This window comes from Halomonas sp. AOP13-D3-9 (assembly GCF_052379125.1).
In the GTDB taxonomy this organism is placed as follows: domain Bacteria; phylum Pseudomonadota; class Gammaproteobacteria; order Pseudomonadales; family Halomonadaceae; genus Vreelandella.
This window is the reverse complement of record NZ_JBQSYH010000001.1, coordinates 1-57,173: the sequence shown is the minus strand read 5'-3', so window position 1 is coordinate 57,173 and position 57,173 is coordinate 1. Positions and strand designations below refer to the sequence as shown.

The 57,173-nt window shown below is 55.9% G+C and carries 52 protein-coding genes (1 of these 52 running past the window's edge); 17 read left to right on the top strand and 35 right to left on the bottom strand.

Annotated features, from left to right (window positions below):
* The 3 genes in view from ACT3UM_RS00260 to ACT3UM_RS00250 are tightly spaced (at most 54 nt apart) and all read right to left on the bottom strand, a layout consistent with a single transcriptional unit that may run on beyond the window.
* A protein-coding gene (locus tag ACT3UM_RS00260; protein ID WP_498895017.1) for an ATP-binding cassette domain-containing protein crosses the window boundary here: on the bottom strand, positions 1-488 show its 5' portion. The gene continues 403 nt to the left of window position 1, outside the view; the window shows 488 of its 891 coding nt (coding positions 1-488); its start codon is at positions 486-488; its stop codon lies off the left edge, out of view.
* Position 489: 1 nt separating this feature from the next.
* Complete coding sequence (locus ACT3UM_RS00255; RefSeq protein WP_498895015.1) at positions 490-1,620, bottom strand: ABC transporter permease; 1,131 nt, start codon at positions 1,618-1,620, stop codon at positions 490-492.
* Between the two features lie 54 nt (positions 1,621-1,674).
* Positions 1,675-2,631, bottom strand: coding sequence for a sugar ABC transporter substrate-binding protein (locus ACT3UM_RS00250; protein ID WP_498895014.1), 957 nt, complete (start codon positions 2,629-2,631; stop codon positions 1,675-1,677).
* 238 nt (positions 2,632-2,869) lie between these two features.
* Here ACT3UM_RS00250 and ACT3UM_RS00245 point away from each other — a divergent pair, with 238 nt between their 5' ends.
* The 4 genes from ACT3UM_RS00245 to ACT3UM_RS00230 all read left to right on the top strand — a co-directional run bounded on the left by ACT3UM_RS00245 (position 2,870) and on the right by ACT3UM_RS00230 (position 6,480).
* Positions 2,870-3,703, top strand: coding sequence for a MurR/RpiR family transcriptional regulator (locus ACT3UM_RS00245; RefSeq protein WP_498895012.1), 834 nt, complete (start codon positions 2,870-2,872; stop codon positions 3,701-3,703).
* A gap of 43 nt (positions 3,704-3,746) precedes the next feature.
* The gene (iolG, locus tag ACT3UM_RS00240) at positions 3,747-4,736 is read left to right on the top strand and encodes an inositol 2-dehydrogenase (RefSeq protein ID WP_498895010.1); all 990 of its coding nucleotides are present in this window, start codon (positions 3,747-3,749) and stop codon (positions 4,734-4,736) included.
* A 92-nt stretch (positions 4,737-4,828) separates the two neighbouring features.
* The gene (iolB, locus tag ACT3UM_RS00235; protein ID WP_498895008.1) at positions 4,829-5,635 is read left to right on the top strand and encodes a 5-deoxy-glucuronate isomerase; all 807 of its coding nucleotides are present in this window, start codon (positions 4,829-4,831) and stop codon (positions 5,633-5,635) included.
* A 101-nt stretch (positions 5,636-5,736) separates the two neighbouring features.
* Positions 5,737-6,480 (top strand): sulfite exporter TauE/SafE family protein, encoded by a 744-nt coding sequence (locus ACT3UM_RS00230; RefSeq protein ID WP_498895006.1) that lies wholly within the window; start codon positions 5,737-5,739, stop codon positions 6,478-6,480.
* Between the two features lie 11 nt (positions 6,481-6,491).
* Here the strand turns inward: ACT3UM_RS00230 and ACT3UM_RS00225 are convergent, their stop codons facing one another.
* From ACT3UM_RS00225 to ACT3UM_RS00180, 10 genes are all read right to left on the bottom strand, one after another.
* Complete coding sequence (locus ACT3UM_RS00225) at positions 6,492-7,385, bottom strand: EamA family transporter (RefSeq protein ID WP_498895004.1); 894 nt, start codon at positions 7,383-7,385, stop codon at positions 6,492-6,494.
* Complete coding sequence (phnX, locus tag ACT3UM_RS00220; protein WP_498895002.1) at positions 7,382-8,200, bottom strand: phosphonoacetaldehyde hydrolase; 819 nt, start codon at positions 8,198-8,200, stop codon at positions 7,382-7,384. Before phnX ends, ACT3UM_RS00225 begins: the two co-directional genes overlap by 4 nt.
* Positions 8,200-9,348, bottom strand: coding sequence for a 2-aminoethylphosphonate--pyruvate transaminase (locus tag ACT3UM_RS00215; RefSeq protein ID WP_498895000.1), 1,149 nt, complete (start codon positions 9,346-9,348; stop codon positions 8,200-8,202). Before ACT3UM_RS00215 ends, phnX begins: the two co-directional genes overlap by 1 nt.
* A gap of 63 nt (positions 9,349-9,411) precedes the next feature.
* Positions 9,412-11,106 carry a putative 2-aminoethylphosphonate ABC transporter permease subunit gene (locus ACT3UM_RS00210; protein ID WP_498894998.1) on the bottom strand — a complete coding sequence of 565 codons (1,695 nt, stop codon included), beginning with the start codon at positions 11,104-11,106 and terminating at the stop codon, positions 9,412-9,414.
* Entirely contained in the window at positions 11,103-12,227 is a 1,125-nt protein-coding gene (locus ACT3UM_RS00205; protein WP_498894996.1) for a putative 2-aminoethylphosphonate ABC transporter ATP-binding protein, read from the bottom strand. Before ACT3UM_RS00205 ends, ACT3UM_RS00210 begins: the two co-directional genes overlap by 4 nt.
* Positions 12,228-12,280: 53 nt before the next feature.
* On the bottom strand, positions 12,281-13,315 hold the full coding sequence (locus ACT3UM_RS00200; RefSeq protein WP_498894994.1) for a putative 2-aminoethylphosphonate ABC transporter substrate-binding protein: 1,035 nt from the start codon (positions 13,313-13,315) through the stop codon (positions 12,281-12,283).
* A gap of 107 nt (positions 13,316-13,422) precedes the next feature.
* Entirely contained in the window at positions 13,423-14,133 is a 711-nt protein-coding gene (locus ACT3UM_RS00195; protein WP_498894992.1) for a UTRA domain-containing protein, read from the bottom strand.
* Positions 14,126-14,851 carry an HAD family hydrolase gene (locus ACT3UM_RS00190; RefSeq protein ID WP_498894990.1) on the bottom strand — a complete coding sequence of 242 codons (726 nt, stop codon included), beginning with the start codon at positions 14,849-14,851 and terminating at the stop codon, positions 14,126-14,128. Before ACT3UM_RS00190 ends, ACT3UM_RS00195 begins: the two co-directional genes overlap by 8 nt.
* 79 nt (positions 14,852-14,930) lie before the next feature.
* Positions 14,931-16,217, bottom strand: a complete 1,287-nt coding sequence (locus ACT3UM_RS00185) for a putative bifunctional diguanylate cyclase/phosphodiesterase (RefSeq protein ID WP_498894988.1) — start codon at positions 16,215-16,217, stop codon at positions 14,931-14,933.
* 22 nt (positions 16,218-16,239) lie between these two features.
* Positions 16,240-17,604 (bottom strand): PAS domain-containing protein, encoded by a 1,365-nt coding sequence (locus ACT3UM_RS00180; protein ID WP_498894983.1) that lies wholly within the window; start codon positions 17,602-17,604, stop codon positions 16,240-16,242.
* A 197-nt stretch (positions 17,605-17,801) separates the two neighbouring features.
* Between ACT3UM_RS00180 and ACT3UM_RS00175 the strand changes: the two genes are divergently transcribed.
* Positions 17,802-18,920 carry an HDOD domain-containing protein gene (locus ACT3UM_RS00175; protein WP_498894981.1) on the top strand — a complete coding sequence of 373 codons (1,119 nt, stop codon included), beginning with the start codon at positions 17,802-17,804 and terminating at the stop codon, positions 18,918-18,920.
* 89 nt (positions 18,921-19,009) lie between these two features.
* Here ACT3UM_RS00175 and ACT3UM_RS00170 read toward each other — a convergent pair whose 3' ends face one another.
* The 4 genes from ACT3UM_RS00170 to ACT3UM_RS00155 all read right to left on the bottom strand — a co-directional run bounded on the left by ACT3UM_RS00170 (position 19,010) and on the right by ACT3UM_RS00155 (position 23,084).
* On the bottom strand, positions 19,010-20,314 hold the full coding sequence (locus ACT3UM_RS00170; protein ID WP_498894979.1) for a TRAP transporter large permease: 1,305 nt from the start codon (positions 20,312-20,314) through the stop codon (positions 19,010-19,012).
* 110 nt (positions 20,315-20,424) lie between these two features.
* Positions 20,425-20,988 carry a TRAP transporter small permease gene (locus ACT3UM_RS00165; protein ID WP_498895656.1) on the bottom strand — a complete coding sequence of 188 codons (564 nt, stop codon included), beginning with the start codon at positions 20,986-20,988 and terminating at the stop codon, positions 20,425-20,427.
* 92 nt (positions 20,989-21,080) lie between these two features.
* Positions 21,081-22,064 carry a TRAP transporter substrate-binding protein gene (locus ACT3UM_RS00160; protein WP_498895654.1) on the bottom strand — a complete coding sequence of 328 codons (984 nt, stop codon included), beginning with the start codon at positions 22,062-22,064 and terminating at the stop codon, positions 21,081-21,083.
* Positions 22,065-22,100: 36 nt separating this feature from the next.
* A complete protein-coding gene (locus ACT3UM_RS00155) occupies positions 22,101-23,084 on the bottom strand; it encodes a LysR family transcriptional regulator (RefSeq protein WP_498894977.1) in 984 nt (327 codons plus the stop codon).
* A gap of 346 nt (positions 23,085-23,430) precedes the next feature.
* Between ACT3UM_RS00155 and ACT3UM_RS00150 the strand changes: the two genes are divergently transcribed.
* The 3 genes from ACT3UM_RS00150 to ACT3UM_RS00140 are packed head-to-tail and all read left to right on the top strand — an operon-like array spanning position 23,431 to position 25,858.
* Complete coding sequence (locus ACT3UM_RS00150; protein WP_035581307.1) at positions 23,431-24,183, top strand: 5-oxoprolinase subunit PxpA; 753 nt, start codon at positions 23,431-23,433, stop codon at positions 24,181-24,183.
* 8 nt (positions 24,184-24,191) lie between these two features.
* Positions 24,192-24,896 (top strand): 5-oxoprolinase subunit PxpB, encoded by a 705-nt coding sequence (gene pxpB / locus ACT3UM_RS00145; protein ID WP_498895652.1) that lies wholly within the window; start codon positions 24,192-24,194, stop codon positions 24,894-24,896.
* Entirely contained in the window at positions 24,893-25,858 is a 966-nt protein-coding gene (locus tag ACT3UM_RS00140) for a 5-oxoprolinase subunit C family protein (RefSeq protein ID WP_498894976.1), read from the top strand. Before pxpB ends, ACT3UM_RS00140 begins: the two co-directional genes overlap by 4 nt.
* 41 nt (positions 25,859-25,899) lie before the next feature.
* On the opposite strand, the gene ACT3UM_RS00135 is transcribed toward ACT3UM_RS00140, so the two are convergent.
* Genes ACT3UM_RS00135 through ACT3UM_RS00115 form a run of 5 tightly spaced genes read right to left on the bottom strand, consistent with a single transcriptional unit; the run spans position 25,900 to position 30,570 of the window.
* Positions 25,900-26,604 carry a sulfite exporter TauE/SafE family protein gene (locus tag ACT3UM_RS00135; protein WP_498894974.1) on the bottom strand — a complete coding sequence of 235 codons (705 nt, stop codon included), beginning with the start codon at positions 26,602-26,604 and terminating at the stop codon, positions 25,900-25,902.
* A complete protein-coding gene (locus tag ACT3UM_RS00130; protein WP_498894972.1) occupies positions 26,601-27,995 on the bottom strand; it encodes an amidohydrolase family protein in 1,395 nt (464 codons plus the stop codon). The genes ACT3UM_RS00135 and ACT3UM_RS00130 overlap by 4 nt, the downstream gene beginning before the upstream one ends.
* Positions 27,996-28,045: 50 nt before the next feature.
* On the bottom strand, positions 28,046-29,002 hold the full coding sequence (locus ACT3UM_RS00125) for an ABC transporter substrate-binding protein (RefSeq protein WP_498894970.1): 957 nt from the start codon (positions 29,000-29,002) through the stop codon (positions 28,046-28,048).
* Between the two features lie 12 nt (positions 29,003-29,014).
* Complete coding sequence (locus ACT3UM_RS00120) at positions 29,015-29,788, bottom strand: ABC transporter ATP-binding protein (protein WP_498894969.1); 774 nt, start codon at positions 29,786-29,788, stop codon at positions 29,015-29,017.
* A gap of 5 nt (positions 29,789-29,793) precedes the next feature.
* Positions 29,794-30,570: an ABC transporter permease gene (locus tag ACT3UM_RS00115; RefSeq protein WP_498894967.1), complete on the bottom strand. Its 777-nt coding sequence runs from the start codon at positions 30,568-30,570 to the stop codon at positions 29,794-29,796.
* A gap of 321 nt (positions 30,571-30,891) precedes the next feature.
* Here ACT3UM_RS00115 and ACT3UM_RS00110 point away from each other — a divergent pair, with 321 nt between their 5' ends.
* Positions 30,892-31,809, top strand: a complete 918-nt coding sequence (locus ACT3UM_RS00110; protein WP_498894965.1) for a LysR family transcriptional regulator — start codon at positions 30,892-30,894, stop codon at positions 31,807-31,809.
* Positions 31,810-32,079: 270 nt separating this feature from the next.
* Here ACT3UM_RS00110 and ACT3UM_RS00105 read toward each other — a convergent pair whose 3' ends face one another.
* The 5 genes from ACT3UM_RS00105 to ACT3UM_RS00085 all read right to left on the bottom strand — a co-directional run bounded on the left by ACT3UM_RS00105 (position 32,080) and on the right by ACT3UM_RS00085 (position 38,444).
* Positions 32,080-33,111, bottom strand: coding sequence for a 2,5-dihydroxypyridine 5,6-dioxygenase NicX family protein (locus tag ACT3UM_RS00105; protein WP_498894963.1), 1,032 nt, complete (start codon positions 33,109-33,111; stop codon positions 32,080-32,082).
* 129 nt (positions 33,112-33,240) lie between these two features.
* Complete coding sequence (locus ACT3UM_RS00100) at positions 33,241-34,749, bottom strand: sodium:solute symporter family protein (RefSeq protein ID WP_498894961.1); 1,509 nt, start codon at positions 34,747-34,749, stop codon at positions 33,241-33,243.
* Positions 34,742-34,930, bottom strand: coding sequence for a hypothetical protein (locus ACT3UM_RS00095; RefSeq protein ID WP_035581314.1), 189 nt, complete (start codon positions 34,928-34,930; stop codon positions 34,742-34,744). The genes ACT3UM_RS00100 and ACT3UM_RS00095 overlap by 8 nt, the downstream gene beginning before the upstream one ends.
* Before the next feature lie 21 nt (positions 34,931-34,951).
* Entirely contained in the window at positions 34,952-37,963 is a 3,012-nt protein-coding gene (locus ACT3UM_RS00090; protein WP_498894959.1) for a c-type cytochrome, read from the bottom strand.
* Positions 37,956-38,444 (bottom strand): (2Fe-2S)-binding protein, encoded by a 489-nt coding sequence (locus ACT3UM_RS00085; protein ID WP_035581321.1) that lies wholly within the window; start codon positions 38,442-38,444, stop codon positions 37,956-37,958. Before ACT3UM_RS00085 ends, ACT3UM_RS00090 begins: the two co-directional genes overlap by 8 nt.
* A gap of 476 nt (positions 38,445-38,920) precedes the next feature.
* Here ACT3UM_RS00085 and ACT3UM_RS00080 point away from each other — a divergent pair, with 476 nt between their 5' ends.
* Genes ACT3UM_RS00080 through ACT3UM_RS00065 form a run of 4 tightly spaced genes read left to right on the top strand, consistent with a single transcriptional unit; the run spans position 38,921 to position 42,372 of the window.
* Entirely contained in the window at positions 38,921-40,081 is a 1,161-nt protein-coding gene (locus ACT3UM_RS00080; protein ID WP_144809674.1) for an FAD-dependent monooxygenase, read from the top strand.
* Positions 40,078-40,896, top strand: a complete 819-nt coding sequence (locus ACT3UM_RS00075) for an alpha/beta fold hydrolase (protein ID WP_498894956.1) — start codon at positions 40,078-40,080, stop codon at positions 40,894-40,896. The genes ACT3UM_RS00080 and ACT3UM_RS00075 overlap by 4 nt, the downstream gene beginning before the upstream one ends.
* A 16-nt stretch (positions 40,897-40,912) precedes the next feature.
* A complete protein-coding gene (locus tag ACT3UM_RS00070) occupies positions 40,913-41,680 on the top strand; it encodes a maleate cis-trans isomerase family protein (protein ID WP_498894954.1) in 768 nt (255 codons plus the stop codon).
* An 11-nt stretch (positions 41,681-41,691) separates the two neighbouring features.
* Positions 41,692-42,372 (top strand): N-carbamoylsarcosine amidohydrolase, encoded by a 681-nt coding sequence (locus tag ACT3UM_RS00065; RefSeq protein ID WP_498894952.1) that lies wholly within the window; start codon positions 41,692-41,694, stop codon positions 42,370-42,372.
* A gap of 41 nt (positions 42,373-42,413) precedes the next feature.
* On the opposite strand, the gene ACT3UM_RS00060 is transcribed toward ACT3UM_RS00065, so the two are convergent.
* Positions 42,414-42,896, bottom strand: a complete 483-nt coding sequence (locus ACT3UM_RS00060) for a MarR family winged helix-turn-helix transcriptional regulator (RefSeq protein ID WP_498894950.1) — start codon at positions 42,894-42,896, stop codon at positions 42,414-42,416.
* Positions 42,897-43,105: 209 nt separating this feature from the next.
* On the opposite strand from ACT3UM_RS00060, the gene ACT3UM_RS00055 reads away from it, so the two are divergent.
* From ACT3UM_RS00055 to htc1, 4 genes are all read left to right on the top strand, one after another.
* The gene (locus tag ACT3UM_RS00055) at positions 43,106-45,376 is read left to right on the top strand and encodes a xanthine dehydrogenase family protein molybdopterin-binding subunit (RefSeq protein ID WP_498894948.1); all 2,271 of its coding nucleotides are present in this window, start codon (positions 43,106-43,108) and stop codon (positions 45,374-45,376) included.
* Entirely contained in the window at positions 45,376-46,344 is a 969-nt protein-coding gene (locus ACT3UM_RS00050; RefSeq protein ID WP_498894946.1) for an XdhC family protein, read from the top strand. The genes ACT3UM_RS00055 and ACT3UM_RS00050 overlap by 1 nt, the downstream gene beginning before the upstream one ends.
* Positions 46,334-46,945 (top strand): nucleotidyltransferase family protein, encoded by a 612-nt coding sequence (locus tag ACT3UM_RS00045; RefSeq protein WP_498894944.1) that lies wholly within the window; start codon positions 46,334-46,336, stop codon positions 46,943-46,945. Before ACT3UM_RS00050 ends, ACT3UM_RS00045 begins: the two co-directional genes overlap by 11 nt.
* Positions 46,946-47,179: 234 nt before the next feature.
* Entirely contained in the window at positions 47,180-49,165 is a 1,986-nt protein-coding gene (gene htc1 / locus ACT3UM_RS00040) for a methyl-accepting chemotaxis protein Htc1 (protein WP_498894942.1), read from the top strand.
* Positions 49,166-49,243: 78 nt separating this feature from the next.
* Here htc1 and ACT3UM_RS00035 read toward each other — a convergent pair whose 3' ends face one another.
* Genes ACT3UM_RS00035 through ACT3UM_RS00005 form a run of 7 tightly spaced genes read right to left on the bottom strand, consistent with a single transcriptional unit; the run spans position 49,244 to position 56,873 of the window.
* On the bottom strand, positions 49,244-49,507 hold the full coding sequence (locus ACT3UM_RS00035; protein ID WP_498894940.1) for a PAAR domain-containing protein: 264 nt from the start codon (positions 49,505-49,507) through the stop codon (positions 49,244-49,246).
* Positions 49,504-50,415, bottom strand: coding sequence for a hypothetical protein (locus ACT3UM_RS00030; protein ID WP_498894938.1), 912 nt, complete (start codon positions 50,413-50,415; stop codon positions 49,504-49,506). Before ACT3UM_RS00030 ends, ACT3UM_RS00035 begins: the two co-directional genes overlap by 4 nt.
* 43 nt (positions 50,416-50,458) lie before the next feature.
* Positions 50,459-50,722, bottom strand: coding sequence for a PAAR domain-containing protein (locus tag ACT3UM_RS00025; RefSeq protein WP_498894936.1), 264 nt, complete (start codon positions 50,720-50,722; stop codon positions 50,459-50,461).
* Positions 50,719-51,624, bottom strand: a complete 906-nt coding sequence (locus tag ACT3UM_RS00020) for a hypothetical protein (RefSeq protein WP_498894934.1) — start codon at positions 51,622-51,624, stop codon at positions 50,719-50,721. Before ACT3UM_RS00020 ends, ACT3UM_RS00025 begins: the two co-directional genes overlap by 4 nt.
* A gap of 15 nt (positions 51,625-51,639) precedes the next feature.
* A complete protein-coding gene (locus ACT3UM_RS00015; protein ID WP_498894932.1) occupies positions 51,640-53,538 on the bottom strand; it encodes a hypothetical protein in 1,899 nt (632 codons plus the stop codon).
* The gene (locus ACT3UM_RS00010) at positions 53,535-54,905 is read right to left on the bottom strand and encodes a DUF4123 domain-containing protein (RefSeq protein ID WP_498894930.1); all 1,371 of its coding nucleotides are present in this window, start codon (positions 54,903-54,905) and stop codon (positions 53,535-53,537) included. The genes ACT3UM_RS00015 and ACT3UM_RS00010 overlap by 4 nt, the downstream gene beginning before the upstream one ends.
* A 3-nt stretch (positions 54,906-54,908) precedes the next feature.
* Positions 54,909-56,873, bottom strand: coding sequence for a type VI secretion system Vgr family protein (locus ACT3UM_RS00005; protein WP_498894929.1), 1,965 nt, complete (start codon positions 56,871-56,873; stop codon positions 54,909-54,911).
* Positions 56,874-57,173: the final 300 nt, after the last annotated feature.

Below are 57,173 nucleotides of genomic sequence, written 5' to 3'. Positions count from 1 at the left end.
ACGGCACGGGCAATCGCCACACACTGGCGCTCCCCACCAGAAAGCGTGCCCACCGGCTGGCTTGGGTCGCGTACATCGATACCGATTTTAGCCATTTCCTCTTTGGCAACCCGGTCAGCATATTTCCAATCAATCCGCTTTAAAGGCCCCCACCCCACCGTTGGTTCGCGGCCCATAAAGAAGTTACGGGTAATCGACATCAACGGCACCATCGCCAGATCCTGAAAAACGGTCGCGATACCGGCGTCGAGCGCGTAAGCCGGGGACTTGAAACGAGCGGGTTTGCCATCCAGTAGCATCTCGCCATGGGTGGGCTGGTGAACACCGGAAAGGGTTTTAATCAACGTTGACTTGCCAGCACCGTTATCCCCCAGCAGGCACATAACCTCACCGGAATAGACCTGCATCGAGATATCACTAATGGCGATGACACTGCCGAAGTGTTTGCTGACACTGCGCATTTCAATCATTGGAGTGCGTGTAGTCATGTTATTTAGCCTCCATCGCCTTTTTGCGCATGTAATTGTTGAATAGCACCGCCACCAGCAACATCACGCCCAGGAAGACCTGGAACCAGTCCGTATTAACACCGGTGTAAAAAATGCCCATTTGCACCATGCCGAAGATCAGCGCACCGAGGGCCGCACCAATGGCAGATCCATAGCCGCCGGTCAGCAAAGCGCCGCCAATGACCACTGCGATAATGGCCTCCAGCTCTTTTAATAAACCTCGAATGGTGTCCGCCGAACCGGTATCCATGACCTGTATGCAGGCAAAGATGGTGGCGGAGAAAGCGGTGAACATGAACAGTGAAATCTTGACGCGGTGGACGGGGACGCCCGAATTGCGCGCCGCATTGGCATCACCACCGCTGGCGAAGATCCAGTTGCCGTAAGGCGTGCACAGCAGCACCCAAGTCGCTACAGCGGTTAAACCCAGCCACCAGACAATTGAGACGGGAATACCGGTGACCGTGGGGTTGCCCGCAAAGTTGGTCGCCATCCAGCCATTTTCCGCCATCCAGCTAAATAGTCCCGTAGCGACTTCTCCAGAGAAAAGCGCCGCGAACCAATCTCCAGGGATATGATCCTGCACTCCCCCCACCTGAGTACGTCCCGTCAACAACCGGCTAGTACCAATAGCCAGGCCACGCAGAATGAACAGGAAGCCTAGGGTAACGATAAATGACGGCAACCCCGTTTTATTGACTAGATTGCCGTTAATCCAGCCCACCAGGCCCGCACAGGCGAACGCCAATAAAATAGCGGCCCATAGCGGCCAGCCATACTCCACCGCAGGGATGGCAATCAGGATGCCTGCCAAGCCAATCATCGAACCAATCGAAAGATCAAACTCTCCGCCGATCATCAGCAACGCAGCCGCCGTGGCGATAATGCCGAGCTGAGCGGCGACTTCAAGGAAATTAATAATACCCGCTGGGGTAAACATCCCAGTGCCGCTGGAAGCAGCTATAAAAAAGGCAAGCACCAGCACGGCACCGGCCAGCGCCCCCAGCTCCGGGCGATTAAGCGCCTTCTTCCAGAAAGAGACTCTCTGGATACGCTCATCTTTAGGAGCGGTTGCTGGCGCAACCGACTGTTTCGTTTCAGTAGAATTCATGGCGATCGACCCCCAAGGCTCGACACCGTCGAGCCTTTTTCAATTAGGTAGTTATCAACGGATGCCCTGGCTACTCAGCTCAATGACCTGTGCAGCGTTTTCTTGAGTGACAAACCCTGGGCCGGTGGCAACATCCCCTGCGGGTAGCAGGCCGTTTTTGACGAACTGATCTAGGAACATGACAGGCAAATAACCCTGCATGTACTGCTGTTGGTCGATCGCGAAATCCAGCTCGCCAGCATCCAAGGCTTCCAAAATACCGGGTGAAAGGTCAAAGGTGCCGAGAGTGAACATATCGGTTGCCCCCTGCTCACGCATGGCCCGAATCATCGGATCAGCGGCCAGTGCACCCAAGGTCAGCACACCACGCACATCACTGTTCTCGTTGAGGTAAGCGACAATGGCATTGCGAATATTGGTGGGGTCGTAGGTGGTCGCTAGCTGCTCAGCATTGCCGTCAAAGCCCTCTACAAAGCCATCACAGCGCTGATCAAGCCCCTGGTTGCCTTGCTCATGGTTAACGCAGACGCCTTTCTCAACGCCCAGTTCCTGCATGCGCTCGGCGGCCTGTTTGCCCGCCTCGTATTCACTCTGCCCAATGTGCAGCCGGGCACCATAATCTCTCGCCACGTCGCCACCGGAGTTAATGGTGATCACTGGGATGCCGTTATCGACAGCATTTTGGACAGCGCCGCCCAGGGCATTTTCGTCAGTAAAAGAGAGGATCAAGCCATCCGGATCCGATGCCACCGCTGCCTGTACAAGTTGCTGCATCTTGGCCATATCAAAGGTCGATGGTGCACGGTACTCCAGCTCAGCGCCTACGAGATCAGCGGCTGCCTCTGCGCCGTTTTTCACCACTGACCAGAAAGGATCAGAGGGGACACCATGGGTCACCATGACGAAACGGCTCGCTTCTTGTTCTTGTTCCGGTTCCTGTGCTTGTGCGGCACCTGCCATTAATGCCGTGGTGGCGGCAGAGGCTAGAAGCCATTGAGATAGACGTGCCATAAAGAATTCCTCATAACGTTATCGTTGTTGGTAGGGAAGTGGCATTAAATGCCTTGGCGCTATGGAATATAGGTTCCAAATAGCAATTCTTGCAAATTATTTATTCTATACTTTGGTATAAATGGAATATTTATTCCAATCAACTAGACTGCATAACAACCAGCCACTTTGCTCAGCGCTACTACCCAGGCGTACATGAGTGAATGAGTGGTACATCAGTTAACGCGAAGGAATTTGTATGCCGCAGCCCCCACAAAGCTACCGTGAGCTGGAAACGCTGATCACCGCCGAGTACCCCACGCTAAGCAAACGTTTGCAGCAAACCGCGCGTTTTGTGCTTGATCACCCCCAGGAGGTTGCCCTGGCCACCGTGGCCAAAATTGCCGAGCAGGCAGATGTCACCCCATCCACCCTAATTCGCTTGGCTAACAGCTTGGGCTTTAAGGGGTTTTCCGAAATGCAGCAGCTGTTTCGCAGCCGCCTGGTCGATGAATTGCCTAACTACACCGAGCGGATTCGCGCGGTACGCAGCGCCACCGGGGAAACGCCGGATAGCACCCAGCTACTATGGGAGTTCGCCGATGCCAATCGCGCTGTTCTGGAGCAGCTTCCCAGCCGTATCGATCCAGAGAGCCTGGAGAAGGCGCTGGATATTTTTGAAAAGGCTCATGCGATTCATGTGATGGGCGCACGGCGAAGCTTTATGGTAGCGAGCTACATGACCTATGCCCTGGCCCATGTGGATAAACCTGCGCTGCTGGTCAATGGTTTGGGCGGGATGTACGGCGAGCAGCTGCGCGCCATGAGCCAACATGACGCTCTGCTAACGATTAGCTTTTCTCCCTATGCCGAAGAGAGCCAAAAAGCCTGCGAAGACGCCCACCAGCGCGGCCTACCTAGTGTAGTGATTACCGATTCGAACCTTAGCCCGCTGGCCCGTTTCGCGGATGTCGTCTTCGTGGTCAACGAAGCCGAAGTAAAAAGTTTCCGGAGTTTGACCGCGTCGCTCTGCTTGACCCAGACCTTGGCGATTGCCCTGGGCGTGCGGCAAGACAAAAAGCGTAAGGCCTAAACAACCAAAGCAAACCAACAGCAAAAACAAAACAGGAGAGCTTATGAAACTCGCACTCATCGGCGCAGGACGCATCGGCAAGGTGCATGCCCAGGCCATTTATTCACACCCGGACGTTACTCTTGCCGCCGTGGCCGATTTTCATCAGCCTGCCGCAGAGGCGCTCGCCAAGCAGTACGCCAGCCGAGCGGTTTCTGTGGATGAAATCTTCGCAGATGATGATATTGACGCGGTGCTGATTGCCTCAAGCACCCCCACTCACGCCGAGTATCTGGAGCGTGCCGCGCGCTCGGGTAAGGCGGTTCTGTGCGAAAAACCCATCGCCCTGGATTTAGCCCGCACACGAGATGCTCTGCAGGTACTCAGTGAGCATCCTGTGACCTGTGCGTTAGGCTTTAACCGCCGCCACGACCCTCAGTTTGCAGCACTGAAAAAAGCCATTACCGAAGGGCGTATTGGCGCGCTTGAAACGCTGACCATTATTAGCCGCGACCCCTCTCCCCCGCCTGCCGAGTATGTGGCTGAGTCCGGCGGCCTGTTCCGCGACATGATGATCCACGATCTGGACATGGCGCGCTGGCTGCTCGATGAACCCATCGAGAGTGTTTTTGCCGTCGGCAGTAGCATCATCGACCCAGCCATTGGCGAAGCGGGCGATGTAGATACGGCCATGGTCACCCTCACCACCGCCAGCGGAAAACTTTGCCAGATCAGCAACTCTCGGCGCGCCAGCTACGGCTACGATCAACGCATCGAAGCCTTTGGTAGCCAAGGCATGCTGCAAGCCCAGAACGAGAGTGATACCCGGCTGCGCTTCACCGGTGAAGCAGGCCAAGTGGAAGACAAACCCAAGTGGTTCTTCCTAGAGCGCTACGCCCAAGCCTACCAACTTGAAATTGGCGACTTTGTCGCTGCATGGAAAGAGAAACGTGCGCCACTCGCCGGTGCCCAAGATGGCCTAGAGGCGTTGCGCTTAGCCGATGCAGCGGAGCGTTCATTGCGTGAAGGTCGCAAAATTCTGCTCGACGCCTAGCTCTAATTAGACGCAAACGGGTCTGTGTAGACCTTTCATATCGACAACGGCTAGCTGCCAACAGAGCAGCTAGCCATCAGAAGGAGCGACGTATGGCCTCCCTACTGGTACGCCCCACCGCCCCAGACACCCAAGGCACCGTGATTGACGTTACCCCTGAATCGGCTGGCTGGACGCACGTTGGCTTTCGGGTGCATAAACTCACCAAGGGCCAGCGCCTGGAGGCCAGCAGCAATGATCAGGAAGTCTGCCTGGTGCTGCTCACCGGTCGCGCCACGGTAACCTGCGGCGAGCACCGCTTTGAAGATATTGGCCAGCGTATGGATATCTTTGAGCAGATCCCTCCCTATGCGGTTTACCTGCCTGACCATGTTAGCTACGCGGTGGAAGCGACAACAGATTTAGAGCTAGCGGTGTGCGCCGCCCCTGGGCATGGTAATCACACCCCACGGCTAATCGCCCCCGACAACATCAAGCAAAGCACCCGTGGCCAGGGCACCAACACACGCCATGTTCACGATATTCTGCCGGAAACCGAGCCCGCCGATAGCCTATTAGTAGTCGAAGTATTCACACCTGCGGGCAATTGGTCGAGCTACCCACCCCACAAACACGATGTGGATAACTTACCCCACGAATCATATCTGGAAGAGACTTACTACCACCGGATCAATCCTGAACAAGGGTTCGCCTTCCAGCGCGTTTATACCGATGACCGAAGCCTAGACGAGACGATGGCGGTGGAAAACGGCTGCTGTGTGTTGGTACCCAAGGGCTACCATCCAGTGGGCGCCTCCCATGGCTACTCGCTCTACTACTTAAATGTGATGGCGGGGCCCAAGCGGGCATGGAAATTCCACAACGACCCCGACCACGAGTGGCTAATGAATGCTGGATAGATCGACACTTCGCCCGCTAACGTTTATCTAATGCTATGCTAACTGGCCCCGCCGATGCGGGGCTTTTTTGTGGTTCACTTTTTTGCGTATCCAGAGGCCCTATGCTCCCCGACTATACCGCCATCGCCTGGTTGTTAATTGCATTCTCCGTTTACCTGACCGGCGTTTCAAAAGGTGGCTTTGCGGGTGGTTTCGGCACGCTCTCGGTACCGCTAATGGCGCTGGCGATCAGCCCCGCCCAGGCAGCGGGCTTACTACTGCCGCTACTGCTTGTGATGGACGTGTTTGCGGTGAAAGCATGGTGGGGCAAGCAATCAAACGCCGAAGTCTGGCGCTTTGTGCCGGGCTTATTCATTGGCGTGGCAGTGGGCACGCTGCTGTTTGGCAGCCTGAGCGAGCAGGGCTTGCGCCTGACACTTGGCGTTATCACTTTGCTGTTCGCCGCTTATATGCTACTCAAGCCCGTCGCCAAAAAGCCCATTTCTTCCCGTTGGGCCCTACCCGCAGCAAGCGTCTGCGGCTTTACCAGCTTTATGGCCCATGCGGGAGCGCCGCCGCTAAACGTGTATCTACTGCCGCGCAAACTCTCTAAAGAGACCTTTATCGCCACCTGCGCGGTATCCTTTGCGGTGGTCAACGTGATTAAACTGGCCCCTTATATGTGGCTTGGTGAGATCAACGTCACCAGCGCTTGGGCGTCGCTGCTGTTGGTGCCCATTGCCTGGATCGGTGTACGCAACGGGCTGTGGCTGCAAAGCCGCGTCAACGAAGCGCTGTTTTATCGATTGGTGATTTTAGCCATGTTTTTGGTCGGTTTTAACCTGATTTGGCAGGCGCTGAAATAGTTATCGCTGACCTAAAGCGCCACCAACACCAGCCCCGCTAACATCACCAGCGTGCCTAAAGCTTTCGCTCTAGAGGCGGGTTCTTTTAGCCATAGCACGCCCATCAATACGCCCACCGGGATAGAGAGTTGGCGTAGCGCCACCACGTAACTGACTTCGTCGGTGAGCGCCAGGGCGATTAATACCAGGCCGTAAGTGCAGGTCATCATCAGCCCGGTGGCGGCTAACATGGCAAGTCCCTGCTGGCGGAGTGCAGGCAGGCGGCGGCGCTCTGCCGGGAGCATTGCCAGCAGGGGCACTGCCCAGGTTAGCGTCATCAACGCTTGCAGCACCATGAAAACCGCCCCGGCGGTTAACCCGCTATGACCTGCTCCTTGCATCAGCCCGAGCGCCTGCTTATCGATTAGCGAATAGCCCACCGTGCCCGCCGCGGCCAGCAATGCAAACCCCATGGCCGGGGTGAGATAAGTAGAGAGCCTACGCGCCTCGGGGTGGCTAAGCGGCAGGCAGAGGGCACCCACCACCACAAGCACCATGCCAAGTCCGTCCCAGCGATCCAGCACTCGGCTGCCCAAGAGCGCAATGGAAATGAGCGGCACCAGCACCACCGGCAGCGCTCGGGCAATGGGATAAAGCACGCTAACTTCCCCGCGGGCATAGGCCCAGGCCAAGCCGCCCATATAGAGCATTTGGCACAGCCCTGAGAGCGCCAGCCAGCCCCAAAAGGCAATTGGCAACGCCGCGAGTGAAGGCCCAAGCAGCACCAGCGGCAGCATCACCGCACCTCCCGCGCCGTAAGCTAAAGCAAAAGAGGCCAATGAGGGCGCGTTGCGCTTACCCAGCACGTTCCAACCGGCATGCATACATACCGAAACCAGCACCAGAGCAAGCGCCGCTGGACTCAAGGACGCTCTCCTTGCTGAAGGCGTGTATGGATAGCATCCACCACGCTGGGCAGGTCGGCAATGGTCTCAATACAGTAGTGGGGTTGTGAAGGCGCAAACTGGGCGGCCACTCGCTCGTGGGCCGCTTGGCGCTCTGATTGACTCAGCGATTGATACTCTGCATAAGTTAGCCCTAGCGCATTGCCTGAGCAGGTAAGCGCGACTGTCCACATCCCCGCACTACGCCCTTCAAGTATGCCCGGCGTGGTGTCGTCGACTTTAATACAGGCAGCCACATCGCTAACGCCTAGGGCGATAACATTAGCCAGCGCTTGGGCAGGATGCGGACGGCCATTGGGCACTTCGTCGGTGGCGACGACATGGTCTACCTGCAGGCCGTTATCAGCGGCCAGGGCGACCACCTTTTCCATCACGACTAATGGATAGCCGGAGCAGGAGCCAATTTTAAGCCCCTGGGCGCGCAGCGTAGTTAAGGTGTCGAGCGCGCCAGGAATTACCGCCGAGTGGTCAGCAATCTTGGCGATTTGCAACGGCATAAAGCGCTCGTAAAGCGCCGTGACATCGTCGTCAGAAGGCGCATGACCGACCGCCTGAACAAAGCGTTCGGCAATATCCGGTTGATTGCAGAGTGTACGAATATGATCCCACTTACCCATGCCCATGGGCCCGCGGGCTTCTTCCAGGCTAATCGCCACACCCAGCTCTGCGAACGCTTCGACAAATATCTGGGTCGGCGCAAAGGAGCCAAAGTCGACCAGCGTGCCTGCCCAATCACAGATAACCGCTTGTAAGCATTGAGGAGATTGATACTGCATTAGGCGCTCCGTGATTGTGAAGATAGGTCAGTAATAAGAGAAACATCCATATCTGCTAGCGCCTCTTGGATGGCACTTAGCAGTTCCGCGATCACTGTCGTGTCTAGCTGGCCAATGCAGCCGATGCGAAAGCTTTCTACCTCGGTCAGCTTACCGGGGTAGATCAAAAAACCACGCGCCTTTAGCGCCGCATAGAAGGTGTTAAATTCAAAGGCGGGGTCGGTGGGACTTAAAAACGTGGTGATAATCGGCGACAACCACTCATCTTCCAGCAGCGTTCTAAAGCCCAGTGACCGCATGCCGTTGACCAGTGCATCACGATTACGGGTATAGCGCGCGCAGCGCCCCGGCACGCCGCCCTCTTCCCGGTGCTGGGCAAGCGCCGCCTGAAAGGCCACCACGGTGTGGGTGGGCGGCGTAAAGCGCCACTGGCTGGTGCGCTCCATATATTCCCACTGGGCGTAGAGATCCAGACTCAGCGAGTGGGCGCGCCCCTTGCCTGCTTCAAGCAGCGCTTTGCGAATAATCACAAAACCAAACCCCGGCACACCCTCAATGCACTTATTGGCAGACGAAACCAGCACATCGATAGGTGTTTTCGCGAGACTGATCGGCACGCCACCAAAGGAGCTCATCGCATCCACAACCAGCGTTTTGCCATGGGCGTGTACCACCTCAGCTATCGCCTCTAACGGGTTTAAAATACCGGAGCTGGTCTCGCAGTGAACCAGAAGCACCGAGGTGATCTCTGGGTCTTGTTCAAGCAGTGCCGTCACTTCGTCGGGCTGGGGAGGCAGGAAGTCGCCCTTATCCAGGGTCACGTAACGGCGGCCCATCATATGGAGCAACTGCGCCGCGCGCTTGCCGTAGGCGCCGTTCATCAGCACCAGCACTTTACCGTTGAGATCCGTGGCACAGGCCAGCGCGCTCTCGACCGCAAAAGTACCGCTGCCTTGCATAGGCACACAGGCGTAATCACTGCTTCCTGCCTCGGCCATGGCAAGTAGCTGGCGACGAATATCAGCAGTCACTTGGTTAAAATCATCATCCCAGGAGCCCCAGTCACGCAGCATGGCAGCCTTGGTCGCATGGGAGGTAGTCAACGGCCCCGGGGTTAATAGATAGGGCTCTTTAATTGAATTAATCATTTTGGTATATACCAGATTTTTTAAACACTTTAATCGCAAGCAAAGCGGCTGTCTAGGTGTTGCCTAGCCTGCCAATCGCCAGCGTTGAGCGTTATTTAACAGAACATGGGTAAGCACTGCATGCAGCAGCTTTACCACCAGCGAGGTGAGAAAAATCAGTACGGCCATGGCCGCCGCGCTGGCAAAGTAGCCCGCCTCATCCAGATGTAGTACCGCTACCGACGCAAGCCGCGTATCGCTGTTATAGAGGAACACCACCGCCGACACCGTTGTCATCGCATTGACGAACAGGTAGACCGAAATATCCAGAACAGCGGGTAGGGAGACCGGCAGCGTAACGCGGCTGAAAGTGGTCCAAAACGGCACTTTCAGTGAGGCCCCCACCGCTTCAAACTCAGGGTCAAGCTGCTTGAGTGCGGTCACAGAGGTGAGGTGACACACTGTATAAAAATGCACCAGCGTGTTGAGGACCAGAATCGCCATGGTGCCGTAAAGCCAGTTCAGGGGATTACCTGCCTGGTTAAAAAAGAAGATATAGGCAAGCCCCAGCACCATGCCCGGCACCGCCATGGGCAGCATGGCCATAAAGTGCAGCCCTTGGCGCAGCGGGCGGTAGCCTTCGCTCTTTTCGATCAGCCAGGCGTTAAAGAAAATCACCAGCGTGCCCACTAACGCTACGCTAAACGCCAATTTGAGCGAGTTAAACCACGCGCCCCAGCCGCCATCGGCCATGCCTTGGAAGGTGTAGTGCTCCAGCGTGAAGGAGAGGTTATAGGGCCAGAACTGTATCAGTGAGGCATACACCGCCGTACCGATGACGAGCAGAATAACGCCTGCTACCGTGTAGCAAAGCAGCGCAAATATCCAATCCCGCAGTGGGTTGGGCGTGGGCTGCCACGGCACCGCCCGGGCCGAGAGCTGGGCCACTTGGCGGCGCTGTATCCAACGGTCGACGATAAAGGAGAGCACCGCTGGCAGCAGCAAAATCACGCTCACCACCGCCCCCATTTGAAAGTTCTGCTGACCGACGACCTGTCGGTAGACATCGGTGGCCAGCACGCTGAACTGACCACCGATGATTTTAGGCACGCCAAAGTCGGTAATCGCCAGGGTAAACACCACAAAAAGACAGGAAATTAGCCCGTAGCGTACGCCAGGCAGGGTAATCGTCAAAAAGGTGCGCCATTTAGGGGTGCCCAGGGCTTCAGCTGCTTCGTAAAGCCGGGCATCGCTGTTGGTGAGCGCCGTAGTCAGCAGTATCAGCGCGTGAGGAAAAATCCAGAAGCTCATGCCTATGACGATACCGATCGGCCCATAAATCGAGTGACCCGCCAGCACGTCGCGCAGAAACCCCTGGTTGCCAAACAGGTAAACCAAGCTGATCGCGGGCAGCAGCGACGGCGCCAGAATGGGCAGAATCGCCAGCATGCGAAACAGCCGTTTGCCCGGCATGCAGGTACGGGTAATCCCATAGGCGCATACAAACGCTAACCCTACCACCGCCACGGTGGTCATCAGCGCGACCCGCAACGAGTTGGCAATCGAATTGACCAGCGCCGGGGTTTGAAAGTACTGAGCAAAATTGGCCAGGCCGATAAAGTCACCAGTGCGGTCTTGCACGCTTTTAATCAGCATGGCCACCAGCGGGAACAGCAACCCCACCACCAGCAAAGCGACACCCGCGAGTAGCGCCAATAAACGAATAAGCGACTCCAGCGACGGCTTGGTCGCCGATGTTGAGAAGGCGTTGGCGATCATTGCTGACTGCTCCCAGCGGGGTACAGGCGTGCGGCTTCCGCAGGCAGATGAATGGCTAATGTTTGTCCCACATAGAGACCCAAATCGCTGCTATCACGGCTGGGCACATCGGCGATTAGCGTTTGACCATTTTCCGGCAGACGCAAAGTGACTCGCTGAAACGGGCCCAAAAACTCGATGCCGACTACCTCGCCGTTAAGCGTCGCCGCTTCACGGCTAAGCGCCACGGCTTCCGGCCGAATCGCCAATTGAGCGTCTTGCCCTGCCGCTAGAGTATGCGATAGACAGGCGCAAGGTGTGGTGCCCAGTAGCACCTGTTCGCTGCCTTGCACGGTGACATCGAGGAAATTCATGCTGCCAATAAACGAGGCGACAAAAGCGCTGGCAGGCTGATGGTAAATCTCAGAAGGGGTACCCACTTGCTCGATCACACCGTGGTTCATCACCACGATACGATCAGCCATGGTCAATGCCTCTTCCTGGTCGTGGGTCACCATAATGGTGGTCACACCCAGGCGCGCCTGGAGCGCTTTAATTTGGCTGCGCAGATGGCCGCGTACCCGAGCATCCAGCGCCGAGAGGGGTTCATCGAGTAACAACAGTCCTGGCTCGGTGGCCAGTGCCCGCGCCAGTGCCACCCGCTGCTGCTGGCCGCCGGAAAGTGCTGCCGGGTACTTGTTTTCGCTGCCGGTCAAGTTGACCAGGGCGAGTAGCTCGGCGACCCGCGCGTTGATTCGCGCCCGATCAACCCGGCGGTTACGCAGCCCATAGGCAACATTGTTAAACACCGTCAGGTTGGGAAACAGCGCATAGGATTGAAACACAATGCCAAAATCACGTGCTTGGGTAGGCAGTGTGGAAATATCGTTGCCACGCTGGATCAGTGTGCCCGTCGTTTGCTGGGTAAGCCCCGCAATGGTGCGCAGCAAGGTGGTTTTGCCACAGCCGGAGGGGCCCAAAAAGCAGACAAACTCGCCCTCGTTAATGGTCAGGGAAATACCGTCCAGCGCCGTAAAACTACCAAAACGCTTGGTGACGGTATTAATACGTAAATGCGGTGTCGTAGGGGTCATCACCGCCGGCGAGTCGGCTGCCAGCAGCGATGTCATGGTGGTGTGCATAACATCTCCAAGCCCCGGCTTGAGCGCCGGGGCAACTGATCGCGAATCGCAGCTTACTGTTCGGTTTTACCGTCGTAGCGGCGCTGCCACTCAGCCAGCACGCGCTCGCGGTTCACGGCCGCCCACTTGAAGTCGGCGTCGATCATGCGCTCGGTAATATCGGTGGGGTAGTTGTCGATGGGCTGTGCAACGCCAGGATAGGCCACCACCGCATAACCTTCGTTATACAGCTCGTTGGCTTCCCGTGAGATCGACCAATCCAGCAGCGTTTGCGCCGCTGCTTGCTTGTCGGTGCCGGCCACCATTGCGGACGCTTCCATATCCCAGCCCAGGCCCTCTTCGGGGAACACCACCTCAATAGGCGCACCCTGTGACTTCAAGCGCGCGCCGCGGAAAGCGAATGACACGCCCACTACGGTCTCGCCTGTGGCCGCTAGGCTGCAAGGGGCTGAACCCGAATGGGTATAGCGCGCGATGTTGTTATGCAAACGATCCATATAGTCCCAGCCCTGCTCCTCATCCCATAGCTGTAGCCAGCTGGCGACATCCAGGTAGCCGGTACCGGATGAGTTAGGGTTGGGCATAATCACATGGCCTTCAAGTTCAGGCTGGGTCAGGTCTTCCCAGGAGGACGGCATCGGCACGCCCTGGCGTTCACCTTCAATGGTGTTGTAACAAATAGCCGCCACCCAGGCGTCCATGCCCACCCACGCGGGGTCTTCGCCGTCACGATAGGCCGCATCGACAAATTTTGGGTCGAGGTTTTCAACGCCTGCGGGAGCATAGCGTTCCAGCATGCCCTCCTCTTCCAACACCAGTAGGCTGGTAGCGGCCAGGCCCCAAATCACGTCGGCCTGGGGGTTGTCTTTCTCTGCTAGCAAGCGAGCGGTAATCACGCCGGTGGAGTCACGCACCCAGTTAATCTCGATATCCGGGTGGGCGGCGTTAAAGCGTTCGGCGTATTTTTGCAGGTCGTCGGACTCAACGGCGGTATACACCGTCAATTCAGTGGCCTGGGCATTTGAGGCAAGCACAACCGCAGCGGCACCTGCTAACAACGTGGAAGGAAATAAACGGCGTGGCATCATGATAGTAGTCTCCCGGCTGATTGGTATAGACCAGAAGTTTGCCGCTATTAAATGACAGCGCGATGACGCTTATTTGACCGATTTTTTAAGTTGTGATGCTGAGCGCGTTATTGCTGACCAGAAAGCTCCACGCTGATACACAGGGAATCATGCAGCCAGTGCTCTTCGTCGTACTCAATGGGGCGCTGCTGGTCGTCTAAAATGGCGCGATTAATGTTCAGACCGGCAGTGCCTGGTGCCACCAGTAACTCTTCGGCGTCAATAGGTAACAGGGCTTCAGATACCATGCGGATCGAGCGGTTGGCCAAGTAGTGCCCCCAGCGCTCACGCAGCAGACCCCAGAGCGACTGTCCACTGTAGATCTCTAGCAACTCGGGAGCGCGCTCTGGCACAACCCATAGCGACTCCACTAGTACGGCGCGATCATCCACATAGCGTCGGCGGCGAATATGGTGAAACGGCTGATCATCCGGCAGACCCAGCGCCCGAGCAGCGGGCGGGTGAGCGCGGCTTTCCAGCTTCAAAACCGCCGTGCGGGGCTGCCGCCCCTGGGCACGCACATAGTCATTAAAGCCCGCATCACGGGTGGGGTCGTAAACCAAACGGGCGGGAGAGATAAACCAACCGCGCCGGTTGCTGCGGTGAATAAGGCCCTCCCCCTCCAACTGAGAGAGCGCTTGGCGCAGGGTGACGCGCGTAGTGGCAAAGCGCTCGGCCAATGCCCGCTCGGCGGGAAGCTTGCCTTCCCACTGAGCGGCGTTTTGGTCGATCAAGGTGCGGAGCTGTTCGGTTAACTGTAAATAGTAGGCATCAGACATGCGCCGATTTTCCTGGCAAAGCATTAGGCGACGAAGCGCTTGGGGGCGTCCGCCAGTCTAAGCGCCGCCACCCTTCAACGCTAGCCACCTCGGCCAGTACCGGGTCGGGATTAACCGCCACCGGGCAATCCACGTACTGCAGCAGCGGAAGGTCGTTGCGGGAGTCTGAGTAGAAAGTGGTGTGGCAAGCAGTGATCTGCTGTTCAGCCAGCCACTCTTTCAAGCGCAGTACCTTGCCGCCGCGATAGGAGAAAATACCTTCGCTGCCGCCGGTATAACGCGCCTCTTCATTGACGCCATTCTCCACGCTTAGCTCTACCGCCAACACATGTTCAATGCCCAGGGTGGTGGCAATCGGCTCGACCAGATGACGCGACGAAGCGGAGATCAGCAACAAGGTATCGCCAGCCTGGCGGTGTGCTTCCAGGCACGCCCAGGCCTGTTCAAAAATACGCGGCTGGAGGTGGGTAGCGACGAAGCGCTCGACCTCTTTTTGCACATCCTTCACCCGGCGCCCGCGCAGCGGCGCCAGGGTCATGGCCAAGTACTCTTCAAGCTTCAGCTTTCCGGCGTGATAGGCCTGGTGCATTTGCGCCGCCCGCGCCATAAAGGTCTCGGCATCGCTGATCCAACCTTGCTCTATCATCCATAAATTCCAGCGATCGCTGCAGTCTCCGTCCAGGAGGGTGTCGTCAAGATCAAACAGGGCCAGGCGCATGGGGCACTCCTTTCATCGCGGGTTGGCGGCGCGTAGGGTATGCCAAAGGTGATGACAAGACGATGACGATATTAAGAGCTTAAGAGGTCAACCACGCTGCCGCAAACTCATCCGCCGGTAATGGGTGGCCAAACCAGTAGCCTTGCGCTTCATTACAGCCCATGTTGGCAAGCAAGTGAGCTTGCTCCTGGGTTTCGACACCTTCTGCCACGGTCTTCATTTCTAACGCCTGCGCCATGGCAATGATGGTTTGCACAATGGTGCGGTCATTTTTATTGTCGAGCATTTCACGCACAAAGGAGATATCAATTTTCAGCGCGTCAGCAGCGAAGCGCCGTAAATAGGAGAGCGAGGAGTAGCCGGTGCCAAAATCATCAATCGAGAGTGCATAGCCCGCTTGGCGCATGGCGTGGGTAATCTCAACGGCCTGATCTGGGTCGCGCATAAAATCGCTTTCGGTGAGTTCCAGGGCGATCGCGCTCGGCGGAACACCAGCGGTGAGGCGCGCAATGTGGCTAGTGAGCTCTGGATCGGCAAACTGTTGGGCGGAAATATTGATCGATAGCCTGCCTGGCAACCCTCCACCAGGCTGATTTCGCCATGTGATTAACTGCTTGGCGGACTCTTCCAGCACCCAGTCCCCCAGGGCGCGGATCAAGCCGCGCTCTTCGGCCAGGGGAATAAACTCGCCGGGACTTACCCACCCCCACTCAGCGTCGTACCAACGGCATAGGACTTCTGCGCCGGTCAACTGACCATTGGTAATGTCCACCTGGGGCTGAAAGTTGAGCGCTAACTTATGCTCAGTGATCGCGGCGCTGAGCCGTTCGCTCATCCGTTGGCGTCGATGCAGTTCATGACGCATCATTTGAGTATAAGGAGAAGTGCTGTTTTCGCGCCGCTTGGCGTGGTGAAGGGCAATACTAGCGGCATTAAATAATTCGCCAGCTTCAGCGACATCTTGCGGGTAATGGGCAAAACCGATGCTGACATCAAGGTGAAAGACGCGACGCTGCAAAGAAAGCGGCTTCTTCACCGCTGAGCGTAGCTGCTCGACAAGACCGCCGATATCAACGGGGTCAGCAACGGCGACGAGCAAGGCAAACTCATCCCCGGACAAGCGCGCCAGCGAGCCATACGCGTGACTGATCTGCTGTAGACGATCTGCCACCGTCACCAGCAGCTGATCCCCTACCTGGTGGCCATGCAGGTCATTAACCTCCTTAAAACGGCGGATATCCAATAGCAGCAGCGAAAGACCAAGCTCACTCTGTTGGGCCTCTTTCCACATCTGCGCTAACAACTCCATAAAACGGATGCGGTTAGGTAGGCCAGTGGTGCTATCGGTATAGGCCAACTGGTGCATATGGCGGTGGTCGCGGCGACGCTCAAGCTCTGCCGCAGCGCCGGTGGAGAGAATTCAGCACCGAGGTAGCAAAGGCATTGGTGGTCAGCGGCTGGCGATAAAACACCATCATCACACCAATGGCCTCGCCGTTGGCGTTATCGAGGCGTCGGCCAATCCATGCCCTTATGGGTAGCAAGGTGCCTGGCAAGAGCAGTGGCGGGCCATCATGCATGACGGCTTCGCGCTCTAACACCACCTGCTCGCTGGGCGAGTCCCGCAGCGCAAAGGCGTGTTGTTCGTGTTGAGCTCCCTCTACCACCATGCTGACAGTGGTCGCCTGTCCAACGACTTTTTTATCGCTTTGAGGGGACGTATGGAGCAGCGCAATAAAGCCTGCATCGGCTTCCAGCACTTTAACCAAGGTCGCAATCAACTGCTGAAAATAGCCGTCCCCCACCTGAGTGGTGACCGTAGAAGCCACTTCAACCACGGCGTTTTGCACCCGCAGCGACTCTTGCTGGTCGGTCACATCAGAGATAAAGCCTTCTAAACAGATAGTTTCGCCTGCCTCATCCCTCACGGCCTGGCCCTGCTCCCACATCCAGCGGTAGCCGCCGTCACGATGGCGCAGTTGGTAGGTCACCCGGTAAGGGCGATTATTGGCTATGGACGTCTGCACTTCGCGATAGAGTCTGTCCTGGTCATTAGGATGAATCAGGGCAGCGAAGCTGGTCAGTCGATTATCTTGCAACTCGTCGGGACGATACCCGGTTAATGCCTCGGCCCCCTGGCTAACCACCTGCATGGTCCAATGACGATCATTCAAACTGCGATAGGCCATGCCCGGCAGGTGATTGAGCAGCGTATTCAGGCGGCGCTCACTTTCACGTGCGACCTCTTCGCTTTTTCTTAATGCCTGTTCCGCCTTTTGTCGGCCCAACTCCGCCCCCGCCTGGGCGGCGGCGATGTGCAGTATTTCATTGGCTAACTCACCCAACTGCATGGGGGAGTTTTTGAGCACCGCTAACAGGCCAATCAGTGCGCCATCCGCCGCATAGAGTGCTCGCCCTAAATAGCCTTCGGCGCCCAGTTCACAAAGCAGTTTATCGTCAGGAAAGAGAGACTGAACATCACTCGCATAAAGACAGCACTCGCGCCCTAACGCGGTTTCGCAAGGCGTACCGGTTAGCGGGTAAGTGATATTGCTAAGCAATCGGCCATTTGACCAGACCGCCAGTGTCTCAGCCTGATGTTGTTGCGTAACATCGGCCACTAACACATGATCAACGCCGAGTATCGTCGCTAATCGCTCCACCAGCATTGCATAAAAACGGGGGCTCCCGCTGTGCCCTACGCCTTCTGCCAACTGGCGAAATATATCGGCCGCGTCGTTCTTTGTGTGCATTGTTGCACTCACTTTTTTTAATTCTGAAGCAGCTTGGGCACCTGCCACTCACCTCATAACGTATATATAGCGACCTACAAAGCATAAACCGCGCTTTTCCAACTATAACAACGTCAACACTCGCTGGGTATATGGTAAAATTAGGATATTCCCTCATGATGGCTGGCAGCTACGCTACAAAGTGCGCAGGAGATAACGTGACTAACACATCGCAAAAAGATGAAGCGCTATACCTAATGCTTACTGAAGCACTGCCTGCTTTTCTGCTCAGCGACTTGCTAAAGTGCCAACGCTTACCTTCGCTTCCCTCAATCGCACTGCGCATCCTCAGGTTAACGCAATCGTCAAAAGCGACTATCAACGATGTTGCCGACACCATTGAGCATGACCCAGCATTAACCGCACGGTTAATATCGCTCGCGAATAGCGTTCACCACACCCGCTCGGCCAATTTAACACAGACGTGTCTTGAGGCCGTCCAGCGTTTAGGACTCGATGCAACATTAACAGTGGTGTTGAGCTTCAACCTTTTTCAGCACTCCAGTAAAGAGCCGCAGCATACACATATTTGGCAGCGGTCGATTATGTCTGCGTTAATAGCGCGCCAGCTTGCCGAGCAAGCGTGCCCTCAACAGGCAGGTCATGCTTTTACGGCAGCACTGTTGCAGGATATTGGCATATTGGCGCTGAGCGCGACGTACCCTGAACAAGTAGACGAACTATACATTGATAGTGCTATTCCCCACGCTCACCTTATTGAAGAAGAGCAACGTTACTTTGGTTGCGACCACACCGTTATTGGGGCTTGGCTAGCCGCTAAATGGGGGCTCCCGGCCACGCTGATCAACACCATACGCTTTAGTCATGCTCCCTATAAAAGCGGTAGGACAAGCGATAGTACCAACAGTAGTACCAGCGATAGCTTGATGGAAATGTGTGTTCGCATATCCGGCCCCGCGGCGGATGTCTGCCTCTCAAGCGCACCAGAAGAGCAACTTGCCGCGCTCCTATACGATTTAAGCACAACAGCCGGAGTGCCCTCTTTCTCTTTTCAAAGCGTGTTACAAGAAGTTCAGCCCAAAATGGAGTTAATCGCCAAAACACTGATGATAGACACCCCCGCGGCTATTGACTCCAAAGAACTGCTTGAAAATGCTCAGCAACTCTTGCTAAACCATACGCTGATACTCAATAGCCGTAGAGAAGCGCAAACCAAAGCACTTGCTATGCTACGCAAAGGGTATGGCGCCCCAGGCGATTTCAACAAAAACATCGCGTTCAAAAAACTCAACACCCAACCTCGCTCTAAATCCTAAATCTCTGGCCAGACCATGCATGTCATCAAGCGCTCCGACCAGAACATTTCTGCTTGTTTATCGTTAATACTCTTCCTTTTATGAGCGCCTTACCGCGTCATCGCCTCAGGTAGATAGAGGGCGATTCCCGGAAAGAGGTGCATTAAAGCAATCGCCAACAGCATGAGGAGAAAGAACGGCAGCGTGGCTTTGGTAATGGTCAGAACATCTTTACCGGTTAGTCCCTGAATCACGAACAGGTTGAAGCCCACGGGTGGTGTGATTTGCGACATTTCAACTACCACAACCAGGTAAATACCAAACCAGATCAAATCGAACCCAGCGGCGCTCACCAGCGGCATGATAATCGCGGTGACGAGTAGGATCAGCGAGATACCGTCGAGAAAACAGCCCATCACCAGAAGCAGTAAGGTCAGCGCAATCAGCAGCATGGTGGGTGATAGCCCCATTTCACCAATCGCCTGCGCCAGCTTCATTGGCACCTGGGTAAAGCCCATGGCCGAGGTTAAAAACGACGCACCGGCAATAATAAAAGCGATCATGCAGGCGGTACGCACGGCGGCAAACAGCGAGCTTTTAAAAATGTCGCGATCGAAGTGACCGTTAAAACGCGCAATGACAATCGACAGCACCACGCCGACCGCCGCGGCCTCGGTGGGCGACGCCAACCCGCCATAGATCGAAAAGATAATCCCGCCGATCAACAGCAGAATAGGCAACAGCGACCAGGTATTGCGCAGCTTTTCGGCAAAGCTCATACCGGATTCATCTTCTCCGGTCAGCCCTTCGCGGTTGCCTTTAAGCAGCGCCCACAAGATGAGATAGCTCATAAACATAGCCAGGATCATCAGTCCCGGGCCAATACCGGCCATAAACAGCCTGGAGATTGACTGTTCGGTGACCACGCCATAGACGATGAGCACAATAGAGGGTGGTATCAAAAGCCCCAAAGTAGAGGCGCTGGCTAAGGTGCCAATCGCCATATTGCTGTCGTAGCCCCGCCGCTCAAGCTCTGGCAGGGTCATTTTGCCCACCGTGGCACAGGTGGCAGCCGAGGAGCCACAGACCGCCGCAAACATGCCGCTGCCTATAATATTGGTATGCAGTAAACGCCCTGGCAGGCGGTTTAACCAGGGCGACAGGCCACGAAACATATTGTCAGCAAGCCCGGAGCGAAACAGAATCTCCCCCATCCAGATAAACATGGGTAGCGCAGTGAGATCCCAACCGTAGCTGGCGCCCCAAAAATCGGAGGCTAAAATAGAGCCCGGCGAGAAAGAGCTAAAGAACTCTAACGCTATCCAGGCAGTGCCGATTAGCGCAAAGGCGATCCACACCCCGCTCCCTAGCAGAACCACGAGGGTAAAAATGGTGGCGAGACTTAGTAGCAGCACGAGGATCTCTCCAATTTAAACGGCAGAAGCAGTGTTAACAGTGACTCAGTTAACCGCTGCGTACTCAACACAGACGACGTACTCAGCCAAGACATAGCGATCGTCACCATTTAGTGGCCCTCGCTGTCATCTGGGGCCGTCGCTTCACGAAAGCTCGCAGGATCACGAATGGCAATCCGTAGCGCCATAAACAGGGCTTCAGCCAGCGCCAAGCAGAGCAGCCCTACGCTGGTCGCTAGCACAAGCTGGGGTATCCAAAGCGGAATCGACACAAAGCCTGAAGAGACATCGTTGTATTGCAGGCTCTCCCTCGCCAACCCAATGAGGCCGTAACTGAGCATTAGGCTGATCGCCAGGGCGATGATGAGACAAAACACTTCAAACCACACACGAATTGCCGACGGTAGCCGGGTAATCAACAGCGTCACGCGAATATGGGCGTGATGCACAAAGGTATAAGCCAACCCCAGAAAGGTCGCCCCCACCAATAGATAAGAAGCAATTTCCGAAACGCCGGTAATACTCATGCCCAGCCGGCTCAGGCCAACGAGCACCAGCAGGGCGTCTACCAGGCGGAAGGTCACCTGAAGCGCTATCAGTCCGCAAATAGCGACCATGCAGGCCGCTGCACCCCAAGCACCCAGGCGATAAAGCTTATCGAATTTAAACGTCATGTTCGCAGCCTCACGAAGCACATGGGAAAAAGCACGCGGGAAAAGCAGCGGAGGCGTTACCACCCCCGCTGTAAGAGACATGACAACAGCCTTTAGCTGTCGCGCTGCTCGCGGTAGCTTTCCAGCGCCTGTTTGGCTTCGTCGTCAGCACGTGACTGCCAATCTTCAAACAGTTGATCACCGGCCGCCTGAAGCGCCTCTGAAATAGCGTCGTTAGGCTCAGAAACCGAGATACCGTTCTCTTGCAGTGCAGCCAGGCTGGCGTCGTTATCTTCGCGACTCATCTCCCAACCACGTTTTTCAGCCTCAGCGGCGGCTTCCATTAGGGCCTCCTGAGTCGCTTCATCCAGGCCATCAAAACTGCGCTGACTGATAAACACGATATTCTTCGGCAGCCACAACTGAGCGTTGGTGTAATCAGTCACATAATCCCACGCCGCCATAGAGTTACCGGTAGAGCTTGAGGTGATCATGGCATCCACACGCCCGGTGCTAAACGCGGTAGGGATATCAGACTCTTCGGTTTCAGTCGGGCTACCGCCTAGATTATCAATAAAACGTTGAGTATTAATATTGGGTGCACGAACGCGCAAGCCCTCGAACTGCTCTGGGTCAGTAAGGGGTTCAGAGGTATAGATACCTTGCGCAGGCCAAGTGACGGCGTAGAGCGGAATCAACCCTTCATAGGCAAACAGCTCGGTGATCATCGGCTTGGTGGCTTCCCACAGCGCGTAGGCGTCGTCGTAGCTGCCCGCCACACCGGGCAGGGTATCCACTTCGAAAATGGGATCATCGTTAGAAAGAACGGAGAGGAATACTTCACCCGCATCAATAGTGCCACGGCGAACCGACGGCTTGATTTCACCATGCGATACCAACGAGCCGCCGCTATGAACGGTAATGGTGAGCTCGCCATCGGTCGCTTCGGCCACGTCCTCAGCGAACTGTTTGTTGTTTTGGGTATGAAAGCTGGCATCACCGTAAGGCGTGGCCATCGTCCATTCCGCAGCATGAGCCGTCACCGTTAAACCACAGGCGGTCGCCAGGAGCAATGAAGTCGTTATTGTCTTGCGCATCATAAGAACCCTCTTATTTCTAATAATAGTATGGTGCTAATAGTGTGTTGCTTCGGTGGTACCTGAGGAGGCGCTGGCGGTAACCCAGCGCCCGGAGAAAAGTGTTGTTGTCATGTCGGCACGGCGCGCCTGGGCATAGCTGCAGGCACACTGCTGGGCCAAGCGGGCAACCCCGCGACAAAAGCGCGGGTGGTTAGCGTTGCGCCATATCACATCATAGTGCATGGCCGGTAATGGCACCGGTAGCGAGAGACGGTAGAGCTCCCCCCGCTGCCACTCATCCAGCACGGTAGCGACAGGCAGCGCGCCAATCCCCAACCCTTCGGTGGTCATTCGTACAATGGTCATTAGCGTGCTGACGCTATGGATACGAGGATTAGCGATTCCCTGCTCTGCCAAATAACTCACTAACTCTGCATAAGGTCGAGCCTGCTTACCAAATGAAATAAACGGCAACTGCTTGCCCCAAGTGTTGGCACTTTCGCCCAGCTGCTTGACGTGCCGTGGAGAGATAAACATGCCCATTTCATAGGGGCTCAAGGATTCGTACTCGATCTGCTTTTGCGGTGAATAGCCATTCATCGCCAATACAATATCCAGTTCGTTGCCCAGTAGCCGCTCATTGAGCACCGGCGAGTAATCGACCGTCAGTTCAATGGTCAAACGCGGATACCGCTCGGTTAAACGGCGCATAAATTCGGGAAACCAGCTATGGGCGATGGTTTCAATCGTGCCGAGCCGCAATGGTGCAGAAAACGCCTCTTCGTCATCAAAAAGCTTCATCGCCTCGTCACGCTGGTGCAGCATCCGCTCTGCGTGCACAAAGAACTCGCGGCCTCGCATAGTCGGCTGAATAGGCCGGGCGGCACGCTCCAGCAGCAGCTCTCCCAGCGTGGTTTCCAAGCGCGAAATACGCTCAGAAACAGAGGGCTGAGTAAGGTGCAGCCGGGTCGCCGCCTTACGGAAGGAGCCGAGCCTCACTGCCCATACGAACGCCTCAAGTTCCTTAAAATCGAGCATAGTGACTCGCCTGCCAATGACTTAATTGGGGTAAAAAAAGCTGTTGTAATGACACTGACAAGAGGCCTACCCAGTGCTACCGCTAATACTTACTATGCAACTTTAAGACCACTTCCAGCAGCGCTATGTCACCAACGCTATTATCACGCCACGCTCCTAATGTGATAAGCGTATCGTGCCCAAGCGTCAACTCTTTTTCCAATAAATAACAACATGATAGGAGTGCCCGATAGTTAGTATCGCCAAAAACGATTGGCACTGAGCAAGCCATGTTCATATATTGGTGGTGAACTACAATCAGCGCTAACCCATCAAACACACCCACTGCATCGACACAGGAGTCGCTATGGCCATTCCCCTGCTTAATTGCGATATGGGCGAAAGTTTCGGCAACTGGCGTCTCGGGTTGGACGCCGACGCGATGCCTTTCGTCGATTGCGCCAATATCGCCTGCGGCTTCCACGCCTCCGACCCCCACGTGATGCGCCGCACCGTCAAACTAGCGGTTCAAAATGGCGTACGCATTGGCGCTCACCCCGGTTACCCGGATTTGATGGGGTTTGGGCGGCGCTCTATGGCCTGTTCACCGGAAGAAGCCGAAGATATGGTGCTCTACCAAGTGGGAGCTTTGGCGGGCATCTGCCAAGCCGAAGGCACCCAACTGAGCTATATCAAACCGCACGGTGCGCTGTACAACGACATGGCTGCCAACCCGGCGCTGCTCGAAGGCGTCATGCGCGCGGTACGTGCGTATGACGCCAGCCTGCCGTTAATGATTATGTCCACCGCGGACCCCGAACCGCACCGCGAGCTGGCCGCCAAAATGGGCATTACCCTCTGGTTCGAGACCTTTGCCGACCGTGCTTATGATGGCAACGGCCACTTGGCCTCACGACGCCTGCCTAACGCTGTACACCACGACCAGAACACCATCGTCAATCAAGCCATCAAGCTGGCCAAAGGCGAGCCGCTCACCGCACTCGACGGCACAACGCTGCATTTACCCTGCGATACGCTCTGCGTTCATGGCGACAACCCCGAGTCAGTGGCCGCCGTACGCGCTATTCGCGAGGCCTTTCAGGCGCTGGAGCAGGCGTGAAATCCAATATTGAAATGCGCATTGAAACCGCCGCCATGGATGCCCTGATGGTGCGCCTGTTCGACGCCATCGACGAAACCAATATGGCCTGGGTAATCGCCGCCGATCAGGCGCTGCGTAATGCCTTTGGAAGCATGTTAATTGACCTGGTGCCCTCTTACACCACGCTGCTGCTGCATTACGACTGCCAGCAGTTAACCCATAGCGAGGCGATTCAACTTATTCACAAGGCGCTTTCTGGTCTTACCCCTGTGGATACTCAAGCCGGTGAGCTGCACGATATCCCGGTGTGGTACGACGAAAGCGTGGGCCCCGAGTTACCACTGGTCGCCAAACGCGCTGGTTTGAGCGTCGACGAGCTTATCGAGCAGCACTGCAACCACGATTACTGCGTGTTTGCGTTGGGGTTTGCCCCCGGTTACGGCTTTATGGGCTTGGTAGACGAATCTCTCGCTACGCCGCGCTTGAAAACGCCGCGCCGCAAGGTGGCAGCAGGTAGCGTGGGCATTGCTGATAGCCAAACCGCGATTTATCCGCTGCTTTCGCCGGGCGGCTGGAATATTCTGGGCCGCACCAACGTGCCGCTATTCGAGCATGCCAAACGTGGCGAGCCGCTGTTTCGGCCCGGCGACAAGGTGCGCTTTAGAGCGATCTCCCGCGAAGAGTTTGAAGCCGACGGTGGCGATACCACGCCCATGGAGGAGCGCCCATGAGCCAAGCCGCCATGAATGAAACACAAAAGGGGCTAGTGGTTAAGCAGGCGGGGCCGCTGGCGCTGATCCAAGATGCCGGCCGGTTTGGCGTCGGTCATTTAGGTGTTACCCAGGGCGGTGCTGCCGACTGGATCTCTTTTCGTTGGGCCAACTGGCTGCTGGGCAACGCCTTAAACAGCGCCGCGCTGGAAATCGTCATGGGCGGCGGCCTGAGCTTTGAAACCGAATGCGAAGTGCGCCTGGCGCTAACCGGCGCTGATTTAGACGCCCAACTGGATGGCAAGCCACTCACACCCAATACCAGCTTTAAGCTACTGCCCGGCCAGCGCTTGGTATTTCGCCAGCCGCGCCACGGCCTGCGCGCCTATTTGGCCTTTCCTGGTGGATTGAATGCGCCGGAGGTGCTGGGCAGCCGTGCCTGCACTGCCCGCGAGCAGTTAGGGGGCTTACATGAAGATGGCAAACCGCTAAAAGTGGGCGACCGGTTAACCTGGAAAGGCGCCGCTCCAGCGGTGCGCCGTATTCCTGAAGACCAAGGGCCGCAGATGCCCGCTTCGGGCTGCCGCTTACCTATCGTGCTCGGTTCTCAAATCGCCTCGTTTAGCGGTCGCGCGCTGTTTCAGGCATTCAATCAGCCGTGGACAGTGGATAACCGCGCCGACCGCATGGGCGTTCGGCTCACCGGCCCTGCCCTACACGGCTCACTCACGGGGATTATTTCTGAAGGCATTCCGCTGGGAGCAGTTCAAGTACCACCGGACGGCCAGCCTATCGTGCTGATGAATGACCGCCAAACCATTGGCGGCTACCCACGCCTAGGCGCTCTCACCCCCATCGCCTGCGCTACGCTTTCCCAGTGTTTGCCCGGCACCCAGGTTTGGTTAACCCCTGTCAGCGCCAGCCAAGCGCAGGGGCAGTACCGAAACCAACTGGCAAGTTGGGATAGTCACATAACCCGCTAGTTGATTGTCATCATCCAAGAGGATCTGCCTACTACTCCTAATTAGGCGATCAAGACAAGCCCGCCCAGGATCGAGAGCATGAGGACGGCAACTCTTAGCCGCGCCGCAGGGATGTGGGCGTGGGCATAACGCGATAGAAAGCTGCCCAGAACCACCACCGGAATCAATAGGGAGGCCGCGATAAGATGATCGCAGCCGACCCTGCCGCCAAGAGCCAGCACTATCAACGAGAAAACCTCTCCGATCAGAAAGCAGGCCGCAACAGTCGCACGCAGGCGTGGGCCCGGAGCGTGCTGATAGAGCAGTGCAAGAGGTGGCCCACCAATTCCGGTCGCGGTCTCGCTTATACCGGTGAACAAGCCAACACTAGTGGTTGATGTTCGGCTTGGCATAAATGGCGGCGCGAAAAGAGCAACCAACGCGGCGAGGATAGTGAAAAGCCCGACGGCAATCTCCATCTGTCGCACACTCAACGCCAGCAATAAGGCCAGCCCTGCGAAAGTGCCCAGAAAACGGCCAAGCGTAATCCAGCCAGTGCCGCGCCAATCAATAGCCGTTCGCTCGCGCCACGCCACATGGGCATTGAGCGGCAACATCAGGACAAGAAGCGTAACCGGAAGATAGACCGGATCAACCATGGCAAACACCGGTGCAACGATCAGAGCAAAGACGATCCCAACAGTGCCTTGCACCATCGCGGACACCATCACCACTACCCACAGCAGTGCTAGCAGCGATAACGTCATGAACGCCCCGCAAGTATGCTGTCTGCTGTAGGGTGAATACGAGTGACCGGCGCAGCGGCAATAGCCGGGACAGCAAGCTCACGGAGTTCGCGCATCAGTTCACGGGCATCCCAATCAACCGGCCAGCCATGCAATAGGCGCAGTCTGCCATTGGTGAACACAGCGTCAATCTGGTCACGGTTGCCATAACGCACCAGTTCCCATGTCAGATCATGTGACGGTGTGAACTCAGGACGTTCAAGGTTAACCAGCAGGAAGTCGGCGGCCAACCCCGGTGCAATTCGTCCGGTCACAGCGCCTAAGCCCACGGCATCGGCGGCCATCCGTGTGGCCGCTTCCAGCCATAGCCATCCCCCACCACAGGAACTGTCTCCCGAGGCAAGGCCATAACCCGCGCGCTGAAGGGATTCTGCCGCATCCATCAGGCGGAACCCATCGGCGCGCGTGCCATCAGTGCCCAGACCAAAACGGATGCCGAGTGCCTGCAACTGCAGGGCGGGCGCAATGGCATTCCCTTTCCAGACGGAGGCAACGGGGTTATAGGCCACGGCGGTGCCACTATCCTTCAGCAAGTTCATCTCATGCGGGGTGATCAGCGTCGAGTGCGCAATCAGCGCCTGTGGCCCCAAGGCGCCGATATGGTCTAGATGTTCTAGGGGGCGGCGGCTATTAGCAACTAGCGAGCGCTCTACTGCTACTAGATGCTCATTCACATGGGTCTGGAAGGTCACTTCTGCCTCCGCTGCCATGTCCGAAATACGCTTGAGCATCCAGTCCGAACCCACTTCAGGCATCGAGATCGCCAGCGATGGGTGAACCAATCGGTCACCTGCGAAGGCAGCCAGATGCGCCTCGGCAATTCGGATGATTTCATCACGCTCAGGTCGCAGGGCTGCACCGCCCAGGTCATTGCAGATCTGCCCCACAACAAGGCGCAGCCCTGTTTCGCGGGCTGCCTCGACCAACCTATCGATATGCCCAGCGGAGCGTGTGCCAGCATCGACAGCGGCAGTAAACCCGCCACGCAAGCATTCGAGCGCAGCGAGTTTCGAGGAAAGATAGACCATATGCTCATCCAGGCTACCCTCCAACGGCACCCAGATGCGGCGAAATATTTCGGACGGCTCACCGAACACCAGCGACTTCCCCAGCGATTGTGTTAGGTGAGTATGCGTGTCGATAAAGCCTGGCATCACCAGATGCTCCGGTAGCTGTACTAACGCTGCATCCGCATGACGCCTCACCAATACCTCGGACTCGCCGATGTCGGCGAAGACCCCTTCGCGTATCAGAACCGCCTTGCCCGGCTGGGGGCCGTTATCCAGCAGCAAATAACCGGGGGCAAGAATCAGTGCACCGCCTGTCTCAAAAGCTTTGCGAAGATCAATCATAAGGGCTCCAGCAATATTCGGCAGGCGGCGTGAGGGGCAGAGGGCATGCGTTAATCAAGATCGACCGCCTCAGGTGCTACCTCACTAAGGGGCGCAGGATCAAAGAAGGATTCGACCGTCTCAAGCGTCGGCACCTCCCCTCGAATCACTCCTTGCGATAGGATCCATTCGGTCTCGCTATGCAGAAGCTCAGCTAGGTCGGAGTCCAACTGCAAATCAAAAACGCTGTCGGCCCACAGATCGGATAGCACCTCTGACGCGACGATTCCCTGCATGGCAGCGGCAGTAGCGTCCATTGCCGCCTCGGGGTCAGCCGCGACCTCCGCATTCGCTCGAACCAGGGCGCCGAGGAAATCCTCTATGGCAGCGGATTTTTCCTCCCTCATGTCGGCGTTTACAGCCAAAACATAGTGGGTTTGGTATCCGGGGGCTCGCCACTCCTGATAGCTATCACCAAGCGTCTCAGCGGCGGGGCCATAATAGGTGGGGAAAGGCACGATGACATCCACATCGCCGCGTGCTAGTGCCGCTACCAAGTCAGAGGCCGCAGCATTAACAATCTCAGCCTCGACACCCTCGGATGCCAGTACGTTCGATAAGTAAAAGTCAGTATTGGTGCCAATGGACGTACCGATCCGTTTACCTTCCAGGTCGGCGACCGAGTCCAGCGGCTCATCTTTGGTGATGATGCGCATGCCCTGATAACGGGTCAGATCGGCGACAATAGCAAAAGGCTGATTGGTCAGAATGCCGGTGGCCGCAGGAAATTCGGCCATGAAAGCTACATCCACCTGCCCACCCAGCAGTGCCTCGAAAGCCTCACGCCCGGAAACGAAGGGAACAATGTTCACATTGAGACCGGCATCCTCGAAATAGCCGTTGGCCATTGCAACATCAACCTGGGGAGTTGAGGGGTTGGGGTTCCAGCCGAAAACGATATCTTGCGCCATGACCGGCAGTGGAATCAGGAACGCAGCGGCGGCGGCAACAGGTTTCAGAAAGCGCATGGTTAACCTCATTTAGTGGGATTGATGTAGAAGCGCGATGATCTCATCGCGGGTTTCCAGCAGATGAACATTGTCGCGGTTGAGCTTGCGCGGGCGCGGTTCGGCCAACGGATAGTGCTTGATGATCCTTCCCGGCCCCGAAGACATTAGTTGGATGTCATCAGTCAGAATCAGCGCCTCGTCCACATCATGGGTAACGAACAGCACTGTTGCCTTGTGTTTTTCCCAGATTCTCAGCAGCAGGTCGTGCATCACCAGCCGGGTCTGCGCATCCAATGCTCCGAAGGGCTCATCCATCAGCATGACCTGCGGCCCGAAGGCGAAGGTACGGGCAATGGCAACGCGTTGTTTCATCCCACCGGAAAGCTCCTGTGGGTACTTTTGGGCATGTTCCTCCAGTCCCACCTCGGCAATGGCGGCGCGGGCACGGTCGAGCTCCTCAGATTTCGACAGTTTCAGTCGCTTCAGCCCGAACTGCACGTTATCGAGCGCAGTGAACCAGGGAAATAGCGCATACTGCTGAAAGATTACGCCGACCTTATCCGAGGGACCGTTGATCGGCGCACCGTCGATGGTAATACGCCCGGTGGTGGCAGGCACGAAGCCCGCAACCGCATTCATCAACGTCGACTTGCCGCAGCCCGACGGACCAATCAGCGCGGTAAAGCTGCCCGGCGACAATTCCAGCGAGGTGGGCGCCAACGCGACCATCGAGCCGCCACGTACGTCAAAGGTGATGGACAGATCGTCTATACAGACATGGCCCTGGGTTACTTGCTTTGTCATGGCGATCACCCCTGCTGCCAGTGGACCAGGCGTTGGCCGATGCGCTGGACGATCACATCCGCCACCGCACCTAGAATGCCTAGAATGATAAGAAGCGAGAACATACGGTCGGTGCGGATATATTGCCGTGCCTCTTGCAAGCGATAGCCAATCCCTGAAGAGGCCCCCGAAAGCTCTGCCGCGACAAGGCTGAGAAAGGCCAAAGCGACACCCAGTCGAATTCCGGCCAGGATATAAGGCGCAGCGGCAGGAATAATCACGGTCAGGAATTCGCGTGCCCGCGACACACCAAGTGAACGCGACGCGCGCAGATAGATGTCGGGCACATACTGCATCCCATGATGGGTGTTGAACCAGACGGTCAAGAACACGGTATAGCTGATAACGAAATACTTTGAGCCTTCACCGATGCCGAACCAAACAATGGCCAATGGAACCAAAGCAATAGCGGGGATCGGGCGTAGCAGTGTTAACGCCGGAGCTAGTAGCACCTGCATCAGCGCCATACGCCCAGTCAGCAGCCCGACTAGCACGCCAAGGCTGGTGCCAATCGAAAATCCTATCGTCGCCCGTGACATCGACACAGTGAGGTCGCGGCCAAGTGTACCGTTCTCGGCCATCTCGACTGTCGCGGACCAGACGGAGGCCGGTGAAGGCAGAATCGCCTGCGGCATAATGTTCAGCGCTGAGAAGAGCGTCCAGATCAGCAGGACAAACAGGATCGAGACAACGGCCCCTGACTGGCGCGCAATCCGCCAAAAGAAGTGAGGTGACTGAGCCATCATAAGCTCCTCATTGGCCAAGCCTTTATTTTATTTATTCCAGTTTTTTGCGCCGAAATGCACTCACTTGCCATAGCCTCGACGGTCAGAATGGACGTCAATCTTTTGCCTGTCATCAGTCATTACCCTTGTGAATGATCCCGTTACATTGCCCTCATGTCTGTGACCTACACCTCCCCTGTAAAGCGGCGTCACAAGCAATGGCCTTATCTTATGCACCTCCTACCGTACTGGTCTATAACCAATTTTCGACACCACTGTTGCCAAAAATGCTACAGTTAAACGCCTAAATTCTTGACCAGCCATACGGGGCCATCACAGATGTCATTAATTCTGTTGTCTTTACGCTATTTCGAAGAGGTGGCTCGTCACGGGTCATTACGCAAGGCGGCAGACCACTTGCATGTCGCTGCTTCGGCCGTCAATCGACAGATCCTGAAGTTGGAAGATGAGTTGGGGGTACCCCTTTTCGAACGCATGCCACGTGGCATGAGACTCTCTCCCGCAGGTGAAATCATTCTCTATCAGGTGCGCCAGTGGCAGCGCGATGAGCGTCAATTGGTGGGCTATCTGGGGGACATCAGAGGAGCGGGCAGTGCAGAAATCCGTATTGCAACCATCGAGTCGATGACTGACCGGGTTCTTCCAGAAGTCCTGCATCGCTTTGGTCAACGCTTTCCGAGGGTGCGCTTCGTCATTAGTACGGGGGTCACCGCTAATATCCTGGAACAGGTTGTAACGGGTGAGGCAGATATCGGAATTTGCATGAACGCACCACCCACACGAAAAGTAAGATTTTTTGAAAAAGTTAACCTCTCCTTTGGCGCAGTTGTTGCGCCAAGCCACCCGCTCGCTCAAAAGCCATCTCTTAAACTGCGAGACTGCACACCCTTCCCGCTGATTCGGCCGGATACCGAGATGTTTGCTGGTTCCACACTGCAAAGGCTGCTGGACACGACCGATCTACAATTTTCCACCCTGGCACATTGCAACCGCATTCTGTCCATCAAGTCCTTAGCACGATCAGGGTTGGGCGTTGCGTTTTTAACGCGCCTGGACATTGCCCGAGAAGTCGAACAACAGGAACTCGCCTTTAACGTACTGACTGACCATCGCCAAGTCAGGTCACACCTATCGCTGTGCGTCGCCGCTGATCGTCCACTACCGATGGCCACAACGGTGATCCTGGAGCAAATCCGCCAAGCCATTACCGACATCGAGGGTGCTTCTACCCAATGAGCCTGTCCAGCTCGATAGCGCAAGCTTCATTAATGGATGCTCTTCCGTCACGAGCAGCGAGCTGGAAACGGCAGAGTGGGAAGAGCTCTACCCCCTCCTCCCACCCAGAAACGCAAAAGGCACCCGATTGGGTGCCTCAGATTTTAAAAAATCGCCCTATTTGAGTAGTTTTTAGATGCTGGATCAGTTCTCAAAAATACACTTTGACTTTGTTAGCAGCCTAAAAGCCCCTAAGCAGGGACTTTCATCAATATCATGGCTATCAAAGATTTAATTTTTGTCCATTTGCAGCTCTTTAACGACGATATCGCCATCAATGACGATGGGCTCATCGTCCAGGAAGAGCGAGCAGTTGCGCATGGGAATATCCAGATGGCAGGCAGTATCGTTAGACCCGCCCAGCTCGCTGTTCGGGCCGGTGGAGAACATCACGTTGCCATAGAAGCTGCGTGGTTCCATCCCCATGCCACCCGGGAACTCTCCCGGCACCATGCGGTGCCATTTGGCATTAGGGTTCATGCCCCAACCTACGTGGCTCATGCCCATGCCGCGCGGGTCGTTAAAGCTATCCATATAGGATTTCACCAGCTCCGCATCCAGGCCGCCACGTATATCGGTAATCCAGCCTTTCTCAATGGTGTAGGTAATCGGTTCTCTGACATACATGTTTTGAGGTAGCAGAATATCGCCCGGCGCCACCACAATGGTGCCATCAACGCCATCGTCATCGCCGCCGGTGAATACAAAGCCAGAGGGCCAATGATCCCAACGCCCCGGTTCGTCGGTACAGGCATACTCAGCAACCGTCTCATAAGTATTCAGTTGGTAGGTGACATCGGTGCCGTGGGGCGAGGTGATGCGCATCACTTTGGCTTTTTCCAGCAGCGCGGCGGCCAGCTCGACCTTTTCCCTTAGCTCCTTGGTGGGCAACATTCTGGCCAGCAGTTCTGGCGGTTCAACCGCCGTCAATATGCGCGTACCCGCGGCTTGGATCGCCATTTGTTCAGGAGAGAACAGCAGGAAAATACAATCGATCAACATGTCGCAGTTTTTAAGCGCTTCCACCGCATCGGGCATGCTTGCAAGCCCCGTTGCTCCCACGGCCCAGCCACCGGTAGGTAACGGCGCGGGTAACCGCATGTGGTACATATTGGCGCCTAAACGCTGCCCCGCCGCCATAAAGGCATCCGCATAATCAAGGCGTTCGCTGCCCTGGGTCAGTACGACGAGTTTTTCGCCTTCATGTACGCCGGACATTTTTAGCTGATGGAGGCAAATTTCGGCAAAGCTTGCGTGATCCATAAAGTCTCCTAACTCCCCAGGCGAAAGCACAGCTATAACGTACCGGGAAGTGTTAGCTGAGAGCGCTCGTGCTTGCCGTTGGGCACACCAAGCGCTCTATGGTGTTATCGGTTCAAAGCTGAACGTCAATTAGGCAGCCGCCTCTTTCGTCGTTTGATCGGTGGTAGTACGGCGCTTTTTACCCAGCTCTTCCGCGATGGCGGTAAAGAAGGCGTCCGAAGAGGCTTGATGAGGTTTGGTCATAAGGCTAACGCCAACAAACAGCACACTCGCGACCACAATGCCCCAAACGCCAGCGGGCAGGCTCAGCAGTGAATTGCCTGTGGCATACATCAGCAGTACAAAGGCGCTGGTACCCACCACGCTTACCAGTGCACCGACGCCAGTACCGCGCTTCCAATAGAAGGCACCGATAAGGGCGGGCACCATGGCTACCAGACCAGAGGAAGCAGCCACAGACAGCACCGCAATAAGGTCAAGCTGCAGCTCGGCAAAGGCCAGCGCCATCAGTGCAATCACCGGCACCACGAACTTGCCCACCAGCAGTTGGCGCTTTTCACTGACGTTCGGTTTAACGTTCGCATAGACGTCGCGGGAGACCATGGACGCCAGGGTCAGCATGATCGAATCGATAGTAGAGACCGCGGCGGCCATGATGCCGATCATTACGATGACGCCAAGCACTGGCGGTACAAACTCCGAGGCCAACAGCGTGGGCGTGGCTAAATCTGCACTTGCAAGACTTGGGAAAGCGGCTAAGGCAGAGAAGCCCCACAGCACAGAGACCATGGTGTAGATAAAACCAAACACCAGGAAGCCAATCAGCATGTGGCGCATGGAGCGCAGCGAGGAGGGCATAAACAGGCGTTGACTGACCTGTGGGTTGGAGATACTAAAGAAGAACCAGGGAATGGTGAGCCCCAGGAAAGTGACAAAGCTGAACAGGCCAGGGCCGGGCACTGTGAGCGACTGCGGATGTTCCGTTGCCAGCGTATCGAATAGTGCGCCGAAACCACCCAAGCCCTGGATCACCAGGAAGGCCACCAGGGTTGAGGCAACAATCATCATGATGGCCTGGAGCGAGTCGGTCCACATCACCGAACGAATCCCCGCGATATAGGAGAAGAAGATGGCGATCACCGTGGCCAGCACCACCCCGGTAGTAAAGGTAATCGCGCCATCAGTAATCCCCTGCAACAGGTAACCAACACCGGCGAGCTGAACGGCCGAGTAGGGAATCAGGAAGATACAACTGGCAATCGAAACAGCCATGGCCACATGCTTGCTGTTGTAGCGGTGGCCGAGCATCTCACTGGGGGTTACAAAGCCAAACTTCTTGCCCACTGCCCAGAATTTAGGCCCGAAAACAGCCACCAGAGAGACACCGGCGAAATAGATGATTTCAAAGCCTAGCGCGCCAACACCGCCGGCATAGGTAAGACCTGCCAAGCCCACCATCATAAATGCGCTATACGTCGTGGCACTGTAACTCAGCGCCGAGACAAAGCCGTTCATTTGTCGGTTACCCAGGAAGTATCCCGACATACTTTCGGAAGGACCTTGGCGAGACATAATCGCAATGCCAATAGCGATCAATAAGTAGATGGCAATGGACCACCAGATGAGTGACTCAGTCATTGCTGTGCTCCTCAAAATCTTTAGTGATAAACACATTCAGCGCAATGATGACCAGCCCTGCCAACATCCAGAACAGGAAGCTGCCGTACCAAAACGCGACCCCGCTCAAGAGGGTGTAAGGCACCAAGTAGCTCAGCAGGACGACTGCCCATACTAGCCATATCCATTTACTGCGTTTCATAATCCACCTCGTTTTATTACGTCAGGGAGTAGAGTGAGTGTTGTTGTGGTGAGGCTGGCGTATATCTGCGATACGTTGTTTTACTTTTTGCCAAGGCGCTTTCTCTGGGGCAAAACGCGCTCGGAGATAGGTCGTCAAATCAGCGACCTGGGTATTACTAAAGCTGTCGGCAAAGCCTGGCATGCTACCAATACCGGGAACGTGTTCGGCGTGGACACCCCCCAAAATTGACTGAATAACGTTATCGGGATGATCGCTGTGTAAATTGGTATTCAGCGCCAGATTAGTGCCCGCCCTCGAAAAGGTAGGAACGCCAGAATCGACATGGCACGCCGAACAGGCGCCCTCGAAGAGCCGCTCCCCTGCCTCCATTTCTGTTGAGCTAACGGCTGCACTGGTCACGCGCTGTGTAGCGTCCGCCACGGCCGCATCGCTATCCCCCGTGGGTGCCTGCATCTGGGCGGCCACATAATGGGCTATGGCTCGCACATCGTATTCAGGTAGCTCTGCCAGCCCCGCTACCACCGGGGCCATAGGGCCAGAGGCAACGCCGTGAAGCTCAGATTCACCGTGGCGCAGATAGTCGTAAAGCGATGTTTCACTCCACGGGATGGGCGCACGCGACAGCGTATTAAGCGGTGGTGCTTCCCAACCATCTACAAAGGCACCGGCAAAGTAGGCCTCGCCGCTTTTCTCAGCGCCCATGGCATTGCGGGGGCTATGGCAGGCGCTGCAGTGGCCCAACCCTTCGGCGAGGTAGGCTCCCCGGTTATACAGTTCGCTCTGCATGGGGGCTGGCTGGAACGGCTTGGGATCGTGATAAAGCGCGTTCCAGCCCGCCATTAAGGCGCGCACACTGAAGGGGAAAGAGAGTTCATTCGATGGCTTTTCAGCGGCGACGGCTGGCTGGGCCATTAAGTAGGCGTAAAGCGCCTGTAAATCGGCATCACTGGTCTTGGCAAATGCCGTATAGGGGAACGCGGGATAAAGGTGGCTGCCATCGCGGCTAATGCCGTGGCGCATGGCGCGCTCAAAGGCTGCGTAAGACCACTGACCAATCCCCGTCGCCTCATCCGGCGTAATGTTCGTGCTGTAGAGCGTCCCGAAAGGTGTCTCAAACCCACGCCCACCGGCATTGGTCACGCCACCTTCTGTGGTATGACACGCCGCGCAGTCGCCTGCAGCCGCAACGAGTCTCCCGCGCTCAATGGTCTCGGTGGAATAGAGGTTGGCGGCTGGCCTGGCAATCGGTGCAATCGCCCCTTTCCACGGCCATGCCATGGCCACAGTGCCCGCAATGGTGGTAAACGCTGCGGCGGCTAACCAGCGCCGTTTCGTTGACCGCGGCGGTTTCAATTTAGATGGGCGCCCTGCCTCCTCGGTGGACGAAGCTTCGAGTGCCTGGCGCACACGCTTGGCGGTAAACGGTGGTTGGCGAAAACGCAGGCCAGTGGCATCAAAAAGCGCATTGGCTATTACCGCAACACCCGGTGATAGCTCCGCCCCGGTTAATACGTCTTCACCAACGTTTTTATTAGCACCTTCCTCAACAGGGCTTGACGAAGATGCGGTGGTTGGTAATCCTGCGGAATCTTCACGTTCAGTCAGCGCACAACTGCCATCCCCCCACTCGTCGAAACTGGGCGCCTGCCCCAAAAGGGGGCGCGCCTCGCTCAATACCCGGGCCTGTAGCGTTTGCTGAAGGCGATCAGTATCCACATCAGCGCCGACGTCCTGACCAACTATCAAACGGGTAAGCTGAACATCGCCGGTAACACGATTGACCTCCACATCGGCAATCCAGGCAGAGCGCACTCCCGATTCTACGCGCTGATTCCGATCGGGCAGCTGAGAGTAGGCAAAACCCCGCCCGCGCAATAGATCCTGGGGTAAAGAGTCCGCTGATGGATTGAACGCCCTTTGCCACTCGGCCCGTTTAGCAACGGACTCAATCAGCTCAATACCACGCGCATCGTCAAGATGTCGAAGTCGCAGCGCGACAGGGTCTTGGTCACTCTCGCGGGCAACCTCATCTAAAAAAGATTCTCGAGCGAACGTCTGCTGTATACCCATCAAGGTGGAATTGGTGGAGAGCGAAGCGGGCCGGGAGCGTGCGGCAAGGTATTGATCGCGAAATACATAGGGCGAGAACGGCGTTGTGTCTTGCTCGCCGACGGTGGCCTCAGCGCTAGACGTTGTTATCGTGGCCCTGCCGCTTAACAACAACCCGACGGCAGCCACCTCACCAGTAAGATTGGCCTGCTGATAGTGATAACGGGCTATCTCACCACTACTGGCAATATCCGCGTTTAGGCTAATTCGCTGCGCTTGGCCCAATGCCTGAACATCTTTGGCGTAGCGGGCATCAAGCCAGACGGCTACCGGGCCGCCCACAGCCCGCGACATCAACGCCGCATCCACGGCGGCATCGTCACCGCAATGGCGACCCAGCCCTGAGGCCTGATTTGATGCGTGTTTACCATCGGCGCTGTAAAGCTCAATCTGGCTAATATTCAGCCCGGTTAACCGGCTTAGATCCTGTTTAAGCGCCGCTGGGGTGACGGTTTGCCCCCACACACTCAATTGTTGGTCGCGGCAATCGGCAATTACCCAACTGAGGTAATTGCCCCAGCGCATGCGACTCGGCCATCCATACGCATGGTTCGAATGCGTGTATGACTGGCTAGACTTAACAAGAGGCGATTCAGAGGGCGCTTGGTCGCTATCAGGCGCTTTTTCGGGCGCTTGGTGAACAGCCTGCCACTCAACCTGCAGCTGTTTAGCGGCATCGGTCGCCAAGGCCAAACTATCGGCCACCACCCCCACAAAATTCCCTTCCACCACGACTTCAATAGATCCCGATAGTGAGGCAATACTGCTGCTATCGACGCCCACTAAGCGATCACTCTCAAAGTGCTCGCCATTCCACCGGTAGTAAGGAGGACGCACGACGACACCAAAACGTGCCTGCGCTAGCAGCGCGGGGATGCCGGCCTGTTTTTGCTGGCCATGGAGCATCGACCCTTCACTCATGAGAAGCCTCCTGCAACGCGGCCGCGTTGATGACCACAGCACGCTCCGCTGCCTGGAGAATTTCAACATGGGTGCCACATCGGCAGAGGTTATGCTCTAAAGCGGTGCGAATCTGCTGCGCAGAGGGTTGGGTATTATGATTTAGCAGCGCACGAACAGTGATGATCATACCGTTCAAACAGTAGCCACACTGGGCTGCCTGAGCATCGATAAAGGCTTGTTGTACAGGGTCAAGCTCACCGCCCTGGGAAAGACCATCAAGGGTGGTGACCTCATGACCAACGGCAGCAGACACGGGCAGCACGCAGGTGCGTGCTGCCATGCCATCAATCAATACACTGCATGCCCCGCACTCACCCAAACCACAGCCATACTTGGGCCCATTGAGCGCCAGGTCGTTACGCAACACATTGAGCAATGGTGTCTGCGGCGGCACGGCCAGCTCATGTTCTTGCCCATTGATAGTTAGCTTTAGCGTCATAGGGGATCATCATCGTTATTGTTAAGCCCGCACTCTTGCTCTGGATAGGGCTTGGGATCGGGCTTGGATATGACTTAGATGTTACTAATAAATACTGCCTGCCAAACACGCTTCGTAGCACCTTAAACCCGCCTATTTTCATCTACCTTTCACATGCGGCCAATCGACTTGCACCAGCTAAGTGCAGAGCTAATACCCATCGAGCATTAAAGGTGCGTACGCTATAAAAATAAGCCTAATAAACGTATAGCACTCTATGGATGCGTTTTTCAAGTTTTTGCATAAAACCAAAAAAACGACTATTAATTCATTAAATTCATATATTTATTTAAAAATACCACCCTGTTTTCGTTAAAAAATAATTTCTAAACTAATTCTTGACCAAAAAATAAATGGTGTATACGTTGTTTTATAGAGATTCACGAACGCATTCAGAAACGAGTGATAGGCGAATAAAACAGCGAGGAAACCAGTATATGAACAACAAACCCACCATCGCCGTTATTGGCGCGGGCCTTGGCGGCGCCGCTGCAGGCGCGCTGCTGCAGCAAGCGGGTTACCCCACCAAGGTGTACGAACAGGCACCAGCGTTTGCACGCCTTGGGGCAGGCATTCACCTTGGCCCCAACGTGATGAAAGTGATGCGCCGGATCGGCATTGAGGAGAAGCTCAATGCCATGGGCTCACACCCCGATTACTGGTTTAGCCGCAACGGTATGACCGGCGAGTATCAGTCTCGCATCCCGCTAGGCGAGTTTGCTCGCGAAAACTATGGGGCGGCCTACATCACCGTACACCGTGGTGACCTGCACGAATTGATGGTTAGCACGCTCGACCAGAACAACCTCTATTTCGATAAGCGTCTGGTCGATGTCGACGACAGCGGCGGCAAGGTCGTCATGACCTTCGCTGACGGCTCGACGGAAGAGGCTGACCTGGTGATCGGCGCAGACGGTGTCAATTCTCGGCTGCGCGAGAAGCTGCTGGGCCCAGAGGCTCCGATCTATAGCGGCTGGGTCGCTCACCGGGCAATTATCTCTGCCGAAAAACTCAAGGCATACGACCTGGATTTCGAAGCCTGCGTGAAGTGGTGGTCGGAAGACCGGCACATGATGGTGTACTTCGTGACCGGCGACGAGAAGGAGTATTACTACGTGACCGGCGTGCCTGAACCCGATTGGAACCACGGCACTTCCTTCGTCGACAGCTCACGGGAAGAGATGCGCAAAGCATTCGAGGGTTACCACCCCACCGTACAAGCGCTGATTGACTGCACTGAAACCGTCACCAAATGGCCCTTGCTGGAGCGCAACCCGCTGCCACTGTGGCATGAAAACCGGCTAGTGCTGCTGGGCGATGCCTGCCATCCGATGAAGCCTCATATGGCCCAGGGCGCTGCCATGGCCATCGAGGATGCTGCCATGCTAGTGCGCTGCCTGGAGGAAGTGGGCGCCGAGCACTACCAGCAGGCATTCGAACTTTACCGCACCAACCGTTTTGAACGCGCCTCGCGGGTTCAGCAGGTTTCCCACGACAATACCTGGTTACGGGAAGACGAAGACCCGGCCTGGGTATTCGCCTATGACCCCTTTGAAGTACCGCTGAAGCAACCCACCAGTCAAGGGAGCCCAGCATGAGCAGCACCTATCTCTATGGCGCCAACGTGCACGCCAATGGTATTCGCCAGCACTACCTGCGCTTCAGTGACAGCGCCGAGACCTCGCGCCAGCCGCTGGTACTGATACCAGGCATTACCAGCCCGGCCATCACCTGGCGTTTTGTGGCCGAGCGACTCGGTCAGCACTTCGACACTTATGTGCTGGATGTCCGTGGACGCGGCTTGTCGTCTACCGGGCCCGAGCTCGATTATGACACCGACACTTGCGCTGATGATGTGATCGCCTTTATCGATGCGCTAAGTCTAAGCAAGGTCATTCTGGCGGGCCACTCCATGGGGGCACGCTTTGCGCTACGCGCCATGAGTCGCGGCGCCAAAGGCATCGACAAACTGGTACTGATCGACCCACCAGTTTCAGGGCCAGGACGCCGTGAGTACCCCAGCAAGCTGCCCTGGTACGTGGATTCGATTCGCGATTGCACCCGGGGTGCCGATATCGAGACCATGCGCCACTACTGCCCCACCTGGAGCGACGAGCAGCTGCGATTACGCGCCGAGTGGTTACACACTTGCTTTGAACCCGCCATCGTTCAGGCGTTTGAAGAGTTCCACAGCGTCGATATCCACCAGGATTTCCCAGGTATCAAAGTGCCCACGCTGCTGATGTGTGCAGGCAAGGGCGGGGTTATCCAGAATGAGGATCGCGCCGAAATACGCACCCTGCTACCGACGGTTCGTATTTCTACCGCAGAACAAGCGGGTCACATGATTCCCTGGGATGACTTCGAGGGCTTTTTTGCCGCGTTTGAAGACTTCCTGGGTACACAACTCTAACAAAAGGCCAATGATCATGACCTCCAGCTCTACCACTAAGACATACCGTATCGGCCAGATTGTCCCCAGCTCCAATATCACCATGGAGACCGAGATACCTGCCATGCTGGCTGCACGGCAGTTGATTCGCCCGGAACGCTTTACCTTCCACTCCAGCCGTATGCGTATGAAAACCGTCAGCAAGGACGAGCTGGCCGCTATGGATGCGGAGTCTGACCGCTGTGCCTTGGAGCTCTCCGATGCAGCAGTGGATGTGATGGGGTATGCCTGCCTAGTCGCCATTATGGCGATGGGGCCCGGCTACCACCGAGAGTCGCAAAAGCGGCTGCGCAGCCGCACCGAAGAGAACGGCTGCGACACACCCGTAGTGACCAGTGCCGGTGCGCTGGTGGATGCTCTAGGTGTGATGAAAGCCAAACGTGTGGTGGTCGTGGCGCCTTACATGAAGCCGCTGACCGAAATGGTGGTCGACTACATCCGTCAGGAAGGCATTGACGTGCTCGACTACCGGGCGCTTGAGATCCCCAACAACCTTGATGTTGCCCGCCACGATCCCGCCAATCTTCCCGAGATCGTCGCCAGTCTCGATTTAAGTAACGTGGACGCTATCGTCTTGTCAGCCTGTGTGCAAATGCCCTCACTACCGGCCGTCGCCAAGGTAGAAGCCTTAACCGGAAAGCCCGTTGTGACCGCAGCTATCGCGACCACCTACGCCATGCTCAAGGCACTCGACCTGGAGCCCATCGTACCGGGCGCGGGCGCCCTCTTATCAGGGGCTTACTAGGAGATAGCACTATGACCAACCCCAGCCAAGCAACCAACGGCAGCGGTGCTAATGACAGCTCTTTAGATGACAGCTTAGATAACAACTACAAGGGCGTGTGGGATGGACGCATTGGTTTTGGCAAAAGACCCGCGCTGCTGGTGGTTGATTTTATGCAGGGCTACACGACCCCCGGTTCGCCGCTATTTGCCCAGGGTGTGGTGGATGCGGTGGCCAATATGCCGCCGCTACTCAATACCGCACGGCGGACGGGTACGCCCGTTATCCACACCAATATTCTTTATCACGCCCCGGATCAAATCGATGGTGGCATTTGGGTCAAGAAGGCACCGGTCATGCGGGCGATGGTGGCGGGCAACCCTTACGCGGAGTTCTGCCCCGAGGTGGCCCCCAGAGAAGATGAGCTGGTAATGACCAAGCAGTATGCCAGCGCTTTCTTTGGTACTTCGCTGGCTTCCACGCTGGTCGCCATGGGGATCGATACGCTGATCATTACCGGTTGCTCCACCAGCGGCTGCATTCGCGCCACCGCCGTTGACGGCGTACAGCACGGCTTTCGGGTGATGGTGGTACGTGACTGTGTGGGCGACCGCCACCCCGCGCCCCATGAAGCTAATCTGTTTGATATCGATAGCAAATATGGCGATGTGATTGGACTGGATGAAACACTGGATTACTTAATAAAGCGTTAGGAGTGCCCAAGAACACAGGTGAAGCGGGCGTCTCGGTTGTGTTATCCGTCCGCGTTCATTTTTTCCAGCAGATGCATTAAGGCAACCCGCTCTGCCGGGTTGAGATTTTTCATGGTCTGATCGCTAATTTGCTTGGCACTGGGCACCATAGCCTCGACTAATGTCTCCCCGGCCTCAGTGATCACGACCATGACTTTACGTTGATCATTGGGGTCGGTGGTGAGCGAGATCCACCCCCGCGCTTTAAGACGTTTAATGACGCCACGGATAGTGGCTGGATCAATCGCCGTGGCGTTGACGATATCGGTTAACGAGCTGGGGCCACGCTCCATCACCGTGCACAGCGTGACAAATTGAATGGCCGTAAGCTGCTTATCGCTGCTGTAGCGCTGAAAAATAGCCGTATGCCGCTGGTAGGCTTTACGCAGTAGATGCCCTACTTGCTCAGAAAAATCATACCCCTGCTCTGAAGGCGTGGGGTGCTCACCGGAAGACGAGTGTTTGAGCGCACTATCCGTTGTCATTCCATATCCTTAATCTATTAGCGACGACGTGTATCGAGTATGGCACTGGTTAACAAAATGATGCATCAACGCTTTAAATACTGCTTGCGCTGGATCAATTCATCATGCTTTTATGGCGTACACGCTATAATTTTACCTTAGTTATCGCTCTTTCATCACCTAAAATTCATCCGCACTGATCATCGTAAACGCGAGCGTGGGAGGCAGACATGGCTGATAAACCAGACTATACAAGAGAGTCACTGCTGTATGGGTCTGATGTTCTGGTGATCTATCGCGACCCGGTTACGCCCCCCAAGCCCGCGCCCGGACAGCCAGGTACACACTCAAACTTCACCCCCCATGAGCCTGAGATATTCATTGCCGTACTGAGCGATAGTCATATCGTGGCTTTCAACGGCCACGTAGACCTGGGCACAGGCATACGCACGGCGCTCGCTCAAATTGTCGCAGAAGAGCTTAGCGTCGCGTTCGACGGCGTCACAATGGTGCTGGGCAACTCCGTTGAAGCCCCCAACCAAGGCCCCACCATAGCCAGTGCATCGATTCAGATCACTGCCGAGCCTTTACGACGAGCTGCGGCACAGGCGCGGGAGTACCTATTAACCCTGGCAGCAAAGCACTTTGACACTGAGCGCTCACTACTTAGCTGCCAGAACGGCGCTATTACGCCAAGTGATAATAACCGCTCATCCGTTAGCTTTGGGGAGTTGCTGCGGGGCACCCGTCATGCATTAAAGCTTGCCGATGAGGTGCCGCTTAAGCCGGTCAGCCATTATACCCTGGTCGGCCAATCGACCTCCCGCGTGGATATACCCGCCAAGGCCACCGGGGAATTGACCTTTATCCACGATCTGCGCCTGCCCAACATGCTACATGGGCGAGTGATTCGTCCGCCTTATGTCGGCCATGATAGCGGCGACTTTATTGGCAACAGTTTAATCGCGGTAGATGAAAGCTCTGTGGCGCATTTGCCAGGTGTGATAAGTGTCGTGGTGGTCGGTGACTTTGTTGGCGTGGTGGCCGAGCGTGAAGAGCAGGCTGCTGCTGCCGCCAAACAGCTAAAGATCCAGTGGCGCCCAATCGAAGGCTTGCCTCAGTTGGACAACATAGAGCAAGCACTGCTCGACCTGCCCAGCAAGCAGCGCATACTCCTCGAAGAGGGTGATCTCGACAGCGCTCTGGCTGCCGCACAGCATCCGCTCAATCGTCACTATGTGTGGCCTTTCCAACTGCATGGCTCTATCGGCCCTTCGTGCTCTGTCGCCGATGCCAATGAAGATGGCCTTCACGTATGGTCGGGCACCCAAAATCCACACAGCCTGCGCGCCGACCTCGCCCGCCTTACCGGTTTGGATGAAGGCGTTATCACCATTACCCGCATGGAAACATCAGGCTGCTATGGCCGCAACTGCGCCGACGACGTTGGCGCGGATGCAGTGCTGCTGTCTCAGGCGGTGGGTCGACCTGTTCGTGTACAACTAACCCGTGAGCAGGAGCACACCTGGGAGCCTAAAGGGGCTGCTCAGTATATGGCCATCCAGGGCGGCTTAAACGCAGATGGCAGCCCAGCAGGCTATCGCTTTAATACGCGCTACCCCTCTAACAGTGCGCCCACCCTGGCACTGCTGCTGACCGGCGCCGCCTCACCGATTGATATCCCCTTTGAAATGGGGGATCGAACGTCGGTGCCGCCCTACCGCTATCCTCATCGCCAAATAGTGTGCGACGACGTCCCGACGCTGGTTCGTGCCTCCTGGCTGCGTGGCGTCTCGGCACTGCCCAGCACCTTCGCCCACGAAAGCTATATTGATGAACTCGCCTACTTGGCGGGTGAAGATCCTGTCGCCTATCGGTTGCGCTACTTAGCCGATAACCGCGCCTGCGAGCTTGTCGAAGAGTTAGCCAAACGTGCGAACTGGAAACCCTGCACCGCTAACGCCAACCCGAGTAGCGATGGCGAGTGGCGCTACGGCCGAGGCTTCGCTTACGCCCAGTACGTACATAGTAAATTTCCCGGCTTTGGTGCCGCGCTTGCCGCCTGGGTGATTGAACTTACAGTCAATGTGAAGAGTGGGCGGGTTGTCGTCGAGAACTTATATGTGGGTCAGGATGCGGGCTTAATGGTGAACCCCGCCGGCGTTCGCCATCAGGTGCATGGCAATGTGATCCAGATGCTCAGCCGCACGTTAAAGGAGCGGGTAACCTTTGAGGATGGTTTACCGACCAGCAGAGAGTGGGGCGGCTACCCCATTCTGCGTTTCTCAGAGCTTCCTCCCATCGACGTCATGCTGCTTGATCGCCCTGAACTACCCCCACTCGGCGTTGGGGAGTCCGCCTCACTGCCCGGCGCTCCCGCGATTGCCAACGCGCTTTTTGATGCCACGGGGGTACGCTTTACCCATCCCCCTTTTACCCCTGACACCATTCGCGATGCACTGAAAGCCGCCCTTCGGCTCACCATGGAGGCGGCGATTTAATGCACCATCTTGATCTACAGGTTATCGAACGGGCGCTGAAGTGGGCCAATCAGGGGCTGACCGTTTGGCTATGCACCGTTCTGAAAACCTTTGGCTCGGCCCCCCGGGAGCCGGGTGCCATGCTGGTAGCATGTTCGACAGGCGACTATCTGGGGTCACTGTCGGGTGGCTGTGTCGAAGAAGACTTTATCGCAAGGCTTCAAAATGGCGAGTTTAACGAACCGGTTCAACGGGTTCGCTATGGCGGTGACACTGGTTCAGCGAATATTCGTTTACCCTGCGGTGGTCGCCTTGAAGTGTTGGTTGAACGGCTAGCGCCCAACACCGAAAACCTCACTCACTTAGAAGTGATGCATGCCACGTTACTGGGTCGCCAACCGCTAACCCGCTGTATCAAGTTGGATGGCAGTGGCAAGCGCTTTAACCCATCGAGTAACACCGAGCCCACCGTTACTTTTGATACAGCTAGCGTCAATATTCGCATAGGCCCTGCGCTAAGGCTGATCATCGCGGGGATCTCCGCGATCTCTGCGCCATGTGCCCTGTTTGCCCAAACGCTGGGCTTTGAGGTGATTGTCTGCGATCCCAGAGACGAGGCTAGGCAAAATTTTGCTGTCGCGGGCGTGGAAGTGCAGGCGGTGCTGCCCTCCGTGTTTATCGCCTCGGGCGGTTGCCATGCCAATACCGCCGTTGTGGCCTTGACCCACGACCCGCGTATCGATGATTTAGCGATGATCGAAGCTGTCCGAACTGACGCCTTTTACATTGGCGTTATGGGCTCTCAGCAGACATCACAGCAGCGTGCCGAACGGCTGTTACGTTCCGGCGGACTGACGGAAAGCCAAGTAGCAAGAATTGCCATGCCCATTGGGCTCAATCTGGGTAGCAAAACACCGGCTGAAATTGCGCTAGCCGTGATGGCCGATATTGTTCGCCTCTCTCGCGGAAAAGAACGCCATGCCTTGTAGCGATATCATAGTCATCGTGATGGCGGCAGGCCAATCAAACCGCTTTGGCAGCGATAAAAGAGTCGCCAGATTCGACAATGGGGAAACTCTGCTTAGTTCCACTTTACGAACTATTCAGAAAAATTTTACTAATCGCCGCGTTGTTATTAAACCTGAAGATAACGCCCAGTCACTCGGCATTTCACCAACACATCACACTATTATTAGTCAGCGCAGCCATTTAGGCCTTGGTTACAGTATAAGCGATGCTTTTAGGCAACTCTGCAGCGATGAAAGCGTACATCATTATCGTGCTGCCGCAGTATGGTTGGCCGACCTCCCCTGGATAAGCGAAGAAACATGCTGTGTATTAACAAAAATGGCCACTCCAGACAGTATTGTACAGCCGCTACACCAAGGAAATCCGGGGCATCCTGTTGTGTTTGGAAGAAAATTCTGGAGCGAACTGGCACTTTTAGAAAACGACAAGGGTGCAAACACTGTCATCAAAAAGCATAGCGACCGTGTTATATACGTCTCTCTCAGCGACCCAGGGGTATGTTCTGACGTGGATTACCCTGATGATTTAAGAAAACAGAAAAGAAAAACAAAAGGTATATAAACGTTACACAACAACCAAACAAAAATTACACTAAAAGCTAAAACAAGTTCTTAGCTTAATATTAATATATTAGCTTAAAAAAATATTAAAAAAGCAATCATGAAAGCAAGTGCACCATTCGCCGCTAATGAGTAGCGGCAGTAAGAATAAAACCAGGGAACCATTAAACAGCCAGAGTATGACACTCGCCAACATCCTTGTGCTCTGCTACTGGCCAACATATCGAGGCAACAAATGAAAAAAATTTCTCGTCTCTCACTGACGCAGAAACTGCTGGTCGCTGTCGCTATTCCTCTCTTAGTGGTAGCCGTTATTTTAGGCTTTGTGGTCAATCAACAGCTTAACCAGGCTATTCCAGCGTTAATCGATAATGCCGGTAAGCGGCAGGTAGAAGCTCGGGCAGATGAAATCAGTCGCTGGATTACCGGGTACCGTAATTGGATCTCCGTACTTGCCCAAGATGAGCGTTTGGTGGAAGACGTGCCGCTTGCGTCTCACCGCGCTTGGCTCGAAAAGCGCTACCCGCCGGGGGGCACCATCGAGTCACTGTTCTTTGCTGACGCATCCGGAGCGACCCTAACTCACGCAGGAGTCAACTTGGAGATAGCCGAACGTCCTTATTTCAAAACCTTAGTGACGGACGGCACCCAGGATAGTCTGCTCAGCGACCCGGTTATCTCCATGGTGAGCGGCCTGCCAACGGCTATTGTCGCTGATACTGTATTCGATGAACGTGGTAATCGAGCGGGACTGCTGGGCATGACCGTCTCCATGGCTGCCGTGTCTGATATCACCTCCGATATTAATGTTGGTGAAGGCAGCTACGGCTGGCTAATCGACAGCCAAGGGCAGGTCATTGCTCATCCGGTTGAAGAGTATCGCATGTCGCTCAATTACACTGATGCCGACCAGCAGGGCTACCAAGGCCTGGATGCATTGAGTCAGCAAATACTCCGCGGCACGGCGGGCTCTGGTGAAATAACCATGCCCAGCGGTGAGCAGACCGTGCTCATGTGGAGTCCAGTGGAAGGCACTTCCTGGGTGGTCGGGGTCACCGTGCCCATCACTGCCTTTACCACCGTGACTAACAGCCTGCTGCAGTCGCTGCTGCTGGCGGGGGGCGTGCTATTGGTATTGCTGCTGGTAGTGGTTGCCTATGCGGCGCGGCGTTCGCTTGCGCCTATCAAGCATACCGCCAGTGCCATGGCGGATATTGCCAAAGGTAAAGGCGATTTGACGCGCCGTTTAGAAGCCAAAACCCAGGATGAAATTGGCGACCTCGCCCACGGCTTTAATGCCTTTGTGGAGCGCATGCAGTCTACCCTTCAGGAAGTGCGCCAAAACGCTCGCACGGTATTATCCGATGCCAGCGATATGGCGGATGGTACTCATGAGCTTTCATCGCGTACCGAACAAGCGGCGGCTAATCTCCAGGAAACGTCTGCCTCAATGGAACAAATTCACTCCACGGTAGCGCATACCTCCCAGGCCTCTGAACAGGCGAATAGCCTCGCGCTAGAAGCCGCCAGTGCCTCAGAGCGCGGCACCGATTCGATGAATCAAATGGAAGCCAAGATGGCCGCGATCAGTGATTCGGCCAATAAAATAAGCGACATTATTGGCTTGATTGACTCGATTGCATTTCAAACCAATATATTGGCACTCAACGCATCCGTGGAGGCTGCCCGCGCCGGCGAGCAGGGCCGTGGGTTCGCCGTGGTCGCCAGCGAAGTGCGCACGCTAGCCAGTCGCTCAGCCTCTGCGGCGCATGATATTCGTGCGCTGATTGATATGTCCGTGAGTCACTCAAGAGAAGGCAGCGATATCGTTAAGGCGGCGGCTGATCGCATGAAGGAGATTCGCCACAGCGTTACCCAAGTGTCGGATGTGATCGCCGAGATTGCCGCAGGTGCCCGGGAACAAACCACAGGCATCCAACAGGTCAATACCGCAGTGGCAGAGATGGATATGATGACCCAGCAGAATGCTGCCATGGTCAGTCAGAGCGCTAACCTTGCCACCAATATGCGCGACAATGCGCAACGGCTTGATCAACTAATGAGCGAGTTTGTGCTTAGTGAAGTGGGCGACACCACACTGCCCTATACCACAGCGCATAAAGCGCGTTCGGCAGCACGTACTGCTTTGCCTCAAACTCCTAGCCGCCAACCCCAGGCTGCCCAGCAAAAGCATGAAGTAGCGGAGTGGGAGGAATTCTAATTCTTCTTCATTATGGATGGCTAAAAGGCACCCGTTTGGGTGCCTTTCCCAGCGCTACTTATCCTCCAAGGCCAAACGCTACGACTCCACCTTAGCACTGCTCGACGCGGTAATAATCTCGCCACCATGATCGATTTTGCAGCCCAGATACGCGGTAGGCCTACCATCGTGATTGGAGTGGCTGGAGCCTTCGATGATGGTAGCTCCACAGCCGGTTTTATCACCCACCCGCGCCACGGGCTGGCCCTCTACTTGAGAGGGCGAACCGGTGACAATTTCTGTGGTGCCGTGGCCGGGGATGGGGCAGCGATGCAGATCGCCTTTACGGGCAACGGGTTTCATCGGCAGATTTCCCACTGACCATCACGGCGGATGAAGTAAGGTCTGATAAACGTAACGGTCTCTCCCTCACCCACATGACTAAACACAATGGGAACGTTAACTCCCTGAGTTGTTAGCCAGGCCACACGGTTACCTGCCCCGAGGTTTAATGTCATGGGGTCTTCGGGGAAGCCATCTAATTGGTAAACATCAGGATTATCAAAGTACATGTCGTAGCTAAATCGGTGGCGCACGTACTCTTCCGGGGTATCCGAAGCCAGGGCGAGCTCTGTTGTCCTTGTCGATGCGGCGGCTAACAAGGCATCGTTATCGCCTGCGGCAAACAACGCATGCAGTCGGCGGTATTCGCGGGTTAGGCTATCGCGGGTGGCATCGTTGTCGCACAGTACATCGCCCTTTTCCCAGCACCATGTGGGCATCGGCTGGCGGTTGGTAAAGGAGATATGTAATGTTTCATAGCGTCCATTACTGGTAAAACCAATGTCACTTTCCCGAGGCTGTAAGGGGGCGGCCGGGTCTGCTGACACTATCTCTGGCTTGGCGTCTTCCACTCCAGGCATCATCACCACTTCAAACGCAGTGTTGGCTTCGGTATTGGGGTTCTGGCCGGGTTCCCAATAAAGTAACGACACCTTTATTTTATCTTCGGCCCGATATTCATCTATCCATGTGTATAGCTCAATCGTATTATTACCGGTTTTGGTATATTCAGTAATCGGTTGGCGGCGATCAAAATTGCTGGCAACCCCGGTAAAATCCAACATGATGCCCTGTTGTATATGGAGGGCTGACGCAAAGCCATTAACGCTCCAGCGAACGCCAAACTGATACTCGGTTTCCTGTGCCATGGCTGGCGCACTGATCAGCGCCAGTGCAACAAGCCAACAGTAAGCTATCCATTTTTTCATGCTGTTATCTACCTTTGGCGTCTCGATAAGTTGATGCGATGCATTAAGGCTGCACCTTGGCACTGCTCGACGCCGTAATAATCTCGCCACCATGATCGGTTTTGCAGCCCAGGTAGGCCGTGGGCTTACCATCGTGGTTGGAGTGGCTGGAACCTTCAATAATGGTGGCGCCGCAGCCGGTTTTATCTCCTACCCGTGCCACGAGCTGGCCCTCTACGTTAGAGGGCGAACCGGAGATGATTTCCGTGGTGCCGTGGCCGGGAATGGGGCAGCGGTGAAGGTCGCCTTTGCGTGCAACGGGTTTCATCGGCAGATTTCCCACTGGCCATCGCGGCGGATGAAATAGATACTAATAAATGCCGAACGACCTTCTTGTGTAATATTCTTAAAACGCAGTGGTTGATTGACACCTTCCTCCGTTAACCAGGCTACACGATTACCTGCTGCCAAGTTCAGCGTCATTGGGTGATCGGGTAAGTCGTCTAACTGGTAAACATCCGGGTTATCAAAGTACATGTCGTAGCTGAACCGATCCCGCACATACTCTTCCGGTGTTCCCGAGGCCAACGCCAGCTCTTCGGTTCTTGTGGAGGCGGCGTCCAGCAAAGCCTCGTTATCGCCCGCCGCAAACAGGGCATGCAGCCGACGGTACTCGCGGGTCAAGCTATCGCGGGTGGCATCGTTATCGCGCAGTACATCACCCTCCTCCCAGCACCAAGTCGGCATCGGTTGACGGTTGTTAAAGGGGATATGGACTGTATCAAAGTCTTCATTACTCTTAAATTGGATCTCACTTTCCCGAGGCTGTAAGGGGGCGGCCGGGTCTGCTGACACTATCTCGGGCTTGGCGTCTTCCACGCCAGGCATCATCACCACTTCAAACGCAGTACTGGCCTCGGTGTTGGGGTTCTGGCCGGGTTCCCAATACAGCAATGAGACACGTATCTCATGCTCAGGATCATATTCGTATCTCCATGTGCGTAAATCAATGGCGTTGCTACCATTTTTGATATATTCGCTAATCGGTTGACGGCGATCAAAATTACTGGGGACGCCGGTAAAATCGAGCATAATGCCCTGTATGTAGAGGGATGATTCCAATCCATTCACGCTCCAACGAACGCCAAACTGATACTCGGTTTCCTGTGCCATTGCCTGTGTTCCCATGCTGAGTGATAGCGATAAAATAAGTGCGATCAGTGGTTTCATCTGCGTAAGCCTCCGTTATGTGAATGGATGAAAGTCGCCTTGCCAGTTATCCGCCAGGCGGTAGGCATGGGCTTCGCCATCTGCTATCCAACTTCTGCCGTCAGAGCTTTGAATAACCTGTGAACTGCTACGAATCCTTGTTTCGCCACCAGCACCTGATTGGCTATCTCGCTCCGTCACATCCGCCTTTTTATACCCCTGCACGCGCAGCACCGCGCCGGTATGAGACAACCGGTAGCCCCACTGCCCATCTTCAATGGTGAGCGCAATACTGCCACTGGTGGCTAGCGTTACCTCATAGTTAAAGACGGTTTCTTCCGTCACCACAGAGTCGAAGTAACCGATTATCCCGCCGCCCACCACCGCGCGTAAGGTGATACTGATTTGTCCTTCGGGGGTTTCAAAAGCGTTATCTTGGAAGTTGTAAGTGGCCCTGAGCGTATGATTGCCCAGCCCATCTTCCGTAGGGGCTGGGCCAACGCCTAGACCAACCTCCATATAAAGCTTGGCCTTAAGCCCAGCCTGAACCATATAGGTGTCAATGCCCTCTTCGAGGTTTTCCAGAAAGAGGACTAGCGCTCGCCCATGGGGAGTTTTTCTAGCGGCCATTTTCAAGGCTGCATAGATATCGAGCCTGATCCCGAACTCATAAATGAGAGAAATACCGGGGGTTATCTTATGGGTTAACCCAGGGCCGCCCTCTTCCTCCGCCAGTTCATTGGTGGCACTCAACGTTATCGCCGGCCCATGGCTAAAGAAGCTCAGCAGCTGATCATCATCACTTTCCGTGGCGCTAAGGTTTTTGGCAATACGCTGAGACGCATCGGTCAAAGTGTCGATAAACCGCTCTACCGCGCTTTTCTGTTGCTGTTGATTGTTTGCTCTGCGGAGCGAGGGCCCGGTGTCGTAGGTCGTGGTCGTGCTCGGTTCGTTCCCCACCGTGATAGTCGGTGTTGCTGCACCGCAGACGATGTTAAGCGCAGCCTCGACTTCCCATCCCTGGCGTTGTGTTTCCTGCCTTACCCGCGACCCCATACCCATTTCCTGGGCCAGTGAGCGCCCATCACTTTTTTCAACATCGTGCCTTTCTAGGTTGGGCGGTACGACGGTTACGCTGCCGTCTATTTTGAACTGCGGCAACGTAACCGCAGTAAAGCAAAAGTCGTTGGTACCGTCGTAAGTAATACGGAAAGACTGTTCATTGACCATATAGGAGCGCCGCATAAGCACTTGCAATAGCATCACGGCCACTTTGAAAGCCATCTTGGCCTCATGAGACATCCCCATTACTGGATTAGGAAGAGGAATGGGCGGCACTGGCCGGGTCATCACCGTAAAATCGAGGGTCGTGGTCGCTCCTGGGGGAAGCTCAGTGCCGTTAAGTTCGTCAGTCCACGTTAAGGTGTGTTGTCCATGAGGGCAGCAGTCGGCCAGCGTTATCGCGACTTGGCCTTCGTCTTTCAGCTGCGTGCCCGCCAAGAAATCTTCAAAGGTTCCATCACCCGTCACGAACTTATCAGCGACAAAATAAATTTTCCCATCGGTATCGGTGAGCTCGCTTTCACCTTGCAGGGTCACCCGCGTATTACGCTTGCTGTGGGTGTGGCACACCACCTCAACTTGCTCGATACAGGGGGTTTGTGAATCACACTCAACACAACAGGCGCCAAAGATAGGATCCTGTTGGCTCTCTTCATCCCCAGGTTCCCCAGGGATAGGGCTCTCGGTCAGCGGTTCTGCTCCCCGGTCAAGGTATTCCTGGTAAAGACTCGCGGCCACATCACTTTCGTTCACCGGCTGACCGCTCATGTGCGATGTACGAATTGAGCGCAACATTAGCCCCGGCCTCTCGAAGGCTTCCGGTTGCGTCTCTAACAGATACACCATCTCTTCAAAGCCCGGCTGGTAGCTCATAACCGCTCCTCGTTAACGATGGGCCTAAAATTATCGTGTTGCATATCACCTTCCTCATCGCGATTCGGTGCCAAAAGCGTGCGTCTGATACGCCCTTTGGGTAGCCAGGCTTCCAGTTGGTCACGTTTTCGCCAGGCGGCAGTTGCCGGATTTGCGAGTATCTTTTGAGCGTCTATATATCCTTTGGGAAATCTTTCCCCCAACTCGATAAAACACTTCGCCAGCGTGCGAACCTGTTGCCTGGAGGCAAGCCCATACCGCTCCCCTAGCTGTGTGGCCTCGATCACCGCACGCACCCGCTCACCTTCGGATACCTGGGGATAGCGCTCTTTGAGTGACCGTGCAAGGGCTTGGCTCGCCCTTGACTGTGCAAGCTCCCCAAAGCTCTGATACTCCGCCTGCCCTATCGCAAACTGCCGCCCTTGGCCGTTGGCGGCGCGGGCATCGTCGCTGAGGGCAATGCGCACTAGCCTTCCCTGCACCTCGCTGGCATCGGCGTCGAGCTCAATCGCTGGGGTTAATGTCAGCTCAGCGGGAAACACCATTAAAGGCGAGGCAGACACTATCACCGTTTCGAGTGACGCCATAAAAGCGGCCAGCTTCCAGGGCTCCAGGGCTTGGCTCATATCCAGCGCTACCCGGGGGTCGTAGAAGCGGAAGTAGACCGGGGCCTGGTCGTTGGCGGGCGTCCAGAGCATGGTGAACTTGCGCAGGTGGCTGCGCAGTTGCTTTAGGGTGGCGTTTGATTGCAGCAGAATCCCCCAGTGTTGATCCTGGGGCAGGCTTTCCAGCCATTGGCGTAAGTCGCTGTCGGCTTCCAAGCGCACCAGCCAGGGGGCATTGGCCTGGGTGGCACTATCCGTTGAGGCATACAGGCAGGCGCTTTGGGCCTCCGCCTGGCTAAGGCGGGCCATGGCGTCCCGGCAGTTAACCCCGTCGATGACCGCCCATAACGGTGGCTGATGGGGGGCAAACAGCGCTTGCCAGGTGGTCTCTTGGTAGTTTACCGGCGGGATGATCGGTGCCGGTTCAGGCACTTTCTCCGGCGCTCTCTCAGGTAAGAGGGGCAGCATCTCGCCATAGGCCACCGGGTGTTGCGACGAGGTGGTGTGGGCCAGTTCCACCAGCCCGTGGGCGATGCCTTCGCGGCGGCAGCGCTGGAGCAGGGTTTCAATGGCATCGAGACGGATCAGCCCCAGGCCATCATTGTGGCACTGCTGCTGCAACAGCGCCCTGACCTCGTCTGCGTCCTCAGCCAATACCGCGGCCACCGTGACCGCTTCGTCGGCCTCCTCTTCCCAACGCCGGGCACTGGGGGAGTAAGCCATCACATGGCAGCGGGCCAGCCAGTAGTCGGGCGTTGCCATGGGTTATTCCCCTTCGAGCGGGCAGTGGGAGACAAACGGGCTGCCCTCCCCTGCGGCGGCTTCCAAGACGGCGGGAATGCTGGGGAGCGCCGCCGCACTGGGCGATGCCGAGCCGACATTAAGTACCGGGGTGACATCCACGCTGCCACCGCCGACCACCAGCGCGGCGCCACCGGCGACCAGGGTAATCTTGCTGGCATCAAGGATCAGCTCGCCATCGGCTTTAAAGGTGATATCGCCATTGGCGTGGGTCTGGTAGCTGCCGCCCACCGTTAGCCCGCGATCACCGTCCACCTGTTCGGTGTGGTGAGTGTGCACGGTGATATCGCGATTACCGTCAATGGTTTCGACGCGATCCTTGGCGACCGACAAATGGGAGTTATTGCCAATGGTGGCGGTGTCGTCGAACTCGACCCGCTTCTGGCGGGAGTTGAGGACATGCAGCTCCAGGTTTTTCTGGGCGTGCATGTAGATAAACTCTTCCCCGGCCTTGTCTTCAAAGCACAGTTCGTTGAAGCCTTCGCCTTGGTGGGTCTGGGTTTTGATCGTGGTGCGGGTTTTGTGCTCGGGGAGTAGGTACGGCGCTGTATTAGCGGCATGATAAGTACGCCCGGTGATCAGCGGCTGGTCCGGGTCACCTTCAAGGAATGAAATCGTGACCTCATGCCCTATCCGCGGAATGGCGATACTGCCGTAACCCACCCCCGCCCAGCCTTGCGACACCCGTACCCAGCAACTGGCCTTCTCATTAGGCTCCGCGTAGCGATCCCAGGGAAACTGCACCTTGACCCGGCCATACTCGTCACAGTGAATCTCTTCCCCTGGCGGCCCCACCACAAACGCCACCTGCGGGCCATCCACGCGTGGCTTGGGGTTGGGTGTTGCCCGCCAGGCTGTGTCGCCAGGCCCCAGTACCAAGGTGTTGTGGTAGCGGGTCATCCCGCCCGTATCGCTACTGGCGATGCTGTCCTCTTCCAGCGCTTGGGGCTGTTCGCCGTAATGGGTGACCTCGATAAGCTGCCAGTCGCGGTTAAGGGCGTCGGCGTCGTGATCGGTGAGGGTAAAGCGCGCCCCTGGGGCAAGCTCGGGCAGGTCACTCTCGGCATGTGCCGTGATGGCTTCGCGGCGCAGGTATTCAAGTCGTGTGCGGGTAAACGGCTTGCCGGAAGCGTCTCGCTTATAGCGCCCTGGGTAGTCGTAGTGTTCATAGTCGGCGCGCTGTCCGTGCTGCTCAATATCGCGGCCCTGGTGCTCATGCAGTTGTGCATAGCCGGGGTTCTTGAAGGTGTAGTCCTTGAGCATGGCAGAGGAACTGGCCACTCGCGCAGTCTGGCGCAGTTTGCGCACATGGCGGGTAGGCGGTGTTCCCCCGGCACGGCTGTGGTAGGTGCGTTCACCGAGCGTGCTGAGCATTTTAGGATCGTCGCTAAAGACCAGCCGGTGGGCGCCTGCCTCAAAGGTGTGGTAATAGAACAGCCCCTCTTCAGCGGCAAGGCGCTCGATAAAGGCTAGGTCGCTCTCCCGGTACTGCACACAGTACTCACGCTCGGCCAGTTCACGGGTCACGTCAAAGGTGACATCGCCCATGCCGCGTTCCTGGCAGAGGGTGGTGATAATCGCGATGGGTGTGACTTGTTGGAAAATACGCGAGTTGTGCCGCAGCGAAAGACGCCAAAGGGCGGGACGTAGCACTAAGGAGTAGAAGGTGCGGCGATGTCCGCGATCACCCTGGGAAAATTCGCTGACAATGCCATGAATGTGGCGTAGCGCTTCTCCGCTGTGCCAAACAGTGAGCGTCGCTTCACGGTCTAGTAGCTCGGCGGCATTGAGTTGACCATTGCGGCTGGCAAAGTTGAGCGTTAGCTCAAAGGGGGCGGAAAGGGCCTCGCGGTGAGTAAAATCCACCACGGCGACATCGTCTACGCCGGGCAGTGTCAGCGTAAAGGATAGACCGTTGCCGTCTGCCATCGCCTCCCTCCTTGGATAGACCGTTGCTAATAAGAGGGGCTTAGCGTAGCGAGATACCATGAAGGCGCAACCGTTTGCAGCTAGGCAGCGGCGATGGCTTAGGGACTGCCAGAGCACTTAAAACTAGAAATAGTGATATAAAATCAGTAGGTTAATAAAAATAAAATTATATGAATTTCCATATTTGTAAGAAATATCTTACAAAATTTTCCGAAATAGCTTACAAAAATACTGCCAATGTTTTTTTAATTTTCAAAAATATCGGCAGAATAACGACCCACTTCAGTACAACGTCATTGT

Excerpts from the sequence above, each read along its gene's own strand:
- ACT3UM_RS00255 (WP_498895015.1), bottom strand. The coding sequence starts at position 1,620 with ATGAATTCTACTGAAACGAAACAGTCGGTTGCGCCAGCAACCGCTCCT.
- ACT3UM_RS00250 (WP_498895014.1), bottom strand. The coding sequence starts at position 2,631 with ATGGCACGTCTATCTCAATGGCTTCTAGCCTCTGCCGCCACCACGGCA.
- ACT3UM_RS00245 (WP_498895012.1), top strand. The coding sequence starts at position 2,870 with ATGCCGCAGCCCCCACAAAGCTACCGTGAGCTGGAAACGCTGATCACC.
- iolG (WP_498895010.1), top strand. The coding sequence starts at position 3,747 with ATGAAACTCGCACTCATCGGCGCAGGACGCATCGGCAAGGTGCATGCC.
- iolB (WP_498895008.1), top strand. The coding sequence starts at position 4,829 with ATGGCCTCCCTACTGGTACGCCCCACCGCCCCAGACACCCAAGGCACC.
- ACT3UM_RS00230 (WP_498895006.1), top strand. The coding sequence starts at position 5,737 with ATGCTCCCCGACTATACCGCCATCGCCTGGTTGTTAATTGCATTCTCC.
- phnX (WP_498895002.1), bottom strand. The coding sequence starts at position 8,200 with ATGCAGTATCAATCTCCTCAATGCTTACAAGCGGTTATCTGTGATTGG.
- ACT3UM_RS00215 (WP_498895000.1), bottom strand. The coding sequence starts at position 9,348 with ATGATTAATTCAATTAAAGAGCCCTATCTATTAACCCCGGGGCCGTTG.
- ACT3UM_RS00210 (WP_498894998.1), bottom strand. The coding sequence starts at position 11,106 with ATGATCGCCAACGCCTTCTCAACATCGGCGACCAAGCCGTCGCTGGAG.
- ACT3UM_RS00205 (WP_498894996.1), bottom strand. The coding sequence starts at position 12,227 with ATGCACACCACCATGACATCGCTGCTGGCAGCCGACTCGCCGGCGGTG.
- ACT3UM_RS00200 (WP_498894994.1), bottom strand. The coding sequence starts at position 13,315 with ATGATGCCACGCCGTTTATTTCCTTCCACGTTGTTAGCAGGTGCCGCT.
- ACT3UM_RS00195 (WP_498894992.1), bottom strand. The coding sequence starts at position 14,133 with ATGTCTGATGCCTACTATTTACAGTTAACCGAACAGCTCCGCACCTTG.
- ACT3UM_RS00190 (WP_498894990.1), bottom strand. The coding sequence starts at position 14,851 with ATGCGCCTGGCCCTGTTTGATCTTGACGACACCCTCCTGGACGGAGAC.
- ACT3UM_RS00185 (WP_498894988.1), bottom strand. The coding sequence starts at position 16,217 with ATGCACCAGTTGGCCTATACCGATAGCACCACTGGCCTACCTAACCGC.
- ACT3UM_RS00180 (WP_498894983.1), bottom strand. The coding sequence starts at position 17,604 with ATGCACACAAAGAACGACGCGGCCGATATATTTCGCCAGTTGGCAGAA.
- ACT3UM_RS00165 (WP_498895656.1), bottom strand. The coding sequence starts at position 20,988 with ATGACGTTTAAATTCGATAAGCTTTATCGCCTGGGTGCTTGGGGTGCA.
- ACT3UM_RS00160 (WP_498895654.1), bottom strand. The coding sequence starts at position 22,064 with ATGCGCAAGACAATAACGACTTCATTGCTCCTGGCGACCGCCTGTGGT.
- ACT3UM_RS00155 (WP_498894977.1), bottom strand. The coding sequence starts at position 23,084 with ATGCTCGATTTTAAGGAACTTGAGGCGTTCGTATGGGCAGTGAGGCTC.
- ACT3UM_RS00150 (WP_035581307.1), top strand. The coding sequence starts at position 23,431 with ATGGCCATTCCCCTGCTTAATTGCGATATGGGCGAAAGTTTCGGCAAC.
- ACT3UM_RS00140 (WP_498894976.1), top strand. The coding sequence starts at position 24,893 with ATGAGCCAAGCCGCCATGAATGAAACACAAAAGGGGCTAGTGGTTAAG.
- ACT3UM_RS00135 (WP_498894974.1), bottom strand. The coding sequence starts at position 26,604 with ATGACGTTATCGCTGCTAGCACTGCTGTGGGTAGTGGTGATGGTGTCC.
- ACT3UM_RS00130 (WP_498894972.1), bottom strand. The coding sequence starts at position 27,995 with ATGATTGATCTTCGCAAAGCTTTTGAGACAGGCGGTGCACTGATTCTT.
- ACT3UM_RS00125 (WP_498894970.1), bottom strand. The coding sequence starts at position 29,002 with ATGCGCTTTCTGAAACCTGTTGCCGCCGCCGCTGCGTTCCTGATTCCA.
- ACT3UM_RS00120 (WP_498894969.1), bottom strand. The coding sequence starts at position 29,788 with ATGACAAAGCAAGTAACCCAGGGCCATGTCTGTATAGACGATCTGTCC.
- ACT3UM_RS00115 (WP_498894967.1), bottom strand. The coding sequence starts at position 30,570 with ATGGCTCAGTCACCTCACTTCTTTTGGCGGATTGCGCGCCAGTCAGGG.
- ACT3UM_RS00110 (WP_498894965.1), top strand. The coding sequence starts at position 30,892 with ATGTCATTAATTCTGTTGTCTTTACGCTATTTCGAAGAGGTGGCTCGT.
- ACT3UM_RS00105 (WP_498894963.1), bottom strand. The coding sequence starts at position 33,111 with ATGGATCACGCAAGCTTTGCCGAAATTTGCCTCCATCAGCTAAAAATG.
- ACT3UM_RS00100 (WP_498894961.1), bottom strand. The coding sequence starts at position 34,749 with ATGACTGAGTCACTCATCTGGTGGTCCATTGCCATCTACTTATTGATC.
- ACT3UM_RS00095 (WP_035581314.1), bottom strand. The coding sequence starts at position 34,930 with ATGAAACGCAGTAAATGGATATGGCTAGTATGGGCAGTCGTCCTGCTG.
- ACT3UM_RS00090 (WP_498894959.1), bottom strand. The coding sequence starts at position 37,963 with ATGAGTGAAGGGTCGATGCTCCATGGCCAGCAAAAACAGGCCGGCATC.
- ACT3UM_RS00085 (WP_035581321.1), bottom strand. The coding sequence starts at position 38,444 with ATGACGCTAAAGCTAACTATCAATGGGCAAGAACATGAGCTGGCCGTG.
- ACT3UM_RS00080 (WP_144809674.1), top strand. The coding sequence starts at position 38,921 with ATGAACAACAAACCCACCATCGCCGTTATTGGCGCGGGCCTTGGCGGC.
- ACT3UM_RS00075 (WP_498894956.1), top strand. The coding sequence starts at position 40,078 with ATGAGCAGCACCTATCTCTATGGCGCCAACGTGCACGCCAATGGTATT.
- ACT3UM_RS00070 (WP_498894954.1), top strand. The coding sequence starts at position 40,913 with ATGACCTCCAGCTCTACCACTAAGACATACCGTATCGGCCAGATTGTC.
- ACT3UM_RS00065 (WP_498894952.1), top strand. The coding sequence starts at position 41,692 with ATGACCAACCCCAGCCAAGCAACCAACGGCAGCGGTGCTAATGACAGC.
- ACT3UM_RS00060 (WP_498894950.1), bottom strand. The coding sequence starts at position 42,896 with ATGACAACGGATAGTGCGCTCAAACACTCGTCTTCCGGTGAGCACCCC.
- ACT3UM_RS00055 (WP_498894948.1), top strand. The coding sequence starts at position 43,106 with ATGGCTGATAAACCAGACTATACAAGAGAGTCACTGCTGTATGGGTCT.
- ACT3UM_RS00050 (WP_498894946.1), top strand. The coding sequence starts at position 45,376 with ATGCACCATCTTGATCTACAGGTTATCGAACGGGCGCTGAAGTGGGCC.
- ACT3UM_RS00045 (WP_498894944.1), top strand. The coding sequence starts at position 46,334 with ATGCCTTGTAGCGATATCATAGTCATCGTGATGGCGGCAGGCCAATCA.
- htc1 (WP_498894942.1), top strand. The coding sequence starts at position 47,180 with ATGAAAAAAATTTCTCGTCTCTCACTGACGCAGAAACTGCTGGTCGCT.
- ACT3UM_RS00035 (WP_498894940.1), bottom strand. The coding sequence starts at position 49,507 with ATGAAACCCGTTGCCCGTAAAGGCGATCTGCATCGCTGCCCCATCCCC.
- ACT3UM_RS00030 (WP_498894938.1), bottom strand. The coding sequence starts at position 50,415 with ATGAAAAAATGGATAGCTTACTGTTGGCTTGTTGCACTGGCGCTGATC.
- ACT3UM_RS00025 (WP_498894936.1), bottom strand. The coding sequence starts at position 50,722 with ATGAAACCCGTTGCACGCAAAGGCGACCTTCACCGCTGCCCCATTCCC.
- ACT3UM_RS00020 (WP_498894934.1), bottom strand. The coding sequence starts at position 51,624 with ATGAAACCACTGATCGCACTTATTTTATCGCTATCACTCAGCATGGGA.
- ACT3UM_RS00015 (WP_498894932.1), bottom strand. The coding sequence starts at position 53,538 with ATGAGCTACCAGCCGGGCTTTGAAGAGATGGTGTATCTGTTAGAGACG.
- ACT3UM_RS00010 (WP_498894930.1), bottom strand. The coding sequence starts at position 54,905 with ATGGCAACGCCCGACTACTGGCTGGCCCGCTGCCATGTGATGGCTTAC.
- ACT3UM_RS00005 (WP_498894929.1), bottom strand. The coding sequence starts at position 56,873 with ATGGCAGACGGCAACGGTCTATCCTTTACGCTGACACTGCCCGGCGTA.